General features: G+C 61.2%; 57 protein-coding genes (2 of these 57 only partly in view). 28 read left to right on the forward strand and 29 right to left on the reverse strand.

Annotated features, from left to right (window positions below):
* The 9 genes in view from lepA to B9Z31_RS12405 are tightly spaced (at most 35 nt apart) and all read left to right on the forward strand, a layout consistent with a single transcriptional unit that may run on beyond the window.
* Positions 1–995, forward strand: partial view of a translation elongation factor 4 gene (gene lepA, locus B9Z31_RS12365; protein WP_100119886.1) — the 3' portion only. The gene continues 814 nt to the left of window position 1, outside the view; the window shows 995 of its 1,809 coding nt (coding positions 815–1,809); its start codon lies off the left edge, out of view; it ends in the stop codon at positions 993–995.
* Positions 995–1,960, forward strand: a complete 966-nt coding sequence (lepB, locus tag B9Z31_RS12370) for a signal peptidase I (protein ID WP_100119887.1) — start codon at positions 995–997, stop codon at positions 1,958–1,960. Before lepA ends, lepB begins: the two co-directional genes overlap by 1 nt.
* Before the next feature lie 7 nt (positions 1,961–1,967).
* On the forward strand, positions 1,968–2,672 hold the full coding sequence (rnc, locus tag B9Z31_RS12375) for a ribonuclease III (protein WP_369804704.1): 705 nt from the start codon (positions 1,968–1,970) through the stop codon (positions 2,670–2,672).
* Positions 2,669–3,730 carry a GTPase Era gene (era, locus tag B9Z31_RS12380; RefSeq protein ID WP_199174495.1) on the forward strand — a complete coding sequence of 354 codons (1,062 nt, stop codon included), beginning with the start codon at positions 2,669–2,671 and terminating at the stop codon, positions 3,728–3,730. Before rnc ends, era begins: the two co-directional genes overlap by 4 nt.
* Before the next feature lie 11 nt (positions 3,731–3,741).
* Positions 3,742–4,491, forward strand: a complete 750-nt coding sequence (gene recO, locus B9Z31_RS12385; protein ID WP_100119889.1) for a DNA repair protein RecO — start codon at positions 3,742–3,744, stop codon at positions 4,489–4,491.
* The gene (locus tag B9Z31_RS12390) at positions 4,488–5,234 is read left to right on the forward strand and encodes a pyridoxine 5'-phosphate synthase (protein ID WP_100119890.1); all 747 of its coding nucleotides are present in this window, start codon (positions 4,488–4,490) and stop codon (positions 5,232–5,234) included. Before recO ends, B9Z31_RS12390 begins: the two co-directional genes overlap by 4 nt.
* Positions 5,231–5,632: a holo-ACP synthase gene (gene acpS / locus B9Z31_RS12395; protein WP_100119891.1), complete on the forward strand. Its 402-nt coding sequence runs from the start codon at positions 5,231–5,233 to the stop codon at positions 5,630–5,632. Before B9Z31_RS12390 ends, acpS begins: the two co-directional genes overlap by 4 nt.
* Before the next feature lie 35 nt (positions 5,633–5,667).
* Positions 5,668–6,831 carry a beta-N-acetylhexosaminidase gene (nagZ, locus tag B9Z31_RS12400; RefSeq protein WP_100119892.1) on the forward strand — a complete coding sequence of 388 codons (1,164 nt, stop codon included), beginning with the start codon at positions 5,668–5,670 and terminating at the stop codon, positions 6,829–6,831.
* 19 nt (positions 6,832–6,850) lie between these two features.
* Entirely contained in the window at positions 6,851–7,177 is a 327-nt protein-coding gene (locus B9Z31_RS12405) for a hypothetical protein (RefSeq protein WP_100119893.1), read from the forward strand.
* A gap of 62 nt (positions 7,178–7,239) precedes the next feature.
* Here the strand turns inward: B9Z31_RS12405 and lysS are convergent, their stop codons facing one another.
* Positions 7,240–8,793 carry a lysine--tRNA ligase gene (lysS, locus tag B9Z31_RS12410; protein ID WP_100119894.1) on the reverse strand — a complete coding sequence of 518 codons (1,554 nt, stop codon included), beginning with the start codon at positions 8,791–8,793 and terminating at the stop codon, positions 7,240–7,242.
* A 99-nt stretch (positions 8,794–8,892) separates the two neighbouring features.
* The gene (locus B9Z31_RS12415; RefSeq protein WP_100119895.1) at positions 8,893–9,579 is read right to left on the reverse strand and encodes an LON peptidase substrate-binding domain-containing protein; all 687 of its coding nucleotides are present in this window, start codon (positions 9,577–9,579) and stop codon (positions 8,893–8,895) included.
* Between the two features lie 32 nt (positions 9,580–9,611).
* Between B9Z31_RS12415 and B9Z31_RS12420 the strand changes: the two genes are divergently transcribed.
* Positions 9,612–10,160 carry a YggT family protein gene (locus B9Z31_RS12420; RefSeq protein WP_100119896.1) on the forward strand — a complete coding sequence of 183 codons (549 nt, stop codon included), beginning with the start codon at positions 9,612–9,614 and terminating at the stop codon, positions 10,158–10,160.
* Positions 10,161–10,236: 76 nt separating this feature from the next.
* On the opposite strand, the gene accD is transcribed toward B9Z31_RS12420, so the two are convergent.
* The 17 genes from accD to B9Z31_RS12505 form a co-directional block, all read right to left on the reverse strand.
* The gene (gene accD / locus B9Z31_RS12425; RefSeq protein WP_100119897.1) at positions 10,237–11,109 is read right to left on the reverse strand and encodes an acetyl-CoA carboxylase, carboxyltransferase subunit beta; all 873 of its coding nucleotides are present in this window, start codon (positions 11,107–11,109) and stop codon (positions 10,237–10,239) included.
* 51 nt (positions 11,110–11,160) lie between these two features.
* Complete coding sequence (gene trpA / locus B9Z31_RS12430) at positions 11,161–11,970, reverse strand: tryptophan synthase subunit alpha (RefSeq protein WP_100119898.1); 810 nt, start codon at positions 11,968–11,970, stop codon at positions 11,161–11,163.
* 99 nt (positions 11,971–12,069) lie between these two features.
* Positions 12,070–13,353, reverse strand: coding sequence for a tryptophan synthase subunit beta (gene trpB, locus B9Z31_RS12435; protein WP_100119899.1), 1,284 nt, complete (start codon positions 13,351–13,353; stop codon positions 12,070–12,072).
* Positions 13,354–13,440: 87 nt separating this feature from the next.
* Positions 13,441–14,136: a phosphoribosylanthranilate isomerase gene (locus tag B9Z31_RS12440; RefSeq protein ID WP_100119900.1), complete on the reverse strand. Its 696-nt coding sequence runs from the start codon at positions 14,134–14,136 to the stop codon at positions 13,441–13,443.
* On the reverse strand, positions 14,133–14,918 hold the full coding sequence (gene truA / locus B9Z31_RS12445; RefSeq protein WP_100119901.1) for a tRNA pseudouridine(38-40) synthase TruA: 786 nt from the start codon (positions 14,916–14,918) through the stop codon (positions 14,133–14,135). The genes B9Z31_RS12440 and truA overlap by 4 nt, the downstream gene beginning before the upstream one ends.
* The gene (locus B9Z31_RS12450; RefSeq protein ID WP_158235683.1) at positions 14,915–16,387 is read right to left on the reverse strand and encodes a FimV family protein; all 1,473 of its coding nucleotides are present in this window, start codon (positions 16,385–16,387) and stop codon (positions 14,915–14,917) included. The genes truA and B9Z31_RS12450 overlap by 4 nt, the downstream gene beginning before the upstream one ends.
* 14 nt (positions 16,388–16,401) lie before the next feature.
* Positions 16,402–17,559 carry an aspartate-semialdehyde dehydrogenase gene (gene asd, locus B9Z31_RS12455; protein ID WP_100119903.1) on the reverse strand — a complete coding sequence of 386 codons (1,158 nt, stop codon included), beginning with the start codon at positions 17,557–17,559 and terminating at the stop codon, positions 16,402–16,404.
* 248 nt (positions 17,560–17,807) lie between these two features.
* The gene (gene leuB / locus B9Z31_RS12460; RefSeq protein WP_100119904.1) at positions 17,808–18,893 is read right to left on the reverse strand and encodes a 3-isopropylmalate dehydrogenase; all 1,086 of its coding nucleotides are present in this window, start codon (positions 18,891–18,893) and stop codon (positions 17,808–17,810) included.
* A gap of 93 nt (positions 18,894–18,986) precedes the next feature.
* Entirely contained in the window at positions 18,987–19,634 is a 648-nt protein-coding gene (gene leuD, locus B9Z31_RS12465) for a 3-isopropylmalate dehydratase small subunit (RefSeq protein WP_100119905.1), read from the reverse strand.
* Positions 19,635–19,654: 20 nt separating this feature from the next.
* Positions 19,655–21,106, reverse strand: a complete 1,452-nt coding sequence (gene leuC / locus B9Z31_RS12470) for a 3-isopropylmalate dehydratase large subunit (protein WP_100119906.1) — start codon at positions 21,104–21,106, stop codon at positions 19,655–19,657.
* Between the two features lie 244 nt (positions 21,107–21,350).
* The gene (gene gltA, locus B9Z31_RS12475) at positions 21,351–22,649 is read right to left on the reverse strand and encodes a citrate synthase (RefSeq protein ID WP_100119907.1); all 1,299 of its coding nucleotides are present in this window, start codon (positions 22,647–22,649) and stop codon (positions 21,351–21,353) included.
* A gap of 42 nt (positions 22,650–22,691) precedes the next feature.
* Positions 22,692–23,000: a succinate dehydrogenase assembly factor 2 gene (locus tag B9Z31_RS12480; RefSeq protein ID WP_100119908.1), complete on the reverse strand. Its 309-nt coding sequence runs from the start codon at positions 22,998–23,000 to the stop codon at positions 22,692–22,694.
* Entirely contained in the window at positions 23,000–23,704 is a 705-nt protein-coding gene (locus tag B9Z31_RS12485; protein ID WP_019427020.1) for a succinate dehydrogenase iron-sulfur subunit, read from the reverse strand. The genes B9Z31_RS12480 and B9Z31_RS12485 overlap by 1 nt, the downstream gene beginning before the upstream one ends.
* A 64-nt stretch (positions 23,705–23,768) precedes the next feature.
* Positions 23,769–25,574: a succinate dehydrogenase flavoprotein subunit gene (gene sdhA / locus B9Z31_RS12490; RefSeq protein ID WP_100119909.1), complete on the reverse strand. Its 1,806-nt coding sequence runs from the start codon at positions 25,572–25,574 to the stop codon at positions 23,769–23,771.
* A gap of 53 nt (positions 25,575–25,627) precedes the next feature.
* Positions 25,628–25,993, reverse strand: a complete 366-nt coding sequence (gene sdhD, locus B9Z31_RS12495) for a succinate dehydrogenase, hydrophobic membrane anchor protein (protein WP_100119910.1) — start codon at positions 25,991–25,993, stop codon at positions 25,628–25,630.
* A gap of 33 nt (positions 25,994–26,026) precedes the next feature.
* Positions 26,027–26,458, reverse strand: coding sequence for a succinate dehydrogenase, cytochrome b556 subunit (gene sdhC / locus B9Z31_RS12500; RefSeq protein ID WP_100119911.1), 432 nt, complete (start codon positions 26,456–26,458; stop codon positions 26,027–26,029).
* A gap of 129 nt (positions 26,459–26,587) precedes the next feature.
* Entirely contained in the window at positions 26,588–27,373 is a 786-nt protein-coding gene (locus tag B9Z31_RS12505; protein WP_100119912.1) for a GntR family transcriptional regulator, read from the reverse strand.
* Positions 27,374–27,607: 234 nt separating this feature from the next.
* Here B9Z31_RS12505 and B9Z31_RS12510 point away from each other — a divergent pair, with 234 nt between their 5' ends.
* The 7 genes from B9Z31_RS12510 (at position 27,608) to B9Z31_RS12540 (ending at position 36,516) form a co-directional block, all read left to right on the forward strand.
* Entirely contained in the window at positions 27,608–28,594 is a 987-nt protein-coding gene (locus B9Z31_RS12510; protein WP_100119913.1) for a malate dehydrogenase, read from the forward strand.
* Between the two features lie 19 nt (positions 28,595–28,613).
* The gene (locus B9Z31_RS12515) at positions 28,614–29,621 is read left to right on the forward strand and encodes a CoA ester lyase (protein ID WP_100119914.1); all 1,008 of its coding nucleotides are present in this window, start codon (positions 28,614–28,616) and stop codon (positions 29,619–29,621) included.
* A complete protein-coding gene (locus B9Z31_RS12520) occupies positions 29,618–30,199 on the forward strand; it encodes a hypothetical protein (protein ID WP_233200942.1) in 582 nt (193 codons plus the stop codon). The genes B9Z31_RS12515 and B9Z31_RS12520 overlap by 4 nt, the downstream gene beginning before the upstream one ends.
* A gap of 33 nt (positions 30,200–30,232) precedes the next feature.
* Complete coding sequence (acnB, locus tag B9Z31_RS12525; protein WP_100119915.1) at positions 30,233–32,824, forward strand: bifunctional aconitate hydratase 2/2-methylisocitrate dehydratase; 2,592 nt, start codon at positions 30,233–30,235, stop codon at positions 32,822–32,824.
* A 166-nt stretch (positions 32,825–32,990) separates the two neighbouring features.
* Positions 32,991–33,953, forward strand: coding sequence for an MBL fold metallo-hydrolase (locus B9Z31_RS12530; protein WP_100119916.1), 963 nt, complete (start codon positions 32,991–32,993; stop codon positions 33,951–33,953).
* Positions 33,954–34,117: 164 nt separating this feature from the next.
* Entirely contained in the window at positions 34,118–35,113 is a 996-nt protein-coding gene (locus B9Z31_RS12535; protein WP_100119917.1) for an aldo/keto reductase, read from the forward strand.
* A 209-nt stretch (positions 35,114–35,322) separates the two neighbouring features.
* Positions 35,323–36,516, forward strand: a complete 1,194-nt coding sequence (locus tag B9Z31_RS12540) for an FAD-dependent monooxygenase (RefSeq protein WP_100119918.1) — start codon at positions 35,323–35,325, stop codon at positions 36,514–36,516.
* Between the two features lie 57 nt (positions 36,517–36,573).
* Here B9Z31_RS12540 and B9Z31_RS12545 read toward each other — a convergent pair whose 3' ends face one another.
* The 8 genes from B9Z31_RS12545 to B9Z31_RS12580 all read right to left on the reverse strand — a co-directional run bounded on the left by B9Z31_RS12545 (position 36,574) and on the right by B9Z31_RS12580 (position 44,735).
* Entirely contained in the window at positions 36,574–38,841 is a 2,268-nt protein-coding gene (locus tag B9Z31_RS12545) for a xanthine dehydrogenase family protein molybdopterin-binding subunit (RefSeq protein WP_100119919.1), read from the reverse strand.
* A complete protein-coding gene (locus B9Z31_RS12550) occupies positions 38,838–39,305 on the reverse strand; it encodes a (2Fe-2S)-binding protein (protein WP_100119920.1) in 468 nt (155 codons plus the stop codon). Before B9Z31_RS12550 ends, B9Z31_RS12545 begins: the two co-directional genes overlap by 4 nt.
* Before the next feature lie 87 nt (positions 39,306–39,392).
* Entirely contained in the window at positions 39,393–40,271 is an 879-nt protein-coding gene (gene kynA / locus B9Z31_RS12555; RefSeq protein ID WP_100119921.1) for a tryptophan 2,3-dioxygenase, read from the reverse strand.
* Between the two features lie 10 nt (positions 40,272–40,281).
* Positions 40,282–41,568 carry a kynureninase gene (kynU, locus tag B9Z31_RS12560; RefSeq protein WP_199174496.1) on the reverse strand — a complete coding sequence of 429 codons (1,287 nt, stop codon included), beginning with the start codon at positions 41,566–41,568 and terminating at the stop codon, positions 40,282–40,284.
* A 23-nt stretch (positions 41,569–41,591) separates the two neighbouring features.
* The gene (kynB, locus tag B9Z31_RS12565) at positions 41,592–42,218 is read right to left on the reverse strand and encodes an arylformamidase (protein ID WP_100119922.1); all 627 of its coding nucleotides are present in this window, start codon (positions 42,216–42,218) and stop codon (positions 41,592–41,594) included.
* Positions 42,219–42,286: 68 nt separating this feature from the next.
* The gene (locus B9Z31_RS12570; protein WP_199174497.1) at positions 42,287–42,595 is read right to left on the reverse strand and encodes a YkgJ family cysteine cluster protein; all 309 of its coding nucleotides are present in this window, start codon (positions 42,593–42,595) and stop codon (positions 42,287–42,289) included.
* A 2-nt stretch (positions 42,596–42,597) separates the two neighbouring features.
* Entirely contained in the window at positions 42,598–43,536 is a 939-nt protein-coding gene (argF, locus tag B9Z31_RS12575; RefSeq protein WP_100119924.1) for an ornithine carbamoyltransferase, read from the reverse strand.
* A complete protein-coding gene (locus B9Z31_RS12580) occupies positions 43,533–44,735 on the reverse strand; it encodes an aspartate aminotransferase family protein (protein ID WP_100119925.1) in 1,203 nt (400 codons plus the stop codon). The genes argF and B9Z31_RS12580 overlap by 4 nt, the downstream gene beginning before the upstream one ends.
* 186 nt (positions 44,736–44,921) lie before the next feature.
* Between B9Z31_RS12580 and B9Z31_RS12585 the strand changes: the two genes are divergently transcribed.
* Positions 44,922–45,242, forward strand: coding sequence for a DUF3579 domain-containing protein (locus B9Z31_RS12585; RefSeq protein WP_100119926.1), 321 nt, complete (start codon positions 44,922–44,924; stop codon positions 45,240–45,242).
* A 313-nt stretch (positions 45,243–45,555) separates the two neighbouring features.
* Here B9Z31_RS12585 and rpsT read toward each other — a convergent pair whose 3' ends face one another.
* A complete protein-coding gene (rpsT, locus tag B9Z31_RS12590; protein ID WP_100119927.1) occupies positions 45,556–45,858 on the reverse strand; it encodes a 30S ribosomal protein S20 in 303 nt (100 codons plus the stop codon).
* A gap of 168 nt (positions 45,859–46,026) precedes the next feature.
* On the opposite strand from rpsT, the gene murJ reads away from it, so the two are divergent.
* On the forward strand, positions 46,027–47,592 hold the full coding sequence (murJ, locus tag B9Z31_RS12595) for a murein biosynthesis integral membrane protein MurJ (RefSeq protein WP_100119928.1): 1,566 nt from the start codon (positions 46,027–46,029) through the stop codon (positions 47,590–47,592).
* Positions 47,593–47,610: 18 nt separating this feature from the next.
* On the forward strand, positions 47,611–48,471 hold the full coding sequence (locus B9Z31_RS12600; protein ID WP_100119929.1) for a SirB1 family protein: 861 nt from the start codon (positions 47,611–47,613) through the stop codon (positions 48,469–48,471).
* Between the two features lie 82 nt (positions 48,472–48,553).
* On the opposite strand, the gene purM is transcribed toward B9Z31_RS12600, so the two are convergent.
* Positions 48,554–49,606, reverse strand: a complete 1,053-nt coding sequence (gene purM / locus B9Z31_RS12605) for a phosphoribosylformylglycinamidine cyclo-ligase (RefSeq protein WP_100119930.1) — start codon at positions 49,604–49,606, stop codon at positions 48,554–48,556.
* Between the two features lie 158 nt (positions 49,607–49,764).
* On the opposite strand from purM, the gene B9Z31_RS12610 reads away from it, so the two are divergent.
* The 8 genes from B9Z31_RS12610 to B9Z31_RS12645 form a co-directional block, all read left to right on the forward strand.
* Positions 49,765–50,856, forward strand: a complete 1,092-nt coding sequence (locus tag B9Z31_RS12610; RefSeq protein ID WP_100120053.1) for an AI-2E family transporter — start codon at positions 49,765–49,767, stop codon at positions 50,854–50,856.
* Positions 50,853–51,539 (forward strand): DnaA regulatory inactivator Hda, encoded by a 687-nt coding sequence (gene hda / locus B9Z31_RS12615; RefSeq protein ID WP_100119931.1) that lies wholly within the window; start codon positions 50,853–50,855, stop codon positions 51,537–51,539. Before B9Z31_RS12610 ends, hda begins: the two co-directional genes overlap by 4 nt.
* Positions 51,536–52,204: an HAD family phosphatase gene (locus B9Z31_RS12620; RefSeq protein WP_100119932.1), complete on the forward strand. Its 669-nt coding sequence runs from the start codon at positions 51,536–51,538 to the stop codon at positions 52,202–52,204. Before hda ends, B9Z31_RS12620 begins: the two co-directional genes overlap by 4 nt.
* The gene (gene pcnB / locus B9Z31_RS12625) at positions 52,201–53,754 is read left to right on the forward strand and encodes a polynucleotide adenylyltransferase PcnB (RefSeq protein WP_100119933.1); all 1,554 of its coding nucleotides are present in this window, start codon (positions 52,201–52,203) and stop codon (positions 53,752–53,754) included. Before B9Z31_RS12620 ends, pcnB begins: the two co-directional genes overlap by 4 nt.
* A gap of 29 nt (positions 53,755–53,783) precedes the next feature.
* Positions 53,784–54,263, forward strand: coding sequence for a 2-amino-4-hydroxy-6-hydroxymethyldihydropteridine diphosphokinase (folK, locus tag B9Z31_RS12630; protein ID WP_100119934.1), 480 nt, complete (start codon positions 53,784–53,786; stop codon positions 54,261–54,263).
* Positions 54,260–54,622 (forward strand): DMT family protein, encoded by a 363-nt coding sequence (locus B9Z31_RS12635; RefSeq protein WP_100119935.1) that lies wholly within the window; start codon positions 54,260–54,262, stop codon positions 54,620–54,622. The genes folK and B9Z31_RS12635 overlap by 4 nt, the downstream gene beginning before the upstream one ends.
* A gap of 96 nt (positions 54,623–54,718) precedes the next feature.
* Positions 54,719–55,366, forward strand: coding sequence for a DUF47 domain-containing protein (locus tag B9Z31_RS12640; RefSeq protein WP_100119936.1), 648 nt, complete (start codon positions 54,719–54,721; stop codon positions 55,364–55,366).
* A gap of 21 nt (positions 55,367–55,387) precedes the next feature.
* Positions 55,388–55,594 carry the 5' end (the start) of an inorganic phosphate transporter gene (locus B9Z31_RS12645; protein WP_100119937.1) on the forward strand. It continues 807 nt past the right edge of the window, so the window shows 207 of its 1,014 coding nt (coding positions 1–207); the start codon lies at positions 55,388–55,390; its stop codon lies beyond the right edge, outside the window.

Here is a 55,594-nt window from a genome sequence, read left to right on the forward strand (position 1 = left end):
ATACCGTGACCTTGGAGAAGAAGCTCCCCAACAATGCCGGCCCGGCCACCGAAGCTTTGCCGGGCTTCAAGGAAATCCAGCCCCAGGTGTTTGCGGGTTTGTACCCGACCGAGGCCAACCAATACGATGGCCTGCGCGATGCGCTGGAAAAGCTCAAGCTCAATGACGCCTCACTGCATTACGAACCTGAAGTCTCGCAAGCCTTGGGCTTTGGTTTCCGCTGTGGCTTTTTGGGTTTGTTGCACATGGAAATCGTGCAAGAGCGCTTGGAGCGCGAGTTCGACCAAGACTTGATCACCACCGCGCCCAGCGTGGTCTACCAGGTGGTTCAGCCTGGCGGCGAAGTCGTCATGGTGGAAAACCCCTCCAAGATGCCGGACCAAGGCAAGCTGCAAGAGATCCGTGAGCCCATCGTCACGGTCCACCTGTACATGCCGCAAGACTATGTGGGCCCCGTCATGACGCTGGCCAACCAAAAGCGCGGTGTGCAGATGAACATGGCCTACCACGGCCGTCAGGTCATGCTGACCTACGAAATGCCGCTTGGCGAGATCGTGCTGGACTTTTTTGACAAGCTCAAATCGGTCAGCCGGGGCTATGCCTCGATGGACTACGAGTTCAAGGAATTTCGCGCATCCGATGTGGTGAAGGTCGACATTTTGCTCAACGGCGAAAAGGTCGACGCGCTGTCCATCATCGTGCACCGTTCACAGTCGCAGTACCGGGGGCGTGCGGTGGTGGCCAAGATGCGCGAGATCATCAGCCGACAGATGTTCGATGTGGCGATTCAGGCGGCAATTGGTGCCAACATCATTGCCCGTGAAAGCATCAAGGCCTTGCGCAAAAACGTGCTGGCCAAGTGTTACGGTGGCGATATTTCGCGCAAACGCAAGCTGCTGGAAAAGCAAAAAGCGGGTAAAAAGCGCATGAAACAAATTGGCTCGGTCGAGGTGCCTCAAGAGGCATTCTTGGCCATTTTGCAGGTGGAAGATTGATGCAGTTCCTCACGTCCTTGGTTTTGGCCGCTTTTGTCGGCTATGCCGGTTCTTGGTATTTGGGTTATCTGGAGGGCAACTTCGCTTTGCTCTTGCTTTTGGCGACCGTGGTCACGGGCATTTACTGGGTGGCCGAGCGCTTGTTCTTCTTGCCCCAGCGACACAAAGCGGTGGCACAGTTGGAAGCCGAAACCGCCCAAAGGCAAGCCGAGTTGTCCAAAATGGGCATTGCCAAGGTGGACAGCGACATCCGCGAAAGCCGCGAAAAGCTGCTCATGCAGCCGTGGTGGCTGGACTGGACGGCGGGGCTCTTCCCAGTCATTGTCGTGGTCTTCGTGCTGCGCTCGTTTTTGTTCGAGCCCTTCAAAATTCCCTCGGGCTCGATGATCCCGACGCTGCACATTGGCGACCTGATTTTGGTCAACAAGTTCCACTACGGTGTGCGTTTGCCTGTGGCCAACACCAAGCTCACCGAAGGCGCACCCGTGCAACGTGGCGATGTGATGGTGTTCCGTTACCCGCCCAAGCCCAGCGTGGACTACATCAAGCGTGTGGTCGGTTTGCCGGGTGACGAGGTGGCGTACTTGAACAAAAGTCTGACCATCAACGGCAAACCGGTGCCCACCGAGCTGATGCCCGACTTTTTCGACGAGTCCACCATGCGCTACCACAAGCAGCGCCGTGAAACGCTGGGCCCCAAGCCCCACCAAACGCTCATGGACGATGACCGCCCCGCCTTTGTGCCCGGCGCAGACCCGTTTCCTGGCCGCGAAAACTGCAACTACACCGTTGAAGGGGTGACGTGCAAAGTGCCTGCTGGCCACTACTTCATGATGGGCGATAACCGCGACAACTCCTTGGATTCGCGCTATTTCGGTTTTGTGCCGGACGCCAACATCGTGGGCAAAGCTTTCTTTGTCTGGATGAACTTCGGCAACCTCCAGCGCATCGGCGCTTTTGATTGAGGTGAGCGTGGCCAACACCAGCGCTGTCCCCCCCGGTTTGTCTGAGCTGCAAATTCGCCTGGGCTATGCCTTTCGCCAGCCCGCTTTGCTGCAACAAGCGCTGACGCACCGCAGTTTCAGTGCAGACCACTACGAGCGCTTGGAGTTTTTGGGCGACTCGGTGCTCAACCTGGCCGTCTCGCACCTGCTGTACGCCCAGTTGGCCGACATGCCTGAAGGGGACTTGTCCCGCGTACGGGCCAACCTGGTCAAGCAAGACACACTCCACCAATTGGCCAAAACGCTGGACGTTTCTGTCGTTATGCGTTTGGGCGAAGGTGAGATGCGCTCTGGCGGTCAAGGCCGGCCTTCCATCTTGGCGGACATGGTCGAAGCCATCATTGGCGCGGTCTACCTCGATGGTGGCTACCCGGCTGCCCAAGCCTTGGTCGAACGGCTTTATGCCAAAGTCGACATCAAACCCGACATGCAGGCCGTGGGCAAAGACCCCAAGACCGAGCTGCAGGAGTGGTTGCAAGGGCGCAAGCTTGCGCTGCCCAAATACACCGTCGTCGGCACGTCCGGCGCGGCGCATCGCCAGCAATTCGAGGTCTCGTGCGAGGTGACCGAATTGCGCCAAACCCAACAAGGCTCGGGCGCGTCGCGTCGTGCAGCTGAACAAGCAGCGGCAGCCGCCATGCTGCAGACCTTGAAATCCGAAAGCGCCGCATGAGCACCGACCAAAAAACCAATGACTCGGCGCGCACCGCGCAAGAGCAGACCCTGCGCCGCCCGGTTCAAATCGCGGGCGTCACCATTCAGCCGCGCGTCGCCTCAGAAGACGCCGCTTTGCCCCCCGTGGTCGCGACCCCCGTTCCCGTTCCCGCTCCCGTTGCGGGCCAGCGCTGCGGCTTGGTGGCCATTGTGGGCAAGCCCAACGTGGGCAAGTCGACGCTGCTCAATGCCTTGGTGGGCCAAAAAATCAGCATCACCTCGCGCAAAGCCCAAACCACGCGCCACCGCATCACCGGCATCCGCACGCAGGGCGCTGCCCAGTATGTGTTCGTCGATACGCCCGGTTTCCAGACCATCCATGGCACGGCGCTCAACAAGTCGCTCAACAAAACCGTGGTCGGCGCTGTGAGCGATGTGGACCTGGTGCTGTTTGTGGTCGAGGCGGGCAGCTTCACCACGGCGGACGCCAAGGTGCTGGCCCTGCTCAAGCCCGGCATCCCGGTCTTGTTGGTGGCCAACAAACTCGACAACGTGCACCGCCGTGGCGACATTGCCCCATGGCTGCAAAGCATGCACGAGCGTCACGCCTTCACCGAGTTTGTGCCCATGTCGGCCAAGCAGCCCAAAGACATTGAACGCCTGCTCGGCATTTGCGAGAAGTACCTGCCCGAGCAAGCCTGGTGGCATGCCGAAGACGAATTGACCGACCGCAGCGAGAAGTTTTTGGCCAGCGAAATGGTGCGCGAAAAACTTTTCCGCCTGACCGGTGACGAGTTGCCCTACACCTCCACGGTGGTGATCGACAAGTTCGAAGAAGAAGCGGGTCGCACCGCCAAACGCATGCTGCGCATTGCCGCCACCATCGTGGTCGAGCGCGAAGGCCACAAGGCCATGGTGATCGGTGACAAGGGCGAAAAGCTCAAGCGCATCGGCACCGAGACGCGTGTTGAGCTGGAAAAGCTGCTGGATGCCAAGGTGTTCATCGAGCTGTGGGTGAAGGTGCGTTCGGGCTGGGCCGACGACGAAGCGCGTGTGCGCAGCTTTGGCTACGAGTAAGCCCGGCGTCCATGGCCACCCAGCGGATTGCAGACGAGCCAGCCTATGTGCTGCACCGCTACGACTGGAGCGAAACCAGCCTGATCCTCGAAGTCTTCACCCGCCACCATGGCCGGGTGGCCTTGGTGGCCAAAGGGGCCAAGCGGCCCACATCGAGTTTCCGCCCGGTGCTCTTGCCGCTCCAGCCTTTGTCGCTGGCATTCGGGGGCGACGGCGACATCCGAACCCTCAAGTCCGCCGAATGGGTGGGCGGCCATGTCATGCCCACGGGCGAAGCGCTGCTGTCGGGCTACTACATCAACGAGTTGCTGATGCGCCTGACAGCGCGAGACGATCCCCATCCGCATTTGTTTGAGGTGTATGCCGCTGCCGTTCGCCTGCTCGCCAGTGGCGACCCCAATGCCCTGCAATGGGCCCTGCGCGGTTTTGAATTGCTGCTGCTGCGTGACATGGGGCTCTTGCCCGCCCTGAACTTGCAGACCTTGACCCTCAAGCCTTTGTTGCCCACGGACAGTTATGCCCTGGTGCCTGAAGCGGGCTTGCAGTGGGTGAGCGATGACCCCCGCCACGCCTTGCGCGGCGACCAATGGCTGGCACTGCACGCCGCGCTGGCTTCAGCCAGCCCCTTGGCGGCCTTGCTGCGGGACTGCGCCGACCTGCTGGTGCAACTCCAAAGGCCTTTGCGCCTGATGCTCAATTACCATTGTGGTGTCGGTGCCTTGCGCACCCGCCAAATGATGCTGGACCTGCAATCCCTATGAACACATCCCAAAGCGTGGCCTTGTCGGTCAATGTCAACAAAGTCGCGCTGTTGCGCAACTCGCGTCACCTGGCCATCCCCAGCGTCACGCGTGCCGCCGAGCAGTGCCTGCAAGCGGGTGCGCAAGGCATCACCATCCACCCTCGGCCTGACGAGCGACACATCCGCGCCAGCGACGTGCCCGAGCTCCACGCCCTCATGCAAGTTTGGCCCGACCGGGAGTTCAACATCGAAGGCAACCCTTTTCACAACCTGATGGACCACGTGCGCGCCGTGCGACCGCACCAGGTGACCTTTGTGCCCGACAGCGAAGGGCAGTTCACCAGCGACCACGGCTGGACGTTTCCGCAGGATGCCGAGCGCCTCAAACCGCTGATTGACGAGTGCAAGGCCCTGGGCGTGCGCGTGAGCCTGTTCATGGACCCCGAACCCGAACAAATGGCGGCTGCCCGCGCCGTGGGGGCCGACCGGGTGGAGCTGTACACAGAGCCCTATGCCGCCAGCTGGGGCACGCCAGACCACGCCACCCAGCTGCAGCGCTACGCCGATGCGGCCCATGCCGCCTTGCAAGTGGGTTTGGGCCTGAACGCAGGACACGACCTCAACCGCGACAATTTGCCCGCCTTTGTGGCCGCCGTCAAAGGCCTGCAGGAGGTCTCGATTGGCCACGCCTTCATGGCCGACGCGCTGGAGCTGGGTTACAGCGCCACGGTGCAGGCTTACCTCGCTTGCCTGAAAAAATGATCTACGGCATCGGCACCGACATCTGCGACATCCGCCGCATCCAAGCCAGCTTGGAGCGGCACGGCGAGCGCTTTGCCGCCAAGGTCTTGAGCGACGCCGAAATGAGCACTTGGAAAGCCCGCAGCGCCCGCTGGCCCGAGCGGGGTGTGCGCTATCTCGCCACACGCTTTTCGGCCAAAGAGGCCTTCAGCAAGGCCATCGGTCTGGGCATGCGCATGCCCATGACCTGGCGCTCGTGCGAAATTGGCAAACTCCCCAGCGGTCAGCCCGTCATCGTGCTGCACGGTGAACTCAAGGCTTGGTTTGAAGCCAAGGGCCTGAGTGCCCACATCACCGTGACCGACGAGTCCGAATACGCCGCCAGTTTTTGTGTGGTCGAGTCGCACGCTTCCTCTTGAATTACTTTTGTTCACCCTGAACTTCTGAGACACGCATGAGCTTCCACGCCCCCCTGATCATCGACATTGCCGGCACCACCTTGACCGATGTGGACCGCCGTCGCTTGGCGCATCCGCTCGTGGGCGGCATGATTTTGTTTGGTCGCAACTGGCACAGCCGCGCGCAGCTGACCGCGCTGTGTGCCGACATCAAAAGCCTCCGACCCGACCTCTTGATCGCGGTGGACCACGAAGGCGGCCGTGTGCAGCGCTTTCGCAACGACGGCTTCACCCACCTGCCACCCATGCGCGCCTTGGGCGAGCTTTGGGCGCAAGACGACAAGGGCCAAGCTGGCTCTGGCGTGCTCAAGGCCTGCGAGGCGGCCACCTCGGCGGGCTTTGTGCTGGCCAGCGAGTTGCGCGCTTGCGGCGTGGACTTCAGCTTCACACCTGTTTTGGATTTGGACCACGTGGATGACACCCCCACGGCAGGGCACGCCCAGGCGGTCCCCCGAGGAGGCTCGGGAAGCTTGGGGCGGCCCGGCGTTTCCCGCAGCGGCGTCATCGGCGACCGCGCTTTTGCGCGCGACCCGCGCGTCGTGAGCCTGCTGGCACGCAGCCTGATGCAAGGCCTGCTGCAAGCGGGCATGGGCAACTGTGGCAAGCATTTCCCAGGACACGGGGCCGTCAAGGCCGACTCGCATGTGGCGCTGCCCGTGGACAAGCGCAGCCTCAAAACCATCTTGGCCGATGACGCACAGCCTTACCGCTGGCTCACCAGCGTGCTGACCGCCGTCATGCCCGCCCATGTGATCTACAGCAAGGTCGACAGCCGCCCTGCGGGCTTCTCATCGCGCTGGCTGCAAGACATCCTGCGCGCCCAACTGGGCTTTCAGGGCGTGGTGTGCACCGACGATTTGTCGATGGCGGCGGCCCGTCAATTGGACGGCCGCACCCTCAGCTACACCGAGGCGGTGATCACCGCGCTGCAAGCCGGGTGCGATCTGGCGCTGCTGTGCAACCGCTCGGCGGTGAATGAGGGCGCCGAACTGGACGAGGTGCTGGACCAGCTGGCCGAGGCCCAACTCAAAGGCCACTGGACACCGAGCGACATCAGCGAAGAGCGGCGCTTGAACCTTTTGCCTCGGTCACCCGCCCGCCCTTGGGACGAGTTGGTGCGCTCGGCCGACTACATGCACGCGCTCGACCGCTTGCCTTGACCAACCACAGGACACCAGAATGAACTGGATTGCACGCATCATCATGGGTCTGCTTGGACTGGGTTTCTTGGCGGCCTTGCTCTTGGGTTTGCTGTGCTACATCGTTTATGCGACGGTGCGTTGGTTGTTGACAGGCCGCAAACCTCAGGTGGTGATGGTTTGGCAGCAGTTCAAGGCCATGCGCCAGGGCTTCCAACAGGGTGGTTTCCGTGCAGGCGCCGCACAAGGCTTTGAGCCCCCCAGAGCCCAAGGTGCCCCGTTTCCCCATGACGACCAGGTGGTCGATGTGGAGGTGCGTGAGGTGTTGGAGGATGCTCCGCGCTTGCCGCCCCGCCAGCGGGATTGAATTTTGATTTTCCCAAAGACAAACCCGGCCGAGGCCGGGTTTGTTGTTGGCGCTTGGGCCATTTATTCCTGCACGTGCCGCAAGGCAGGGAACAGGATCACATCGCGGATGCTGGCGCTGTCGGTCAGCAGCATCATCAAACGGTCAATGCCGATGCCGCAGCCGCCTGCAGGCGGCATGCCGTATTCGAGCGCCCGCACGAAGTCGTGGTCGTAGTACATGGCTTCGTCGTCGCCATCGTCTTTGGCGGCCACTTGGGCGTGGAAGCGTGCGGCTTGGTCTTCGGCGTCGTTGAGCTCGGAAAAGCCGTTGCCGAACTCGCGACCGGTGATGTAGAGCTCAAAGCGCTCGGTCACTTCGGGACGTGTGTCGTTGGCACGGGCCAGCGGGCTGATCTCGGTCGGGTGCTCCATGATGAAGGTGGGCTCCCAGAGCTTGTCTTCCACGGTTTCTTCGAAGTAGAACACCTGCAGGCTGGCGAGACTGCGTGTGGACAGCTTGTCCTTGGCTTCGCTCATGCCCAGCTTTTTCAGGGCGTTGATCAGCCACTCGGCGTTGTCCACGTTGCCTGCGGCTTCGGTGTGTTTCACGATGGCTTCGCGGATCGTCATGCGGGCGAAAGGCTTGTTCAAGTCGACAGGCTTGCCGTTGTAGGTCAGATTGAGCGTGCCGGCAGCGGTCATGGCCGCGTCGCGGATCAGGCTTTCGGTGAAGCCCATCAGGTCTTGGTAGTTCCAGTAAGCCGCGTAGAACTCCATCATCGTGAACTCGGGGTTGTGGCGCACCGAGATGCCTTCGTTGCGGAAGTTGCGGTTGATCTCGAACACCCGCTCAAAGCCGCCCACCAGCAAGCGCTTGAGGTACAGCTCGGGCGCGATGCGCAAGAACATTTCTTGCTCGAGCGCGTTGTGGTGCGTCACAAAGGGCTTGGCGTTGGCACCACCCGGAATGGGGTGCAGCATGGGCGTTTCGACTTCGAGGAAGCCGTGCTGGACCATGAACTCGCGGATGCCGCTGACGGCCTTGCTGCGGGCCATGAAGCGCTTGCGGGCGGCTTCATCGGTCATCAGGTCCACATAGCGCTGGCGGTATTTGACTTCCTGGTCGGCCACGCCATGGAACTTGTCGGGCATGGGGCGCAGGCTCTTGGTGAGCATGCGGATCGAGGTGGCATGGATGGACAACTCGCCGGTGCGGGTTTTGAACAGGTGGCCTTCCACGCCCACGATGTCGCCCAAATCCCAGTGCTTGAACAGGGCGTACAGCTCTTCGCCCACGTCGTCGCGGGTGACATAGACCTGGATGCGGCCTGTGGCGTCTTGCAGGGTGGCAAAGCTGGCTTTGCCCATGACGCGCTTGAGCATCATGCGGCCGGCCACCTTGGCGGTGGTTGGGGCCACGCCTTCGCCGTTCAGCGCTTCGGCGGCTTTCTCGCCATGGGCCTGGTGCAGGTTGGCCGCATGGTGCTCGGGCTTGAAGTCGTTGGGAAACGCCACGCCCTTGCCCTCGGCCTGCGCCTGGCGCATGGCCTTGAGTTTTTCGCGGCGCTCAGCGATCAGTTGGTTTTCATCTTGAGGGGCGGGCGCGGCTGCAGCGTTGGCGTTCGTGTCGGACATGTGGGGCGGTGGTTGGGCTCAGGGCGCGTGGCGGGTGTGAGCCTGGATTGCGGAAAAAAATAGAGAGCGTTGCTGCGCCAAGGCGCGTCACCCTCTATTTTAAGAGTTTGCAGGGGGCTTTTGGCCTTGGCTTGCTGGGCTTGTTGCCGAAGGCTTGGCGCCGCTCACCATGTCCCCGATCAGCTCCAAGCGCAGCAAGGGCTCCTGCAGGGCAAACAGGCGGTATTTCATCTGCAATGGCAAGGGCAGCAATTCGCCCCAGCGGTGGGACAACCAGCTGCAGTCCTGCAAACGCCAGGCCTCGGCCCAGTGGGGCACCACGCTGGCTTGCTCGCTCAGTTGGCTCAGCACTTCGTGCATGTGTGTGGACAGGTGTTGCAAGTCTTCAGGCACTTGCACGGCGGGCTCGGGCGGCAGGGCTTGCACTGGGCCCGTCCACAGACCGTCGCTGCGCTGCTGCGGGGTCTGGCACCTGAATTTCTCCATGCCGCGGCACCAAACCATGACCAAACCGGGCTGGGGCCGTTCGATGCGCTCGATGTTGACCCGTGTCCCGATGGTTTCAAACTGCTCTTGGGCCGCCCCGGGTCGGTGGACTTCACGCCCTTGGGTGAGCGTCACCACACCAAAACCGCTGCCTTGGCGTTCACATTCACCGATCATTTGCAGGTAGCGCAGTTCAAACAATTGCAGGGGCAAGAGAGCGCCGGGAAACAGCACGGTGCCCAGGGGGAACAGGGGCAATTCCTCCCATGGCGCGGGGGATGGGGTGGGCACTGAACTCATCTGGGTATCATCGCACGAGCAGGAGATGTGCAATGTGGTTTCAAATGGTCAGCATGGTTTTGGATGTGGTCGCTGGTTTGGTGGCGGGCACCTGTTTGCTGCGTTTCCTGATGCAGTGGCAGCGCATCTCGTTTCACCAACCTTTGGGTCGATTCGTGTTTGCCATGACCGATTGGTTGATCATGCCTCTGCGCAAAGTCATTCCTGCTTGGACGAACTGGGATTTGTCCAGCTGGGTGGGCGCTTGGTTGGTCAAGTTGGTGCAATTTTTGTTGCTGTGGCTCATTGCCGGCGGTTCTGGGTCTTTGGCTTGGTTGCCCTTGTTCAGCTTGGTCGGCTTGGCCCAGATGGTGGTGTCGGCCTTGAGTGCCTTGGTGCTGGTCTTGGCCATCATGTCTTGGGTCAACCCGGGCTCTCCCATGTACGCCCTGACCGTTCGTTTGTGTGACCCTTTCCTGCGCCCTTTTCAGCGCTGGGTGCCCTTGATCGGTGGCATCGACCTGTCACCCTTGGCCTTGCTTCTGCTCTTGCAAATGCTGGGCATGCTGCTGGCAGGCCTGCAGATGGGCTGGATGCGCTGAGCCCTTGGACGACCCGCCCCATGAAAAAGCCCTCTGATGAGGGCTTTTTCATGGGAGATGCTGGCCTTGTTGGGGTTCAGCTGACGGCATCGGCCGGCTGGCGCTGCAGCATGGCCAGGGTGCTGGCAATGGTTTTGCGCAGTTCGCGGCGGTCGCAGATGAAGTCCACCGCCCCCTTGGTTTGCAAAAACTCGGCGCGCTGGAAACCTTCGGGCAGGGTCACGCGCACGGTGCTTTCGATCACGCGGGGCCCTGCAAAGCCGATCAGGGCTTTGGGTTCGGCAATCACCACATCGCCCAAAAAGGCGAAACCCGCCGAGACACCACCCATGGTCGGGTCGGTCAGCACGCTGATGTAGGGCAGGCCTTTTTTGGCCAGACGGGTCAGGGCGGCGTTGGTCTTGGCCATTTGCATGAGCGAGAGCAGGCCTTCTTGCATGCGGGCGCCGCCTGTGGCGGTGAAGCAAACAAAAGGCACTTTTTGCGCGATCGCGGTCTCGACACCGCGCACAAAGCGCTCACCCACGACGGAGCCCATGGATCCGCCCATGAAGTCGAACTCGAAACAGGCTGCCACCAATTCAATGTTGTGCACGGCCCCACCCATGACCACCAGGGCGTCTGTTTCGCCCGTGTTGTTCATGGCTTCTTTCAGGCGTTCGGGGTATTTGCGGCTGTCCTTGAACTTCAAGGCATCAACGGGCACCACTTCTTGACCGATTTCGTAGCGGCCTTCGCCGTCCAGGAAGGCATTGAGGCGGGCGCGCGCACCGATGCGCAGGTGGTGTGAGCAACCGGGGCAGACGTTCTGGTTTTCTTCCAGGTCGTTCTTGTAAAGCACCGTCTCGCAGCTGGGGCACTTGACCCACAAGCCTTCAGGCACCGAGCGGCGGTCGGCCGGGTCGGTGTGCTGGATCTTGGGGGGGAGCAGTTTTTCGAGCCAACTCATGAGGGGTTCTCCTTGTGCGACGAATTATCGTTGAAACGTCGGCCGGCTTGTTCAGGCGTCCAGGGCTTGGCGGATGCCGCGCAAAAAGTCAGAGGCCACGGCGTTGATGTCGGTGTCCTGGGCCGCGTCGATCAGCTGGATCAGGCGCGAACCGATCACCACCGCGTCCGCCACGCGGCTGATCGCTTGGGCCGTTTGGGCATCGCGGATGCCAAAGCCCACGCCAACGGGCACGCTGACGTGCTGGCGAATGCGCGGCAGCATGGCTTCGACCGCGTCGGTGTCGAGGGTGCCCGAGCCGGTCACGCCCTTGAGCGACACGTAATACACATAGCCGCTGGCCACTTGGGCCACCTGCTGCATGCGCTCGTCGGTGCTGGTGGGGGCCAGCAAAAAGATCAGGTCCATGTGGTGGGCGCGCAGCTTGGCGGCAAATTCGACGCATTCTTCGGGTGGGTAGTCCACGATCAACACGCCGTCCACGCCCGCCGCCGAGGCGTCGCGAATGAAGCTGTCAGCGCCGTGTTTTTGGTCATAGCGCTCCACCGGGTTGGCGTAACCCATCAGCACCACCGGGGTGGTGGTGTTGGTTTGGCGGAATTCGCGCACCATGGCCAGCACCTGCACGGTGCCAATGCCCAGTGCCAGGGCTTTGTCGCCTGCTTTTTGGATGACCGGGCCGTCGGCAGACGGGTCCGAAAACGGCACCCCCAGTTCGATGATGTCGGCCCCGGCGCCGGCCATGGCATGCATCAGGGGCACGGTGGTGGTTTTTTGGGGGAAGCCTGCCGTGACATACGGGATCAGGGCTTTGCGGCCCTGGGATTTCAGGGTGGAGAGGGTGGCGTCGATGCGGCTCATGGCTGACCTTGTAGGAGTGTGGGAGCGAGCCCCTGCTTGCGAATGAACGACAGGCTTTGACGGGTCCATTCGGCCGCAGGGGCCGCCTCCCACGAGGGTTTATTTGACGAAGTTGACGGGCTGCTCGCCACCTTTGACCGATTGGCCTTGGCAGCTGGGGCGGCAATAAAAATCGGCGTTCGACAAATCGGCCACGGTGCCGATGTCTTTGTCGCCGCGCCCGGACAGGTTGACCAAAATGCTTTGCTCAGGGCGCATGGTTTTGGCCAATTTCATGGCGTAGGCCACGGCGTGGCTCGATTCGAGGGCCGGGATGATGCCCTCGGTGCGGCACAGGTAGTGGAAGGCCTGCAGGGCTTCTTGGTCGGTGATGCCCACGTACTCGGCGCGGCCAATGTCCTTCAAGAAGGCATGCTCGGGGCCGACGCCGGGGTAGTCCAAGCCAGCGCTCACACTGTGCGTCTCGGTGATTTGGCCGTTTTCGTCTTGCAAGATGTAGGTGCGGTTGCCGTGCAGCACGCCCGGTGTGCCCAGTTGCAGCGAGGCGGAGTGCTTGCCGGTGTCCAGACCTTCGCCCGCAGCTTCCACACCGATCAGGCGGGTTTTGTCGTGCGGGATGTAGGGGTAGAAAATGCCCATGGCATTGCTGCCGCCGCCCACGCAGGCGATCACGGCGTCGGGTTGCTGCTCTGCCATTTGGAGCGTTTTGAACAGCTCGGGCATTTGCGTGAGGCACTCCTCGCCGATCACGCTCTGGAAATCTCGCACCATCATGGGGTAGGGGTGGGGTCCTGCCACGGTGCCGATGATGTAGAAGGTGTTGTCCACGTTGGCCACCCAGTCGCGCATGGCTTCGTTCAGGGCATCTTTGAGGGTTTTGCTGCCGGACTCCACGGGCACCACGGTCGCGCCCAAGAGCTTCATGCGGTAGACGTTGGGGCTTTGGCGCTTCACATCTTCTGCGCCCATGTACACCACGCATTCCAGACCGTAACGGGCACAGATGGTGGCGGTGGCCACACCGTGCTGGCCTGCGCCCGTCTCGGCAATGATGCGCGGCTTGCCCATGCGCTTGGCGAGCATGGCCTGGCCGATGGTGTTGTTGATCTTGTGGGCGCCCGTGTGGTTCAGGTCTTCGCGCTTCAAGAAGATTTGTGCGCCGCTCATCTCACGGCTCATGCGGGCCGCGTGGTAAATGGGGGAGGGGCGACCGACAAAGTGCGCCAGCTCCGACTTGAATTCGGCGATGAAGGCCGGGTCGTGTTGGTATTGGGCGTAGGCGGCTTTGAGCTCGTTGATGGCGTGCGTCAGGGTTTCGCTGACGAAACTGCCGCCATAGATGCCGAAATGGCCTTTGAGGTCGGGTTGTTGGTAATCGAACATGGTGATGGCCTTGGTGGGGGGCGGGTGTGCTCGGTGCTCGCAGTGCTGAACGTTGCAAAGGGAGCCGAGGCCAGCGCGGGGAATGCTTTAAAGGGAGATTGCGTTGTCTGCGGTGCGCACCGCTTGGACAAACTGCCGCATTTTGTCGGCATCTTTGAGGCCCTTGCCTGCTTCGATGCCGGAGCTCACGTCAACGGCCAGAGACAGGCCGTGCGTGCGCAGTGCCCGAATGCCATCGCCCACGTTTGCAGGTGTGAGTCCACCAGACAAAACGAGGTGAGCATTGACGTTTGGTGGCAGGAGTGACCAATGGAATGTTTTTCCGCCGCCGCCGTATCCGTCGACGTGGGCGTCGAGCAAGAGGGCTTGGGCTGATTGATGAAAGTGTGCAAATTCTAGCAAGTCGAAGTCATGGACCTCGGACAGGGGAATTCGGGCGGCTTTGAGGTGGGGGCGGCCCGTGCGCTGCGACATGTCTTGGCAGAAGTCGGCCGTCTCGTCGCCATGAAACTGCAGCAAGGCGCCGGGCACGGCGGCGCAAGCGGCCTCAATGCGCTCGGGCGTTTCATTGACGAAGAGCAGCACGGGCGTCACAAAAGCCGGCAGCAGGCGAGCCAGCTCGGCGGCGCGCTCCGTGCTCACGCTGCGCGGACTCGGCGGGTAAAGCACAAAACCGATGGCGTCGGCACCGAGGGCGCAGGCGGCCAGCACATCGGCCTCGCGGGTGAAACCGCACATCTTGATGCGCGTGCGTTGCTGCGGGGCGGGGCTGATCAGCGTCATGGCAACCAATCAAAAGCAGGGGTGGTGTCGGGCAGGCCCCATTCGGGGCTGTAGATGGGGCCTGCAAAGTACAGCCCATCGGGGGAAAAGGTGGGCGCTGCCGCATCTCGGCATTGGGCCCGCAGCACCTCACGCATCCAGTCGGGGGACTGTTGCCCTTGGCCGATGGTCACCAAGCAGCCCATGATGTTGCGGATCATGTGGTGCAAAAAGGCGTTGCCTTCAAACTCGAAGCGCCAATAAGCGCCGTGCCGGGAGATGCGGATGTGCCGCAGCGTTTTGACAGGCGACAGGGCCTGGCAACTGCTGGCCCGAAAAGAGGAGAAATCGTGCTCACCCAGCAGGTGCTGACTGGCTTCTTGCATCGGCGCCTCGGCCAGTGGGCGGTACACCCAGCCCACGCGTCCGGCCTCTAGGCTGGGCCTGACGGCTGAATCGAGCAGCACGTAGATGTAACGCCTGCCCGTGGCGCTGGCGCGGCAATGGAAAGTGTCGGGCACGATTTGCGCCCATTGCACCGCAATGTCAGAGGGCAGGTAGCGGTTGGTGCCGCGCAGCCAAGACTGTGGCTCGCGCTTCAGGTCGGTGTCGAAATGCACGACCTGCATGAGCCCGTGCACACCCGCATCGGTGCGCCCCGCACACAAAGTGCTGACCCGGGGCACATCGGCAAATTTGGACAAAGCATTTTCGAGTTTGTCTTGCACCGTTTGGCCCGTGCTTTGGCTTTGCCAGCCTTGGTAGGCGCTGCCCAAATAGCCAACACCGAGGGCGACTCTCACGTTGTGGGGCCTGCCGCTGGGTCCGCCTCAGGCGCGGGGCGCGTTGCGGGCGTGGGCGTCAGGTTCAGGTCGAGGTTGGCAAACTGCGGCGGCAAACCGGAAGGCAAAGGCGGACGTTCAAGCTGAACTTCATGCTGCGGGCCTGTGGTGAAAGACGCGCCCGGTTGACGCGGTAAACCGCTGGCAGCATGCTCGGCAAACAAGGGATGGCTGCTGCTTGGGCGTCGTCTGGCCCACCACACCCAGCCCAACATGCCGCTGAAAAGCGCCAGAGCCCAAGCCCAGATGGCCGAGCTGGCGCTGATTTTTTCCAACAAAGATGAGGGCTGCGTTGTCGCGACAGCCAGGGGCACGTTGGGGGCGGAAGTCTGGCGCTCAGTCGGGGCACTCGCCTGAGCTGGATCGGCCACAGGCGGGCTGGAGGCCGACAAGGACTTGAGTGTGTCCAGGTTTTTTTTGAGCGCTGCCAGTTGTTCTGTTTTGTCCTGAATTTCTCTTTCAACGGCCAATCGGGCTTCGTCGGAATCCTTGCCGGCTTCACGTTTGCTGAGCGTCAAGGTGTCTTTGGCCGCAAGCGGCGCCGTCGGTGTGGGCTCAGCGGGGCTGAGTTTGCCAGCCATTTCACGGCTGGCCGTGTCGGGCGCTTTGAGCGCCGATTGCGCCAGCCGGCGGGCATAAGCCACAAAATCCACGGTTTGCGCCACCACGGTTTGCCGGGCTTCTTCGGCTGAAATTTGAGCGGCTTCTTGCGCACTGGGCCGTTGAACTTGAGCGCCTTCACGCAACAGGTTCACATTGCCCTCTATGAAGGCCTCTGGGTTGGCACGCACCATGGCCAAGAGCATTTGCTCCAGCGTGACGCCCGCAGGCAAAGGGCGCACAAGCAGGCCGGTGGCGGTATCCCCTGCCCGCACCTTGACGGTTTCTGGGGGACGCGGGTTGTCTGCCCGCGCGACAGGGTTGGCCACGGCGGCCAAAGCCAGTGGGGCGACCACAGGGGAGGTGACCTCTCCCTCCGATGGCGTTGGGGCGGGGCGTTGGGCGACGGCGCCAACGGGGGAGACCAGCAAGGTGTAATTCCTGGCCAAGCGGCCCGAAGGCCACTGCGCCTCCACAATCACATCGATGAAGTGCTCGTTGACGGGTGTCAACCCTGTCAAGGCGATGAAGGGTTTGCCGTCGCCGCGAAACTCGAGGCTGGTCTGCAAACCGTTCAAGGCAGGATGGAAGGCCATTTGGGCCTGCTCGTAGCTGGCCAAGGAGGCTGGCTGCAGCTTGAGCCTGCGTAAATCCTCGACCTTGTACTGCGTGATTTCAATCGCCGCCCGAAGCGGCTGTCCGATGCCCGACTCCACCGACACCTGACCCAATGTCAAAGCCAGCGCGCACGGGCTGGCCATGGCCATGGCCAAAGTCAATCCCAGGCGCAGGCCCAACACCTGCGGATCAGGGGGTGGTCGCAGACGCATCGGCCGAAAAAGCATCAAGCGTCCAACAAGATGCGCAGCATGCGACGCAGCGGCTCGGCCGCGCCCCACAGCAGCTGGTCACCGATGGTGAACGCGCCGACATACTCTGGGCCCATGGCCAGTTTGCGCACACGGCCCACGGGAATGGTCATGGTGCCGGTCACGGCCACAGGGGTCAGGTCCTGGAGGGTGGCTTCGCGGGTGTTGGGCACCACTTTGACCCACGCGTTGTCGGCGGCGATCATGGCTTCGATGTCGGCCACAGGCACGTCTTTTTTCAGTTTGAAGGTCAGGGCTTGGCTGTGGCAGCGCATGGCGCCCACGCGCACGCAGAAACCGTCCACGGGAATGGCCGCCGAGTTGAAACCCTCGCCCAGACCCAAGATCTTGTTGGTTTCGGCCATGCCTTTCCACTCTTCCTTGGACGTGCCCCAACCGGCTTCGTCCCGGTTTTTGCCGATACCCAGGTCCTTGTCGATCCAAGGGATCAGCGAGCCGCCCAGTGGCACGCCAAAGTTGGCGGTCTCGGCGCCTGTCAGGGCGCGTTGCTTGGCAATGACTTTGCGGTCGATTTCCAAAATAGCGCTCTTGGGGTCGTCCAGCAGGGCTTTGACTTCGGCGTTCAGCGTGCCGTATTGGGTCAGCAACTCGCGCATGTGCTGCGCACCACCGCCCGAAGCCGCTTGGTAAGTCTGGGTGCTCATCCATTCGACGAGGCCGGCTTTGTACAAAGCGCCCACGCCCATCAACATGCACGAGACGGTGCAGTTGCCGCCCACCCAGTTGTTGCCGCCGTGCGCCAAGGCGTTCTTGATCACGGGCATGTTGACCGGATCCAAGATGATCACGGCGTCTTTTTCCATGCGCAGGGTCGATGCGGCATCGATCCAGTGGCCATTCCAGCCGGCAGCGCGCAGCTTGGGGAACACTTCAGAGGTGTAGTCGCCGCCTTGGGCGGTGATGATGATCTCGCAGCGCTTGAGCTGCTCGATGTTGAAGGCGTCTTGCAGCGTGGTTTCGTTCTTGGCCATCGAGGGGGCTTTGCCGCCCGAGTTCGATGTGGAGAAGAACAAGGGCTCGATCAGGTCAAAGTCTTTTTCCTGAATCATGCGGTCCATCAGAACCGAGCCGACCATGCCGCGCCAGCCAACCAAACCTACCAACTTGCTCATTTCATTGCCCTTTCAAAGTTAAACAGTGTGAGACCTGACTGTTTGCCCCGGCTCGTCTGGCCGGGGAGGGCGCACGACGAACCAGAGCCCTTAGCCCTTAATGGTCGTCGTTTTGATGGTGATTGCACGCACACCGACAGCCACTGCAGCGGCAGTGTTGACGTTCAGGGAGAACAGGTGTGCGTGGAACATGGGCGAAATTGTAATGGATGCGGCCTGAGTGCTTCCTGACAGCATCCTTGGGTGGTTCAACCCAGTGCTTTGACCACGGCATCGCCCATTTGTGCGGTGCCCACCTTGGTGGTGCCTTCGCTCCAGATGTCGCCGGTGCGCAGCCCCTGGGCCAGCACTTTTTGCACCGCGGCTTCGATGCGCTGGGCAGCTTCGGGCTGGTTCAGGCTGAAGCGCAGCATCATCGCCGCCGACAAGATGGTGGCCAGTGGGTTGGCCACGCCTTTGCCCGCGATGTCGGGGGCGCTGCCGTGGCTGGGCTCGTACAGGCCCTGGTTTTTCGTGTTGAGGCTGGCCGAGGGCAGCATGCCGATCGAGCCGGTGAGCATGGAGGCTTCGTCGCTCAGGATGTCGCCAAACATATTGCCCGTGACCACCACGTCAAAACGCTTGGGTTCTTTGACCAGTTGCATGGCGGCGTTGTCCACATACATGTGGTCCAGCGCGATGTCGGGGTATTCTTTGCCGACTTCGGTGACCACGTCTTTCCAGAACTGGAAGGTTTCCAGCACGTTGGCTTTGTCCACGCTGGTCACACGGCCTTCTGTGCCGGCGGCTTTGCGCTTGCGCGCGGCCTGGAAGGCGACGTGCGCGATGCGTTCGATCTCGGGCTTGGAGTAGCGCATGGTGTCAAACGCTTCTTCGGCGCCGGGGAAGTGGCCATCGGTGGCGATGCGGCGGCCGCGCGGCTGGCCAAAGTAGATGTCGCCCGTCAGCTCGCGGATGATCAGGATGTCCAGACCCGAGATCAACTCGGGCTTCAGGCTCGATGCCCCCACCAACTGCTCGTAGCAAATGGCCGGGCGGAAGTTGGCGAACAGGCCCATGTTTTTGCGCAGGCCCAAAATGGCTTGCTCGGGGCGCAAAGGCCGGTCGAGCTTGTCGTATTTCCAGTCGCCCACCGCACCAAACAGCACGGCGTCACTGTCCATGGCCAGCTTGAGCGTGGCTTCGGGCAGGGGGTGGCCATAGGCGTCGTAGGCGGCACCACCGACCAGGGCGGTTTCCATCTCGAACTTCAGCCCGAGGGTGTTGAGGACTTTGACGGCTTCGGCGACGATTTCGGTGCCGATGCCATCACCGGGGAGGACTGCGATTTTCATGTTCACTGACTCTGCTGTGGGAGGCCGCCCCTGCGGCCGAGATATGGGCGTGCATTCGGCTGCAGGGGCAGCCTCCCACAAGGGGTGCTTGGGTCAATGGGCGGTGTGGGCCAGCCAAGGCTTGGTGACCAGGCGCTCGGCTTCATAGGCCTTGATCTTGTCGGCGTGGCGCAGGGTCAGGCCGATGTCGTCCAAGCCGTTGAGCAAGCAGTATTTGCGGAAAGCTTGCACTTCAAACGGGATTTCCTGGCCTTGAGGGCGCACCACGACCTGGCGTTCCAAGTCGACGGTGAGTTCGAAACCGGGAAAAGCCGCGACTTCGTCGAACAGTTGGGCCACCACGGCTTCGGGCAGCACAATGGGCAGCAGGCCGTTCTTGAAGCAGTTGTTGAAGAAGATGTCGGCAAAGCTGGGTGCGATCACGCAGCGAAACCCGTATTGGTCAATCGCCCAGGGCGCGTGTTCGCGCGAAGACCCGCAGCCGAAGTTTTTGCGGGCCAGCAAAATGCTGGCGCCTTGGTAGCGGGGCTGGTTCAGCACGAAGTCCGGGTTGGGCTTGCGGCTGGCCGGGTCTTGGCCGGGAAAGCCCACGTCCAGGTAGCGCCATTCGTCGAACAGGTTGGGACCAAAGCCGGTTTTGCGGATCGATTTGAGGAACTGCTTGGGGATGATGGCGTCGGTGTCCACGTTGGCGCGGTCCATCGGGGCCACCAGGCCTTTGAGGAGGGTGAATTTCTGCATGTTGTGGTTCCTCGAACGCTTCAGGCGAATTGGCGGATGTCAACAAAGTGGCCGTGCACGGCCGCGGCGGCGGCCATGGCGGGGCTGACCAAGTGGGTGCGGCCCCCCGCGCCCTGACGGCCTTCGAAGTTGCGGTTGGACGTCGATGCGCAGCGCTCACCGGGCTCCAAGCGGTCGGCGTTCATGGCCAGGCACATGGAGCAACCGGGCTCGCGCCACTCAAAGCCTGCGGCTTTGAAGATCTCGTGCAGGCCTTCACGCTCGGCTTGTTCTTTGACCAAGCCCGAACCCGGCACGACCATGGCCAGCTTGACGTTCTTCGCCACTTTTTGGCCGAGCTTTTTGACGACGGCCGCCGCTTCGCGCATGTCTTCGATGCGGCTGTTGGTGCATGAACCAATGAACACTTTGTCGATGGTGATGTCGGACAGCGCTTTGCCGGGCTGCAGGCCCATGTAAGTCAGTGCGCGCTCAATGGCGTCGCGCTTGACGTCGTCTTTTTCTTTGTCCGGGTCGGGTGTGAAACCGTCAATGCCCAGCACCATCTCGGGCGAGGTGCCCCAGGTGACTTGCGGCACGATGGCGCTGGCGTCGAGTTCGACAACGGCGTCAAAGTGCGCACCCGGGTCGGACTGCAAGGACTTCCAGTAGGCCACGGCGTGGTCCCACTCGGCGCCACCGACAAACTGGCCCGTTTTCGGGTCAGTGCCTGGTGAGAGCAAACGGCCTTTGACGTACTCGATGGTTTTGTCGTCCACCGCCACCAGGCCAGCGCGCGCGCCGCCTTCGATGGCCATGTTGCAGACCGTCATGCGGCCTTCCATGCTGAGTGCCCGGATGGCCGAGCCTGCGAATTCGATGGTGTAGCCGGTGCCGCCCGCGGTGCCAATCTTGCCGATGATGGCCAGCACGATGTCTTTGCCGGTCAGGCCTTTGGCCAGCGTGCCTTCCACCTTGACCAGCATGTTTTTGGCTTTTTTGGCCAAGAGCGTTTGCGTGGCCATGACGTGCTCGACCTCGGAAGTGCCGATGCCATGGGCCAGTGCGCCAAACGCGCCGTGCGTGGAGGTGTGCGAGTCGCCACAGACCACGGTCATGCCGGGCAGGGTGGCGCCGTTTTCAGGGCCGATGACGTGCACGATGCCTTGGCGCTTGGACAAGAAGGGGAAGAAGGCGGCCGAGCCCGATTCCTTCATATTGGCATCGAGCGTGGTGATTTGTTCTTTGCTGATCGGGTCGGTGATGCCGTCGTAGCCCAGTTCCCAGCCGGTGGTGGGGGTGTTGTGGTCGGCGGTGGCCACGATGGAGCTGACACGCCAGACTTTGCGGCCGGCTTGGCGCAGGCCTTCAAAAGCCTGGGGGCTGGTGACTTCGTGCACCAAGTGGCGGTCGATGTAGAGGACGGAGGTGCCGTCTTCTTCGGTGTGGACGACGTGTTCGTCCCAGATCTTGTCGTAGAGCGTGCGTGCCATGGAGGTTCCTTGCTGTGCAGCCTGCCATTTTATGCGGATAGGCGGCCTTCATTGGGCCTTCTGTCATGGCGTTTTGGTCGCTGCGGTGACTTGAGCGGCCGGGGTCCGGGGCTGCCAGGCCTCATCAGTCGCTTCGCGCCAGCAAATCGGCCTGACAGCCCCGGGCCCCAACCGCTCAAGTGCTGGTGGTCCTGATGAAAAAAGCCCGCACAGGGCGGGCTTTCGCGGTTCGGGTGTTGACCGATCAACGCTGCACGTCGCGGCGTGGAGAGCCCGTGAACAGCTGACGTGGGCGGCCGATTTTGTACTCGGGGTCGCTGATCATTTCGTTCAATTGGGCAATCCAGCCCACTGTGCGGGCCAGGGCGAACACACCGGTGAACAGGTTCACAGGGATGCCGATGGCGCGTTGCACGATGCCGGAGTAGAAGTCCACGTTGGGGTAGAGCTTGCGGCTGACGAAGTAGTCGTCTTCCAAAGCGATCTTTTCCAGGGCCTTGGCCAGCTTGAACAGGGGATCGTTTTCAAGGCCCAGCTCTTTGAGCACTTCGTCGCAAGTCTCTTGCATCAGCTTGGCGCGGGGGTCGTAGTTTTTGTAAACACGGTGACCGAAGCCCATGAGCTTGACGCCAGAGTTCTTGTCTTTGACCTTTTCCATGAATTCGCCGACCTTGGAGATGCCACCCATTCTTTGGATGTCTTCCAGCATGTTCAGGCAAGCCTCGTTGGCGCCACCGTGGGCAGGGCCCCACAGGCAAGCCACGCCCGCAGCAATGGCGGCGAAAGGGTTGGTGCCCGACGAGCCGCACAGACGGACCGTCGATGTCGACGCGTTTTGCTCGTGGTCAGCGTGCAGCGTGAAAATGCGGTCCATGGCGCGCTCGAGCACGGGGTTGACCACGTACTCTTCGCAAGGGGTGCCGAACATCATGCGCAGGAAATTGCCGGCATAGCTCAGGTTGTTCTGGGGGTACATGTACGGTTGGCCGACGCCGTACTTGTAGGCCATGGCCACCAAGGTGGGCATTTTGGCGATCAAACGGATCGCTGCAATGTGGCGGTGTTCTGGGTTGTTGATGTCTGTGCTGTCATGGTAGAAGGCTGACAAAGCGCCAATCAGGCCTGTCAACACCGCCATGGGGTGCGCATCACGGCGGAAGCCGCGCAGGAAAAACTGCATCTGCTCGTTGACCATGGTGTGCTGGTTCACCAGCTTGTGGAAGTCTTTGCTTTGCTGGCCCACAGGCAATTCGCCATTCAAAAGCAGGTAGCAGGTGTCCAGATAGTCGGCCTTGTTGGCCAATTGCTCAATGGGGTAGCCGCGGTACAGCAGTTCGCCCTTGTCACCATCGATGTAGGTGATGGCCGATTGGCACGATGCCGTGGAGAGGAAGCCGGGGTCGTAAGTGAACATGCCGCTTTGGCCGTAGAGCTTGCGGATGTCGATCACGTCAGGACCGATGTTGCCCGAGTAAACGGGCATCTCGATGCTGGGACTGCCATTGGAGAACGACAGGGTGGCTTTGTTATCGGCGAGTTTCATGGTGGGTTTCCTCAAAAATTCAGGGGGTTGAACCTGTTCGGTTCACGCTCTCAACATGTCCAGGACTTCACGCACCTCTTCGGTGCTGATCTCAGGCTGCAGCTCCTTGCGGCGCAACAGCAAGTCCATGAGATCGTTGTCAGACAGGTCCATCAGGACATACATCCCCCGGGCTTGGCCAACCGACAAACTGCTCGCGTGTTGGTTGAAAAAGCGCTCGATGAACAAATCATTCTCGAGCAGACCCCGGCGGCTGCGCCAGCGCAGCTTGCTGAGTGACCGCTCGCTCAAAGGCGCGAGGCGGTCAGCGCCAACCAATGACGCGTCTTCCAGGATAGGGGTGACGGTCATCAGACGGCGCGGCGGACCATCATCTCTTTGATCTTGCCGATGGCCTTGGTGGGGTTCAGACCCTTGGGGCAGACATCGACGCAGTTCATGATGGTGTGGCAGCGGAACAAACGGTAGGGATCTTCCAGGTTGTCCAAACGCTCAGCGGTGGCTTCGTCGCGGCTGTCAGCGATGAAGCGGTAGGCTTGCAGCAAACCGGCTGGACCCACGAACTTGTCGGGGTTCCACCAGAAGCTGGGGCAGCTGGTCGAGCAGCTGGCGCACAAAATGCATTCGTACAATCCGTTCAGCTCGTCACGCTCTTCCGGGCTTTGCAGGCGCTCGGTCTCAGGTGGGATGGTGCTGTTGATGAGGTAGGGCTTGATCGAGTGGTACTGCTTGAAGAACTGGGTCATGTCCACGATCACGTCGCGGATCACGGGCAGGCCGGGCAGGGGCTTCAACACAATCGTGCCGGGCAAGGTGTTCATGTTGGTGAGACATGCCAGACCGTTTTTGCCGTTGATGTTCATCGCATCCGAGCCGCAGACGCCTTCACGGCAAGAGCGGCGGAAGGAAATGGAGGGGTCCACGGCCTTGAGTTTCATCAAAGCGTCGAGCAGCATGCGCTCGTTGCCGTCCAGTTCAACCTGGATGGTTTGCATGTAAGGCTTGGCATCCTTGTCAGGATCGTAGCGGTAGATCTGGAATGTGCGTAGGGTCATGAAAGAACTCCTGATGTGTTCGGTGGGTCGACCGCCACCCTGAGGTGAGCGGTCTTGGCAAAACTTAGAAGGTGCGAACCTTTGGGGGGACGGAGTCCACAGTCAGAGGCTTGAGCTTGACGGGCTTGTAGGTCAAGCTGTTCGACTCGCTGTGCCAGAGGGTGTGCTTCATCCAATTGGCGTCGTCACGGCCCAATGGCGCGACGGCATCGTCCACGGGGCGCTCATAGTCGCTCACGGTGTGGGCGCCACGGCACTCACGGCGGGCGGCAGCAGACACCATGGTGGCTTGCGCCGCTTCGATCAGGTTTTCCACTTCCAGCGCTTCGATGCGGGCGGTGTTGAACACTTTGGACGTGTCCTTCAGGCCGATGGCATTGACGCGATCGCGAATCGCCGCGATCTTTTGGACACCTTCGTCCATGGCGGCTTGTGTGCGGAAAACGCCAGCGTGCAGCTGCATGGCGGCGCGCATGTCGTTGGCCACGTCTTGGGCGTACTCGCCGCCACGGCCTTCGAGTTTGTTCAGGCGCTCCAGCGTGCGGTCTGTGGCATCGGCTGGCAAGTCTTTGTGTGACTTGGTTTTGGATGCGAAGTCCACGATGTGGTTGCCGGCTGCCCGGCCAAACACCAACAAGTCGAGCAGCGAGTTGGTGCCCAGGCGGTTGGCGCCGTGCACCGACACGCAAGAGCACTCGCCCACAGCATACAAACCGTTGACCACAGCGTTGTTGTCCGTGGCGTTCTGGGTCACGACCTGGCCGTTGATGTTGGTGGGGATGCCGCCCATTTGGTAATGGATGGTGGGCACAACAGGGATCGGCTCTTTGGTGATGTCGACGTTGGCGAAGTTGACGCCGATTTCGTACACCGAGGGCAGGCGCTTGTGGATGGTCTCTGCACCCAAGTGGTCCAGCTTGAGCATCACGTAATCTTTGTTCGGACCGCAGCCGCGGCCTTCTTTGATTTCCTGGTCCATGCAGCGGGACACGAAGTCACGCGGTGCCAGATCTTTCAATGTGGGCGCATAGCGCTCCATGAAGCGTTCGCCATTGCTGTTGAGCAAGATGGCGCCTTCGCCGCGGCAGCCTTCCGTCAGCAACACGCCAGCACCCGCCACGCCGGTGGGGTGGAATTGCCAAAACTCCATGTCTTCCAGCGGGATGCCCGCGCGTGCGGCCATGCCCAAGCCGTCGCCCGTGTTGATGAAGGCGTTGGTGGAAGCCGCATAAATGCGGCCCGCACCACCTGTCGCCATCAGCACCGTTTTGGCGTGCAGAACATGCAGGTCACCGGTTTCCATCTCCAGCGCCGTCACGCCCACGACATCGCCTTCGGCATCGCGGATCAAGTCCAGCGCCATCCACTCCACAAAGAAGCTGGTTTTGGCGGCGACGTTTTGTTGGTACAGGGTGTGCAGCATGGCGTGACCTGTGCGGTCAGCAGCGGCGCAAGCGCGTTGCACGGGCTTTTCGCCGTAATTGGCGGTGTGGCCGCCAAAGGGGCGCTGGTAAATTGTGCCATCGGGGTTGCGGTCGAAAGGCATGCCCATGTGCTCCAGGTCGTACACGACCTTGGGCGCTTCGCGGCACATGAATTCGATCGCATCCTGGTCGCCGAGCCAGTCGGAGCCCTTGATGGTGTCGTAGAAGTGGTAGTGCCAGTTGTCGTCGGACATGTTGCCGAGCGAAGCACCGATGCCGCCTTGGGCCGCGACGGTGTGTGAACGGGTGGGGAACACTTTGGACAGGACGGCGACATTGAGGCCCGCGCGGGCCAATTGCAGCGAGGCACGCATGCCCGAACCACCGGCGCCGACGATCACGACGTCAAACTTGCGGGTGGTGATTTTGTCTTTGGTATAGCTCATGGTTTATCTTGGTTGGTAGGGAGTCAGCGCAATGAACAGCGGTGATGGGCGGCTCAAAGGCGCCACAGTGCCTGAACGGACCAGCCAGCACAGCCGATCAGCCAGACAAGGGTGAAAACGTGCAAAGCCAGGCGCACAGCCAAGGGTTTGACATAGTCCATCCAGATGTCACGCATGCCCACCCAGACGTGGTACAGCAGGGAAAGGATCACGCAGAAGGTCAAGACCTTCATCCATTGGGAGGCAAAAATGCCTGCCCACTCTTCGTAACCGATGGGTCCGGTGGTGAAGATCACCTGGGCCAACAAGACCACGGTGAAGAGGGCCATCAAAGTGCCGGTGACGCGTTGTGCGAGCCAGTCACGAAAGCCGTAGCCAGCGCCGGTCACGATGCGTTTGGAGCCGAAGTTCACGGACATAAATCTGTTTCCTTTTTGTTGTGATGGCAAAAATCAGTACAAACCAAACAGCTTGGCGCCCAGCACGGCGGTCAAGCCAATGCTCAGGACCAGGGTGACGATGGCCGAAGACTTGCCGAACTCCTTGGTCACAGCATGGAACATGTCCATGTACAAGTGGCGCAGGCCTGCAATGAAGTGGTGCAGGTAAGCCCAGATCAAGGCCAATGCGACCAGCTTCATGAACCAACCCGGCACAAAACCCAGGCCGATGTTGAAAGCTGCCGACAATTTGGCAAATGAAATTTCAGAAGTGATGGAGCTGTCAAACATCCAAATGATGAGTGGCATCAGCAAAAACATGAGGAAGCCGCTGATTCGGTGAAGAATCGACACGATGCCCGCCGCGGGGAGGCGGTAAGTGGGTAAATCTTTCAGGGCGTTGATGTTGCGGAATTCAGGCCGCTTGCGCGCGAGTTCGGTCATGTGGGTACTTTCTGGATGGATGCGTTTGAGTTATTGGGATCAAATCCGTCTGATTCTATTGCAACGCAGCAAACTGACATGAGCATTGCACACGGAGGTGACAGGGTGATTTTCGAGGGCCGAAGGGACTCAGCTCAGGGCGTTTCGGTAGTGATGGTTTTCTGTGCTGTAAAAGCCTCGGCGCAGCTCCATGGGCGTGTCTTTGTAGGTGTAAGCCACGCGCTCAACGCTGAGCAAAGGGGTGCTGGGGCTGACTTTCAGCAGCTGGCTTTGGGTCGCATCGGGCAAAACGGCACGGATTTTTTCATCCGCACGGACCATGCGTACCCCGAACTCGGTTTCAAACAGGGCATACATGGGGCCATGGTAATCGGCCAGTCGCTCGGCGGTCAGGCCTTTGAAGGGGGCTGCAGGCAACCACAAGTCTTCCAAAATCGTGGGCGTGTTGCCAAAAGACAGCACGCGCCGCACTTGGAGCACGGCGTCACCGGTGCGAAGCGCCAAGGCTCTGGCGATGTCGGCGTTGGCCCGGGAGCGTTTGCAGTCCACAATGTCCCGCTGCGCAGGCCCCTCTGAGTCCAAGTCACCGCGGTCGGGCATCAGTTTCAAAAAGCGGTACTGCACGTGGTCTTCCGCATGCGTGGCCACAAAGGTGCCTTTGCCTTGCCTGCGCACCAGCAAGTGGTCGCTGGCCAATTCATCAATCGCTTTCCTCACGGTCCCTTGGCTGACCCGATAACGGGCGGCCAGCTCCATCTCGCTGGGGATGGACTCAGCGGGCTTCCATTCGCCCGATTGCAGGCTTTGCAAAATCAGCCCTTTGATCTGCTGATACAGCGGACTGAACGCAGGCGTTGGCACGCCAGCAGAGACGGCTGCTGCGCTGGAGTCGGCCATGGGGGAGTTGTTGTTCATGGGTGGGAAATGACGCATGGGTCAGTGTGGCGTCAGGTGTCGCATCATATCTTATATAAGACATAAGACAAATTGACCCCTGAGGGTTTTCGCGGGTACACTCAGAAGCTGTTTGCGCATGTTTTCCGCTGAATTTTTGAGCGGCAAGCGTGGGTCCGCACCGCCGGACAGGCCTGGCAACGCTTTGTGTTGTGGACTGCAACCCCTCTTTTCAACCTTCTGGAGTTATCCACCATGAGCAAAAAGCCCGTCCGAGTTGCCGTTACCGGCGCAGCAGGTCAAATTGGTTACGCATTGTTGTTCCGCATCGCCTCTGGCGAAATGCTGGGCAAAGACCAGCCCGTCATCTTGCAATTGCTGGAAGTACCTGTCGAAGGCCCACAAAAAGCGCTCAAGGGCGTGATGATGGAATTGGAAGACTGCGCATTCCCATTGCTGGTGGGTATGGAAGCGCATGGCGACCCCATGACCGCCTTCAAAGATGTCGATTACGCCTTGTTGGTCGGTTCGCGTCCACGCGGCCCTGGCATGGAGCGCGCTGAATTGCTGGCCATCAACGGTGCCATCTTCACCGCCCAGGGCAAGGCCTTGAACGCGGTGGCTTCGCGCGACGTGAAAGTGCTGGTTGTCGGCAACCCCGCCAACACCAACGCCTACATCGCCATGAAGGCAGCGCCGGACCTCAAACCCGGCAACTTCACCGCCATGCTGCGCCTGGACCACAACCGCGCAGCTTCCCAGATCGCTGCCAAAACCGGCAAAGCTGTGGCCGACATCGAAAAACTGTGCGTGTGGGGCAACCACTCGCCCACCATGTACGCCGACTACCGTTTCGCCACCATCCAGGGCGAGTCTGTCAAGGCCATGATCAACGACCAGGAATGGAACGCCAACGTGTTCTTGCCCACCGTGGGCAAGCGCGGCGCGGCCATCATCGAAGCGCGTGGCCTGTCCTCGGCCGCTTCGGCTGCCAATGCCGCCATCGACCACATGCGCGACTGGGCCTTGGGCACCAACGGCAAGTGGGTCACCATGGGCATCCCATCGCAAGGCTGGTACGGCATCCCCAAAGATGTCATGTTTGGCTTCCCTGTTACCTGCGAAAACGGCGAGTACAAGGTCGTTGAAGGTCTGGAAATCGATGCCTTCAGCCAAGGCTGCATCGACAAGACCCTCAAAGAGTTGACCGACGAGCAAGCTGGCGTGGCCCACCTGATCTGATTCAGGCTGAGAAGTCCAAGTGAGCCATCCTCGCGACGTCCTGTTGGGAGCACAAGCCGGGCGCTTTCAGCTGCCGGTTTGTGACCATTACAGCGGTGTCGAGGCGAGGATGCGCAAAAGCTTGCAGCTGCAAGCTGAAATGACGCAGGAGTTTGGAGCCTGCGTCTTTGATGTGACCCTCGATTGCGAAGATGGCGCTCCCGTGGGTGGCGAGGCGGAGCACGCCGCCCGGGTCACCGAGCTGGCGCTGGGCGCGGCACCCGCTGCCCATGTGGCCGTGCGTGTGCACCCCGTGGATCACCCCAGTTTCCAGGCCGACATGGCCACCATTGCGGGCCAGGCCGCCCAACGCTTGACGCACATCATGGTGCCCAAGGTCGAGTCGGTGGCCGATGTGCAGTTGGCCGAGCAGGCCTTGGTTCAGGCGGGTGCGCCCAGTTTGCCTTTGCATGTGCTGATCGAGTCGCCCGCTGCCGTGCACCGCGCCTTTGACATCGCTGCCCACCCGCGTGTGCAGTCGATCAGCTTTGGCCTGATGGATTTTGTGTCGGCCCATGGCGGCGCGATCCCCGCCGACGGCATGGGCGTTGAGGGGCAGTTCACCCACCCGCTGGTGCTGCGCGCCAAGCTCGACATTGCCAGTGCCTGCCACGCCCATGGCAAGGTGCCCTCGCACTGCGTGGTCACCGAGTTCAAGAACACCGATGCCATCCGCATGGCGGCCCAAAAAGCCGCACGCGAGCTGGGTTACACCCGCATGTGGAGCATCCACCCCGATCAGATTCGACCCATTCTTGAGGCGATGGCCCCCAGTGAGGCTCAGATTGAGCAGGCCAGCGCGATCATTTTGGCTGCGCTCGCTGCGGAGTGGGCGCCCATCAGCCACGCTGGACAGTTGCATGACAGAGCCAGTTACCGTTTCTTTTGGCAATTGATCGAGCGCGCCCACCAAACCGGTTGTCGCTTGCCGCAAGAGCTGCAGTCATTTTTTGTGGCCGTCGCCCCACCCAACAGGCTTGCACCATGATGAAGCGTTTGCATTCAATGGCTCTGGGCACGCGCCAGCACCTGCGCTTTCAAGCGCTTTGTGCCGCGATTTTGTGGTGCATGGGGTCTGGTTCGACCTGGGCCCAAGCGAGCGCCGAAACCACGGCGAGCACGGCGTCCAAGAACAAGCCTGCACAAGTGAAGAACGCCAAGGCCCAGGCCAAAAAAAAACCTGCCCCGGCGGAGCCCGAGACCTTGATGGGCCCCGATGAGCTGGCCATTGCAGAACGCGTGCACAAAGGCCAGTTGCCTTGTGAGCTGGGCACCACGGTGCGCTTGGAGGCCGATGTGTCGCAACCTGGCTATTTCTATTTGCATGGCAAAGGCTTCCGATACCGCATGCACCCTGTCGCCACCACCACGGGGGCGATCCGCCTGGAAGACCGCAAAGCGGGTGCTGTTTGGTTGCAATTGGCCAACAAATCGATGTTGATGGACCAGAAAAAAGGCCGCCGTCTGGCCGATGAATGTGCCAATGCCGAACAAATGGCCTACGCCGCCGATATGAAATCCAACCCTCCGCCCAGCCTGATCGACACGACAGGCATGGGGCGATAAATCTTGAAACCTTGACTGACAGGAGAAAAAACCATGTTGAAAGCCTACCGTGAACATGCAGCAGAACGCGCTGCGCTGGGCATTCCGCCATTGCCGCTGGATGCCAAACAAGTGGCCGATCTGATCGAGTTGATCAAGAACCCACCCGCTGGCGAAGACGCCTTTTTGATGGACCTGCTCACGCACCGCGTGCCACCGGGTGTGGACGATGCCGCCAAAGTCAAAGCCTCTTTCTTGGCCGCGGTGGCCCACGGTGACTTGAGCGTCGCCTTGGTCTCCAAAGCCAAAGCCACCGAATTGCTCGGCACCATGGTGGGCGGTTACAACGTGCACCCCCTGATCGAGTTGCTCGACAGCGCGGAAGTCGCCGCCGTGGCCGCTGAGGCCCTGAAGAAAACACTGTTGATGTTTGACTTCTTCAACGACGTCGCCGAAAAAGCCAAGGCCGGCAACGCCAAAGCCAAAGAGGTCATGCAAAGCTGGGCCGAAGCCGAGTGGTTCACCACCCGCCCCGCAGTCGAGAAAAAAATCACCGTCACCGTGTTCAAGGTGCCCGGTGAGACCAACACCGATGACCTGTCGCCCGCGCCCGACGCCTGGAGCCGCCCCGACATCCCCTTGCACTACCTGGCCATGCTCAAGAACACCCGCACCGGCGCAGCGTTCACGCCCGAAGAAGACGGCAAGCGCGGCCCCATGCAGTTCATCGACGACCTGAAGAAAAAAGGCCATTTAGTGGCCTACGTGGGCGACGTGGTCGGCACCGGCTCCAGCCGCAAGTCGGCCACCAACAGCGTGATCTGGGCCACCGGCCAAGACATCCCGTTTGTGCCCAACAAGCGTTTTGGTGGCGTGACCTTGGGTGGCAAGATCGCCCCCATCTTCTTCAACACCCAAGAAGACTCGGGTGCCTTGCCGATCGAAGTGGACGTGTCCAAGCTGGAGATGGGCGACGTCATCGATATCCTGCCCTACGACGGCAAGATCATGAAGAACGGCGCCACCCTCACCGAGTTCAAACTCAAGAGCGACGTGCTGTTTGACGAAGTGCGCGCTGGTGGCCGTATCAACCTGATCATCGGTCGCAGCTTGACCGCCAAGGCCCGCGAGTTCTTGGGCCTGCCCGCGTCCAGCGTGTTCCGCTTGCCCGCACCCCCTGCCGCCACCAAAGCCGGCTTCACACTGGCCCAGAAAATGGTGGGTCGTGCGGTCGGTTTGCCAGAAGGCCAAGGCGTGCGCCCCGGCACGTATTGCGAACCCAAGATGACCACCGTGGGTTCACAAGACACCACCGGCCCCATGACCCGCGACGAGTTGAAGGACTTGGCTTGCTTGGGCTTCTCGGCTGACATGGTCATGCAGTCCTTCTGCCACACAGCGGCGTACCCCAAGTCGGTTGACGTGAAAACACACCGTGAGCTGCCTGCGTTCATCAGCAACCGCGGTGGCGTGGCCCTGCGCCCCGGTGACGGCGTGATCCACAGCTGGCTCAACCGTTTGTTGTTGCCCGACACCGTCGGTACCGGTGGCGACTCGCACACCCGTTTCCCCATCGGCATTTCCTTCCCCGCCGGCTCCGGTCTGGTGGCTTTTGGCGCCGCCACCGGCGTGATGCCCCTGGACATGCCCGAGTCCGTGTTGGTTCGCTTCAAAGGCGAAATGCAGCCCGGCGTGACCCTGCGCGACTTGGTGCACGCCATTCCGCTGTACGCCATCAAGAAGGGCCTGCTGACCGTGGCCAAGTCCGGCAAGATCAATGAATTCTCTGGACGCATTTTGGAAATCGAAGGCCTGCCCAACCTGAAGGTCGAGCAAGCATTTGAATTGTCCGATGCGTCCGCCGAGCGCTCGGCGGCGGGTTGCACGATCAAGCTCAACAAAGAGCCGGTCGAGGAATACCTGAAGTCCAACATCGTGCTCATGAAGAACATGATCGCCGACGGTTACGCCGACGCCCGCACGCTGGCTCGCCGCATCGAGAAAGTCGAAGCTTGGTTGGCCAAGCCCGAGCTGCTCGAAGCCGACAAGGACGCCGAATACGCGCACGTCATCGAAATCGACATGAACGAGATCAAAGAGCCGATCCTGTGCTGCCCCAACGACCCGGACGACGCCAAGTTCTTGTCCGACGTCGCCGGCACCAAGATCGACGAAGCGTTCATCGGTTCGTGCATGACCAACATCGGTCACTTCCGCGCCGCGGCCAAGCTGCTCGGCGGCAGCCGCGACATCCCCGTCAAGCTGTGGGTGGCCCCACCGACCAAGATGGACGAGAGCGAGCTGATCAAAGAAGGCCACTACGCCAACTTCGGCGCCGCCGGTGCCCGCACCGAAATGCCAGGCTGCTCGCTGTGCATGGGCAACCAAGCCCAGGTGCGCGAAGGCGCCACGGTGGTGTCCACCAGCACTCGCAACTTCCCCAACCGATTGGGCAAAAACACCAACGTGTTTTTGGCCAGTGCCGAATTGGCCGCGATTGCGTCCAAGCTGGGTCACATCCCCACCGTGGCCGAATACCACGAAGCCATGGGCATCGTGAACAAAGACGGCGCGGCGATCTACAAGTACCTGAACTTCAACCAGATCGACGAGTACGTTGAGAACGCCAAAGGCGTGACCGCCTGATTCTCCTCGCGTGGAGAGTGAGCCCTGTCAGCGAAAGCTGGCGGGGCTTTTTTGCGCCCCATCGTGTGCGGCAATACCCCTGTGTTGACCGTGGGCAATGTGGGCCCAGGGCAAGAAAAAAGGCGGCCCGCGTATTCTGAGAATTCATTTTTCAGGAGACACCGTGATGTTCAACCGCCGTCATTTTTTGGGTACAGGCATTGCCGGTGCCGCTGCGCTGACCTTTTCTTCCGTCTGGTCGCAAAATACCCCGCAGTTCGGCGCGCCTGAATTGCCCTCGGTGGGATTTAAGCGGATGAAGTTGGGCACCATGGAAATCATTGCCCTGAACGATGGGGCTTTGCGTCGCCCACTGGGGCAAGAATTTGTGCCCGCTGTGCCGCTCGACCAAGTCAAGGCGCTTTTGGCCACACAAAACCTGCCCACCGATTACATCGATATTCCCTTCACCCCGTTCCTGCTGATCAACGGCAACCAGCGCTATTTGTTTGACACCGGTTTTGCCGACAACGGCCCCCCCACCACGGGCAAGCTGCTGGGCAATTTGGCCGCTGCGGGTTTCAAGCCGGAGGACATCAACAACGTGGTGCTGAGCCATTTTCATGGCGACCACATCAACGGCTTGCGCTTCAAAAACGGCAACCTGGTCTACCCGAACGCCCGCGTGCATGTGCCCGCCCCCGAGCACGCCTTCTGGACAGATGAAGCCCGTATCGCGGCAGCACCAGCGCCCATGCAAGGTGCTTTTGGGGCTGTCAAACGTGCCTTGACTGGCTTGACCGCAGACCAATTGGTCAAGTTCGAACCGGGCGCCCAAGTGGCCCCAGGCATCCAGTCGGTCGCCGCTTTTGGCCACACCCCGGGCCACACTTTGTTCACGGTGCGCTCTGAGGGCCAGTCCTTTGCCTACGTGGCCGACATCACCAACGTGCCATCCCTGTTTGCCCGCAACCCCGACTGGGCGGTGCTCTTTGACATGAACCCGGAGATGGCCCGCCAAAGCCGCCGCAAAATCTTTGACATGCTGGTCAAGGAAAAAATGGTGGCCGGTGGTTTCCACTTTCCCTTCCCGGCTTTTGGCGCCATCACGCCCTCGGGCAATGGGTACCAGTTTGTGCCGATGGCCTGATCCGCCACACCCGAAGTAGTTCTTCAGCCCGCGCACAACAGCGCGGGCTTTTTTGTGTCCGTTTTGGACAGTGGCGTCCCGGCTGCTTGGCTACGATGTGCACTTTGTTCAGCGTCAAGTCCCCAAAAGGGCTTCGCATTCCCAGTTTTTCCGGAGTCACCAGCATGAAAACCACCACCTTGGGCAAAAGCCCCCTGAAAGTCTCGCGCCTGTGCCTGGGCACCATGATGTTTGGCGACCAGACGCCGCTGGAAGAGGCGCGCGCCATCGTGGCCGATGCACAAGACAAGGGTTGCAACTTCATCGACACCGCCGATGTGTACACGCTGGGGAAATCCGAAGAGATCGTGGGTCAGGTGCTCCAGGGGCAGCGCCACCGCTGGGTACTGGCCAGCAAGGTGGGCAACGCCATGTCGGATCTGCCCAACCACCAGGCTTATTCGCGCAGCTGGATGCTGCGGGCCTGCGAAGACAGTCTGCGCCGACTGGCCACCGACCACTTGGACATTTACTACCTGCACCGCGACTACAACGGCATGAACCTCGAAGAGCCCTTGCGGGCCATCGAAGCCTTGTTGCGCGACGGCAAGATCCGCTACTGGGGTGTGTCCAATTTCCGGGGCTGGCGCATTGCCGAGATGGTCAACATGGCCCGCCAGATGAACATGCCAGCTCCTGTGGTGTGCCAGCCTTATTACAACCTGCTCAACCGCTTGCCCGAGGTGGAAATTTTGGAGGCCTGCGGGCATCACGGCCTGGGCGTGGTGCCCTACAGCCCGATTGCACGTGGCGTGCTCACTGGCAAATACGCACCCGGCCAAGCCCCTTCGGAGGGCAGTCGTGCTGCGCGGGGTGACAAGCGCATTCTGGAGACCGAGTTCCGCGAAGAGTCGCTGCAGATTGCGCAAACCCTGCGCCAGCACTGCGAGGCCAAAGGCGTGTCGCTGGCGCACTTTGCCACCGCCTGGGTGCTGGCCAATCGCCATGTGAGCGCTGTGATTGCCGGGCCGCGCACGCTGGCGCAGTGGCAAGACTACGCAGGCGCATTGGAGGTGGACATCACCGCCGAAGACGAAGCCCTGGTCAACAGCCTGGTGGCACCCGGGCACCCGTCCACACCAGGCTACAACGACCCGTCTTATCCCTTGAACGGGCGCTGACATCGGCGTGTCAGTTGGTCTTTGGCGGTCGAAGCGGGCATGGCTGGGCCAAGGGATTCATGGACACAGGCCGTTAAATTGCTGTGCAGCCTGCAGGGCCATCAAGGCCTTGGCCATGTCAGAGACCCCGCCAGATGGTCTCGAACAAGCCCGCTCATTGAAGCGAGGTGGTGTTCTGGCCCATTTGGGGCTTCGCGCACAATGGATACATGACAAGCAATGAGCGCAAACAGGTGGTGATTGCAGGCGGCGGCATTGGCGGCCTGGCCGCTGCGCTGGCGTGTGCGCAGCGTGGCGTGCCCGTGCAGTTGATCGAACGCGCAGCGCAGCTCAGCGAGGTGGGTGCGGGCATTCAGATGGGGCCGAATGTGACGCGCATTGTGCAGGCCTGGGGGCTGGGCGAGGCGCTGGCGCAGGTGGCCGCTTTTCCGCAGCAGCTGCAAGCGCGTGACGCCCAGACGGGGCAGGTGCTGGGCACCTTGCGTTTGGGCGAGCGGGCGCAGCTGCGCTATGGAGCGCCTTACGCCACCATCCACAGGGCCGATTTGCAGGGCTTGCTGCACCGCGCAGTCCAAAGCGCGGGGGTGAACATCCGGCTTGGCCAAACCGTGCAGGGTTGGCGCGACACCGCTGAGGGTTTGGAAGTCAGCACGGCCGAAGGTGACAGCGTGCAAGTCGAGGCCTTGATCGGGGCCGATGGCGTGTGGAGCGCGGTGCGCCAGCAACTGCTGGGCGATGCCCCAGCCCGCTTTACCGGTCACTTGGCTTACAGGGCACTGGTGGCGCAGGCCGATTTGCCAGCGCACTTGCGCAGTGACCAAGTGACCGTGTGGATGGGGCCGCGACTGCATGTGGTGCATTACCCCGTGCGCAGCGGCCAATGGCTCAACCTTGTGGCCATCGTGCACGGTGACAAGCCCATCCAGGATCAAGACTGGGACCAGGCAGGTCACACCCAGGCGCTGATGCAGGCCATGGGCGCGGTGGGCCGCGATTTGAGCGAGCGTTTGGCCTCGGTGCCCGCATGGCGGCAGTGGGCGCTGCACGACCGGGTGCCTGTGCGTCAGGCCAGTGAAATGGCCCAAGGCCGCGTGGCCTTGTTGGGCGACGCCGCCCATCCCATGCGGCCCTATTTGGCGCAGGGCGCGGGCATGGCCATCGAAGATGCACAGGTCTTGGCACAGCGCTTGAGCGCTGGTGGCGCATCGGTCCCTGAGCAACTGCAAGGCTATGCTGCGCAGCGCTGGGCGCGCAATGCCCGCGTGCAAGCGCGGGCCATCCGCAACGGCCGGATCTTCCACGCCCAAGGCCCTGTCGCGCTGGGGCGCAACCTGTCGCTGCGGCTGATGGGCGAGCGGGTGATGGATGTGCCTTGGCTGTATGGCCAAGGCCCCGCTGCCTGAAGACCAAACCCCGCCACTGTTGGGCATCGGCAGCGCAGCAGGCCCGGTTTTGAGGCCTTAAATCCCCAGAGGCAAAGCCCGTTGTCGCTTGCCCGTGAGGGCAAACAGCGCGTTGCCCACAGCGGGGGCGATCGGCGGCACGGCCGGTTCGCCCACGCCTGCGGGGTGACGGGTGCTGGGCACGATGTGGGTTTCCACTTGCGGGGCCTGGCTGAGCGAGACCATGGGGTAGCTGGGGAAGTTGCCTTGCTGCACCACGCCGCCCACGATGTCGATCTTGCCGAAGAGTGCGGCGCTCAAGCCATAGATGACGCTGCTTTCCATTTGCTGGGCCACGGTGCCAGGGTTGACCACGGTGCCGCAGTCGATGGCGCAAACCACGCGGTGCACGCGGATCTGGCCTTGATCGAGCGAGACCTCGGCCACTTGCGCCACGATGGCGCCAAACGATGCGTGCAAGGCGATGCCCCGCGCACGGCCTGCGGGCAGGGGCTGGCCCCAAGCCGCTTGGTCGGCGGCCAGCTTCAGCACGGCGGCGTAGCGGGGTGCGTCTTTGAGCCATTTCAGGCGGAAGGCCAGCGGGTCTTGCTGGGTGGCGGCGGCCAGTTCGTCGATGAAGCTTTCCGAGAAGAAGGCGTTGTGCGAATGGCCCACCGAGCGCCAAAAACCCACGGGCACGCCCGATTGGGTGGCCACATGGCTCATGTGCTGGCTGGCAAAGCCATAGGGCAAATCGAAGAGCCCTTCGGAGGCGGTTTTGTCGGGCATGTCGATGGGCCCGGACAGGTGGGGCGCAGCACGCGCCATCCAGCGTGGGGTGATGGCGTCACCGGCCGACTTGATGCGCAGGCTGGTGATGTCGCCTTGCTCGTCCAGCGAAGCCTGGAACTTGGCCAGGTGCATGGGGCGGTAAAAGTCATGCGCCATGTCTTCTTCGCGTGACCAGCTCAGTTGCACGGGCAGGCCCTTGCAGGCCATGGCCACTTGCACCGCTTGGCCGACGAAGTCGACTTCCAGGCGACGACCAAAACCACCGCCCAATTGGGTGACATGGACGGTGACTTGGTCTTTGTCCACCTTGGCCACTTTGGCGGCCATGTCGCGTGCCATTTGCGGCACTTGTGTGGGCACCCAAATTGCCACCTTGCCGTCCTTGACTTGCGCGGTGCAGTTCATCGGCTCCATCGTGGCGTGGGCCAGATAGGGGGCTTGGTACAGCGCATCGATGCGGGAGGCCGCGGCTTTTTCGGCTTGGGTGGGCACGCCTTGTTCGTGGAAGGTGAAGCCGCTTTCGGTGTTCAGGGCCTGGAGCAGATCGGCTTGGATGCGGGCGGTGTCTGCCAGCGCTGTGCTCGGGTTTTGCCACTGAACTTGCACAGCTTGCGCACCTTGGCGGGCATGCCAGGAGCTTTTTCCAACGACGGCCACACCCGCGGTGCCGCCGCCCCAAGCGTCGATTGGCACAACGTGTTCTACGCCGGCGATGGCCAAGGCCGCTTGGCTGTCCATGGACGAGGCCTTGCCTCCCAAGACAGGGCTCATGCGCATGGCTGCATACAGCATGCCGGGCAGGCGCACGTCCAGTCCGAACTGGGCTTGTCCCGTGACCTTGCTGGGGATATCGGTGCGCGCGGTGGATTGACCGATCAGCTTCCAGTCTTGGCGGGCTTTGGTGCGGATGTCTTGGGGTTGGGCGCCCGCAGCCGCAGCGGCCATGTCTGCGAAAGGTGCGGATTGGCCGCTTGCGTGTCGCAACACGCCTTGGACCACGGTGATGTCCTGGGCCGGTACTTGCCAGGCCAAAGCCGCTGCCTGCACCAAGCTGGCCCGTGCTGTGGCCGCCGCCATGCGCAAGGGGTCCCACAGGTCGGCCATGCTGGACGAACCGCCCGTGGCATTGATGCCCAATTCACGGGCCAATTTGCCCACCACCCATTCGGCCATTTTGATTTTGGTGGGTTTTTGTCCGCCTTCGCTGTCCATCGGGTGAAAAGGCAGGCTGGCGACCAGCATCGCCACATTGCCGTAAATGCTGTCGCCACCGGCTTGCTCCAAGCGCACGCGGCTCAAGGGCACGTCGAGTTCTTCGGCCACCAGCATGGCCAATGCGGTGTGCACGCCTTGGCCCATTTCGCTGCGGGGCATGGCCAAGACCACGGCGCCATCCTGGGCGATTTTGATCCAGCCATTCAGAGCGACATCGCCGGCTGTTTGGCGCATGAGCTCGGGCGAGCCCAGGCGCGAGCGTGCGGGCAGCACGCCCCAGCCAACGACCAATGCGCCAGTGGCACCCAAAGCGCTGAGTAACCAGGTGCGGCGCTTCATGTGGCACCGCCTGACTTCATTGGGGCCGCAGCGCGGTGGATGGCGGCGCGCACGCGCTGGTAAGTGCCGCAGCGGCACAGGTTGGTCATGGCCGCGTCAATTTGGGCATCGCTGGGGTGGGGTATTTTTTCCAACAGGGCGGCTGCGGCCATCAGCATGCCGCTTTGGCAGTAACCGCATTGCGGCACTTGTTCGGCGATCCAGGCCGCTTGCAGCGGATGGGGCTTTTCTGCTGTGCCCAAGGACTCGATGGTCTTGATCGCTTGATGGGCCACCGCAGAAACGGGCATCACGCAAGAGCGCACGGCTTGACCGCCCACGTGCACGGTGCAGGCCCCGCAAGCGGCAATGCCGCAGCCAAATTTGGTTCCCGTGAGGTTCAGCTCATCGCGCAGCACCCACAGCAAAGGCATGCTGGGGTCGGCGCTCGAGGTTCGGCTTTGGCCGTTGATGTTCAGTTGCAAGACTTATCCCCTGTGATGGAAGAAGGCATATTAGTGCAAATGAATGCACTTGTTTGGCCCTGCCGCAGACCCCCTGGGTGAGTCACTTCACAGTTGCGTGCGCAGCGTCCAAATTTCGGGGAACAACACCACATCGAGCATCTTGCGCAGGTAGCTCACGCCGCCTGTTCCCCCGGTGCCGCGTTTGAAGCCGATCACGCGCTCCACCGTGGTCACATGCCGAAAGCGCCACAAGCGGAAGGCGTCTTCCAGGTCGGTCAGTTCTTCGCCCAGTTGGTACAGGTCCCAGTGCTGCTGCGGCTTGCGGTAGACCACCAGCCAGGCGTTTTCGACCGCCTCGCTGGCCGGGTAGGGCTGACGCCAGTCGCGTTGGGTGTGGGTGCCCGGCACATCCAGACCACGGCGCTGCAACAGGCGCAGGCATTGGTCGTACAGCGAGGGCGCTTCGTAGGCGGCCTGCACAACGGCCGACAGGTCGCTGCGGTGGGCGTGGGGCTGCAGCATGGCGGCATTCTTGTTGCCCATCGAAAACTCGATGCAGCGGTATTGCCAACTCTGAAAGCCGCTCGATTGCGCCAAGTAAGGGCGAATGGCGCTGTACTCGGGTGGCGTCATGGTCGCCAGCACGTCCCAGGCGTGGACCAGTTGCTCCATGATCTTGCTGACGCGGGCGAGCTTTTTGAAGGCGTCGGGCAGTTCGTCGCTGGCGATGTTCTGGATGGCCGCCTGCAGCTCGTGCAGCATGAGCTTCATCCACAGCTCACTGGTTTGGTGCTGCACGATGAACAGCATTTCGTTGTGCTCGGGCGAGAGCGGTTTTTGGGCGTTCAAGATCGCGTCGAGCTGCAGGTAGTCGCCGTAGCTCATGCGTCCGTCAAAGTCGAGCTGGGCTTTTTCATCGTGCACGATGCGCTCGCCTTGGGCGCCGCTGCTTTGAGGGGCGAAGGAGAAAGGGCAGGAACTCATGACGGGCCTTTCAAGTCACGGCGTTCTTTTGCGCAAAGCGGGCGTCTTGCCACTCGCCGCTGTCCATCACCTGGCACAGGTGCTCAACGGCCTGCCACACATCGGCGTAACCGATGTACAGCGGCGTGAAACCAAAGCGCAGGATGTCGGCGTGCACGCCGCCATCGCCCGCCCTGAAGTCGCCGATCACACCGCGTGCAATCAAGGCCTGCACGATGGCGTAAGCGCCTTCGGCGCGGGTCAGGCTCACTTGCGAGCCGCGCAGGGCTTCTTCGGCCGGGGTGGCGATGCCAAAGCCGTGGCCATGCAGGCGCGTGCGCACCAGCTGCATGAACAGGCCCGTGAGCGCCAGCGACTTTTGGCGCAGCGCGGCCATGCCGCCCAGTGTCTCTGCACTCAAAAAGGCGTCGAGCCCACAGTCGAGTGCTGTGAGGCTCAAGATGGGTTGCGTGCCGCATTGGTAGCGGGTGATGCCCGCGGCAGGTTGGTAGTCGGGGGTGAAGGCAAAGGGCGCGGCGTGGCCCCACCAACCGGCCAGCGGTTGCCAAAAGCGGTCGGTGTGCTCTGGGCGCACCCACACAAAAGCCGGTGCACCGGGACCGCCGTTCAAGTATTTGTAGCCGCAGCCCACCGCAAAGTCGGCCCCTGAGCCGTTCAGGTCGACGGGCACCGCACCCGCGCTGTGCGCCAAGTCCCACACAGTGAGGATGCCTTGGGCGTGGGCTTGCGCGGTGACGGCCTGCATGTCGTGCATGGCCCCGGTGCGGTAGTTCACATGCGTGAGCATCAGCACCGCCACATCGGCTTGCATCGCAGCCGAGATCTCATCGGCCTCGACCAGTTGCAGGGTGTAACCGCGCTCCTTGCACAGGGCTTCGGCGATGTACAGGTCCGTGGGAAAGTTGCTGCGTTCGCTGACGATTTTGGTTTTGTGGGGGTGGTCGGCTTGGGCGATGTGCAGCGCGGCCGCCAGCACTTTGAACAGGTTGATGGAGGTGCTGTCTGCGGCCACCACCTCGCCCGCTTGCGCCCCGATGACGCGGGCAATCTTGTCGCCCACGCGCTGGGGCAGGGTGAACCAGCCGGCAGTGTTCCAGCTTTTGATCAGGTCTTGCCCCCATTCCTGCGTGACGGCATGGGCCACGCGGGCGGGGGCGGTTTTGGGCAGCACGCCCAGCGAGTTGCCATCCAAATAAATCACACCGGGCGGCAAATCGAATTGCGCGCGCAAGGGGCGCAGTGGGTCTTGCAAATCCAGCAGTTCGCAGTCTGGCAAGCTGGGGGTGAGGTTCATCATGGGGGTGTCTTTCAATTGTGGGCTCAAAGTTCGCGCAAGACCGCACGCACAGGGCTGGCGTCGGCGCTCATGAGTTTGAGGGGCAGGGCGATCAGCTCGTAATCGCCCTCGGGCACGTCGTCGAGCAACAGGTTTTCCAGCACGCGCAGGCCGCGCTGGCGGATGGCTTGGTGGCTGGGCAAGGCTTGGCTGTCAGCCGGGTCAATGCTGGCGCTGTCGGTGCCGATCAGCAGCACGCCCAGGTCGGCCAGGTGTTGCACGGTGGCAGGGGCAAAGGCGGTGAGTTGGGCATCGAATTGTGCGTGCGGGAACTGGCGGTAGGTGCGCACCAGCAGGCGCTCGGGCACGTCGTTCAGGGCGTGTGCCAGGTGGGCGATGGTGATCAAGGGGGCGGCATCGAGGGCGTGGATGACGCGGCAGCGGCCCAGAAAGGGCCGCAGGTCCAAAGCGCCCACGGCCGCGCCTTGCGGGTCGTAGTGCAAGGGGGCATCGGCATGCGCCCCCACATGCGGTGACAGTGTGATGGCGCTCACGTTGACCGGGCAGCTGTCCGACAGCGTGGCTGCCCATTGCTGGGTGTAGGGTGTGTCGCCCGGAAAGACCGGGCTTTGCGCATCGACAGGGGGTGAGATGTCCCAAATTTTTTTCATGGTGTGCGAAGGTAGCACCCCACAAAAAACCGTGGTGTCGGTTATTTCCAACACCGATCAAAAAGACTTCAGACGTTCAGCGCAGGCAGACCCTGGCGGCGGCGCGCTTGCGCGCAAGCGGGGCTGCCTTCTTCAAACTCTCGGCAGGGCGAGGGTCGCCATTCGTAAATGCCGCAAATGGCTTTTTCACCGGTCTTGCCATACAGCGCTGCGCAGCGCGGCGGGCTGTGGTCGGTGCCGCGCATGCGGCAGGTGTGCTCGGTGATGGGCGAGGCCAACCCAGCAGGCACCGCACCGCCCCCTTCTTCGTATTCGTACACGGAAAAGTCCACCCTGAAGCTCACGCAGCAAGCGCCGCAGGTGGTGCAGCCAGACATGCTCAGGCGTTCACACGGCCCAACAGCAAAAACTCCATGAGTGCTTTTTGCACATGCATGCGGTTTTCGGCTTCATCCCAGACCACCGATTGGGGGCCGTCAATGACTTCGGCGCTGACCTCTTCGCCCCGGTGTGCGGGCAAGCAGTGCATGAACAGGGCGTCGGGCTTGGCCACTTGCATCATGGCTTCGTCCACGCACCAGTCGGCAAAGGCCTTTTTGCGCACTTCGTTCTCGGCCTCGTAGCCCATGCTGGTCCAAACGTCGGTCGTGACCAAATCGGCACCTCGGCAGGCGTCTTGCGGATTCTGGAAAATTTTGTAGCCATCGGCGCTGCGCAAACCGGCCACGCTTTGGTCCACCTCGTAGCCGCTGGGCGTGCTCAGGTGCACGGTGAAGCCCAGCAGTTCGGCCGCTTGCAGCCAGGTGTTGGCCATGTTGTTGCCATCTCCCACCCAGGCCACCACTTTGCCTGCAATCGCACCTCGGTGCTCGATGTAGGTGAAGATGTCGGCCATGATCTGGCAGGGGTGGTATTCGTTGGTCAGGCCGTTGATGACGGGCACACGCGAGTGCGAGGCAAAGCGCACGATTTTGTCTTGGCCATAGGTGCGGATCATGACCAAATCGGTCATGCGGCTGATCACGCGGGCGCTGTCCTCGATGGGCTCGGAGCGGCCCAGCTGGCTGTCGCCTGTGGTCAGATGGACCACCGAGCCACCCAGCTGGTACATGCCTGCCTCAAAGCTCACGCGGGTGCGGGTGCTGGCTTTTTCGAAAATCATGGCCAGCGTGCGGTCGGCCAGCGGGTGGTATTTTTCGTAAGCTTTGAATTTGCGTTTGATCTCGGCGGCGCGGGCGAACACATGCGCGTACTCGTCGGCGGTCAGATCGGTGAACTGCAGGTAGTGCCGCACGGGCACGGGTGGGGACTGGCTCATGCGGTTTCTGCCAAAAAGGTGGTGATCAGGGGCACCAAAATCGCGACCACCTCGTCCGCTTCGGCTTCGGTCATGACCAGTGGCGGCACCAGGCGGATCACGCTGTCGGCGGTCACGCTCAGCAGCAGTCCAGCTTCTGCAGCGCGGCTCCAGATTGGGCCACATGGCCGGTCCAGTTCAATGCCCAGCATCAGGCCCTGGCCGCGCACTTCCTTGACGCCTGCCACGCCCTTCAGTGCCTGATCCAGTGCCCCGTGCAAATGTGCGCCCACTTTTGCGGCATTGGCCATCAGGCCGTCTTTTTCCATGATGCGGATGGTTTCAACACCCGCGCGCATGGCCAGCGGGTTGCCGCCAAACGTGGTGCCGTGGTTGCCGGGCTGGAAGATGTTGGCCGCCTTGGGGCCAGCCACCACCGCGCCAATCGGCACGCCTGAGCCCAAGCCCTTGGCCAGTGGCATCACGTCGGGCACGATGCCAGCCCACTGGTGGGCAAACCATTTGCCCGTGCGGCCCATGCCGCACTGCACCTCGTCAATCATCATCAGCCAGTCTTTTTGGTCGCACAGGGCGCGCACTTGCTGCAGGTATTCGATGCGCATCGGGTTGATGCCGCCTTCGCCCTGGATGGTTTCCATGAACACCGCCACCACATTCGGATTGCCTTCGGTGGCTTTTTTCAGGGCTTCGATGTCGTTGACCGGCACGCGCACAAAGCCTTCGAGCATGGGGCCAAAGCCTTTTTTCAGCTTTTCGTTGGCGGTGGCGCTCAGGGTGGCGATGCTGCGGCCATGGAAAGCTTTTTCATAAACCACGATTTCGGGTTTGTCGATGCCCTTGTCGTGGCCGTATTTGCGTGCGAGCTTGATCGCTGCCTCGTTGGCTTCAAGGCCCGTACAGCAAAAAAACACATTGGTCATGCCCGACAGTTCGACCAGTTTGGCCGCCAATACTTCCGCGTTGGGCACATGGAAGTAGTTGCAGCTGTGGATCATCTTGCCGAGCTGGTCTTGCAGGGCGGGCACCAGGTCGGGGTGGTTGTGACCCAATGTGTTCACCGCGATGCCGGCGAGGGCATCCAGGTACTGCTTGCCATTGACGTCCCAAACTCGGCAACCCTGACCATGGCTGAGTGCGATGGGCAGTCGGCCATAGGTGTTCATGGTGTGCGGTGAGGCGGCTTCAATGTGAGCGGACATGCGTGAACTCCTGCAATAAAAATCGGCCCATGTTGTAGGGCCGGTAAGAGAATATTTTAGAGGCTTTGCGTGACGCTGGGATGTCCGCTGTCACAAGTCTGAAGTCTTATATAAGATACAATACTTTCACAAGAAAAGCAGCGGTGATCCCGGTGCTTTTCGCCAACACTCCTATACCTCTATCCGATGGTCTCCAACTCTGCCAAAGAAGTCTTCATTCAGGGCATCACCCAGGACGGAAAGACATTCAGGCCCAGCGACTGGGCTGAACGTTTGGCAGGTGTGATGAGCCAGTTTCGTCCCGGCGGTGCCGTTCCCGGCAGCCACCTGAGTTATTCGCCTTGGTGCATTCCCACCACGATGGGCAACGTCAAATGTGTGGTGGTGCACCATGATTTACGCGATCACGACGTCATGGCCTGGGATTTTGTGATGAATTTTGCCCGCGACAATGGCTTGCAAGTGGCCGAAGCCTGTTTGTTGCCCGATCTTCCCCCTCGAAAATAAGACTGCACAAGCAACCGCTTTTGTGCGGTTTTTTTATGGGTCCCGAGTTCTTGGGAGTTGGAACTGATGAACCTCGCTGAGCTGGGGCCATCGCCGGGCGATGATTTTTACGAGCGAAGCGAGTCATGAGGAGCCCGGCGATGGCACCAACTCAGCCTTCGCCAAATGCCCAATACCAACATCAAGTTGCCGATGAGGCATGAAAAAACCGCCAAGGTTTGCACCAAGGCGGTTCAGTGTTCGCGGACAGCGCACCCGTTTCAAACGGCAGCGAGGACTGGGCCTCGCCGGGCTGTTGATCTGTTGGAGCGGATCAGGCTGCGGCGAGGGCCAAAGTCTTGACTTTGGCGCTCAGACGGCTCTTGTCACGAGCAGCCTTGTTTTTGTGGAAGATGCCTTTGTCGGCAATGATGTCCACCACGGTTTGCATTTTGGCAAACAACTCTGTGGCTTTGGCTTTGTCGCCCGCTGCAACGGCTTTTTCAACGTTTTTCACAGCAGTGCGGTATTTGGAGCGCAGCGAAGAGTTCGCAGCGTTGATTTTGATGTCTTGACGGACGCGTTTACGGCCGGAAGCAAGACGGGGGTTTTTCTTTTTGGGTTTAGCGGATGCCATATAAAAATTCTTTCAGTGTCTGAGGATGATGTCCAGCGAACCCAACATTCTAGCAGAGCCGACGCCGCTTTTTGACCCGCCCATTGCACCCTACTCCTGTGGCTTGGGCATGACCGTGCCCGGGCAGGCGCTTTGGAGCGAGCAAAGTGGCCGCTACACTCGCCCACTGTGAGCCTTTTACGTTCTGCCTCTGTTGTGTCGATTTTCACCCTGGCCTCCCGGGTGACGGGTTTGGTGCGCGAGTTGCTGATGGCCTCTTTGTTCGGTGCCAGTGCACTGACCGATGCCTTCAATGTGGCGTTCCGAATCCCCAACCTGTTTCGTCGGCTGTTCGCTGAAGGGGCCTTCAGCCAGGCCTTTGTGCCGGTTTTGGCCGCCAACCGTGCCCAATATGGCGATGAAGCCACCAAGGAGGTGATCGACAGCGTGGCCACAGCGCTGGCTTGGTCCGTGCTGGCGCTGTCTGTGTTGGGGGTGCTGGTTTCGCCTTGGCTGGTGTGGGCTTTGGCCAGCGGCTTGCAGCAAGACGCGCGCGGTTACAGCGCGGCCGTGAACATGACGCGCTGGATGTTCCCCTACATCGCCTTCATGTCCATGGTGGCGTTGTCGGCCGGCATTTTGAACACCTGGAAGCGTTTTGCAGTGCCTGCGGCCACGCCCGTGCTGCTGAATGTCAGCGTGATCGCCGCGGCCTGGTTCTTGTCGCCCTGGTTGGCCCAGCAGGGGGTGGAGGCCATCTATGCCTTGCCCGTGGGCGTGATGGTGGGTGGCGTTTTGCAGTTGGCGGTGCAAATTCCGGCCTTGGCCCGGCTGGGTTTGTTGCCACGGTTGGGCGTTCGGCCCCGCGCCGTCAAAAAGGCTTGGACCAACCCCGCCACCTTGAACATCCTGCGCCTGATGGGCCCGGCCTTGTTGGGCGTGGGCGTGGCCCAAATTTCCTTGCTCATCAACACCCAGATCGCCTCGCACCTGGCGCCCGGCAGCGTCAGCTGGTTGACCTATGCCGACCGTTTGATGGAGTTCCCGACCGCCATTTTGGGCGTGGCGCTGGGCGTGGTGCTGATGCCGCAACTGGCCGCAGCCAAAGCCACGGGCGACAGCGAGCGTTACGCCGCCATGCTCGACTGGGGCTTGCGTTTGGTGCTGCTGCTGGCTTTGCCGTGCGCGGCGGCTTTGTTGGTGTTTTCGCAGCCGCTGGTGTCGGTGCTCTACCACTATGGGGCCTTCACCGACCGCGATGTGCAGCAAACCACCTTGGCCCTGACCGGCTACGGCGTCGGTTTGCTGGGCTTGGTGGCCATCAAGGTGTTGGCGCCGGGTTATTACGCCAGTCAGGACATTCGCACCCCGGTGCGCATTGCGGTGGCGGTGCTGGTACTGACCCAAATTCTCAACGTGTTGCTGGTGCCCTATCTGGCCCATGCCGGGCTGGCCTTGTCCATTGGTTTGGGGGCGTTGGTCAACGCCTTGTGGTTGTTGGTGGGCCTGCTGCGCCGGGGGAGCTACAAGCCACAGCCCGGCTGGTGGCGTTTTGGTTTGCAGGTGCTGCTGGCTACCGCCTTGTTGACCGGCTTGCTGTGGTTCGCAGCGAACCATTTGCCCTGGGTGGCCATGCGCCAAGAGGCTTGGCTGCGCATCGGCTGGATGTTGGGCGTTTTGCTGTGTTCGGCCTTGCTTTACTTTGGGGTCTTGTGGGCCACAGGTTTGCGGCTCAAAGCCTTTCTCAAACGCTGACAAGCATTCGGAATCGCCATGTTGTTGAATTTGTCATCGCCCACCCCGCTCGATTACTTTGCCAGTCTGGTGCAAAGCGACGCCCATTTCCCACTGCTGGAAGCGGCGGCCAGCTTGGCGCAAGACGAAGAGCCGAGTTTGGATGTGCAACACGTGCTGGACGATGTGGCGCGTTTGCTGCGGCGGGTCCAGGCACGCCTGCCTGAAGATGCCGATGACTTGACCCAAATGGCCATTTTGACCCAGGTCTTTTACCAAGAACTGGGCTTTGGAGCCAACGCCAATGATTACTACGCGCCTGAAAACAGCTATTTGAATGAGGTTCTTCGAACACGCCGGGGCATACCGATTTCTTTGGCTGTGTTGTGGCTGGAATTGGCCCAGTCCCTGGGGCTGCAAGCGCAGGGCATTTCCTTCCCAGGCCACTTCCTGGTCAAAGTGACCCTGAATGATGGCTTGGTCGTCCTCGATCCGCTGACGGGTGAATCTTTGGGTCTGGACAACTTGTCAGAGCGGTTGAGTCCGTACCGTGATCCCGCGGACCGGGTGGCTTCGGCCGATTTGGACGAAGGTGAAACGCCTTTGGGCTTGTATTTGCAAGCTTGCCCGGCCCGTGATGTGCTGGCCCGCATGCTGCGCAATTTGAAAGAAATCTTCCGATCACAGGAAGATTGGCCACGCATGCTGCAGGTGCTCGACCGTCTGGTGGTTTTGTTGCCAGAGGTCTGGACAGAGCGGCGAGACCGGGGTTTGGTGCATGCCGAGTTGGGGCATGTGCATGAAGCCTTACAGGATTTGCGTGTTTATCTGGAAGCCGAGCCTGCCGCGCCAGACACCGTGGCGCTGAAAAACAGGGTGTCTGAACTCGCCGCGCTTTGAGCACGGGCCAAGCACTGGGCCCGCCCTTACCCAGCGGTGTTGCGATGCGTCAGCCATGGCGCACCGACGCCGAAGGGCCAGCTCAAGCCACCACCACCTGAGCCCCGTCACCTTGGGCTGCAATGCGGCCAATCGTGTAGACCTGCTCACCCGCGGCGCGCAAGGTGGCAGCGCAGTTGTCGGCATGGGCCGCGCCCACCACCACCACCATGCCGATGCCGTTGTTGAAAGTGCGGTTCATTTCTGTGTCGTCGATGCCTGCCGTGGTTTGCAGCCAAGCAAAGAGTTCCGTCTGCGGCCAGCTGCCTTTTTGCAGGTGAGCGGCCAGGCCATCGGGCAGTACGCGGGGAATGTTTTCGAGCAAGCCACCGCCTGTGATGTGGGCCAGGGCCTTGATGCCCGAGGCTTCGTCCGTGTTCGGGTGTTTGGCCAAAGCGTCCAACACATTCAGCACATACAAGCGGGTGGGCGCCATCAGGGCTTGTTTGAAAGGCTTGCCGTCGAGGGTCGTTGGCGCGTTGCTGCCCGCGCGTTCGATGCATTTGCGCACCAAGCTGAAACCGTTGGAGTGCACACCGCTCGAAGCCAGTCCCAGCACCACGTCGCCAGCTTTCACATTCTGGCCCGTGAGGATTTTCGACTTTTCGACCGCACCGACCGCAAAACCCGCCAAATCGTATTCGCCTGCAGGGTACATGCCAGGCATCTCGGCCGTTTCGCCGCCGATCAGGGCGCAACCTGACAACTCGCAGCCCTTGGCAATGCCACCCACCACGGCCGCTGCCGTGTCCACGTCCAGCTTGCCGCAGGCGAAGTAATCCAAAAAGAAAAGGGGCTCAGCCCCTTGCACCAGCACGTCGTTCACGCTCATGGCCACCAAGTCGATGCCCACGGTGTCGTGCATGTTCCACTCAAAAGCGAGCTTGAGTTTGGTGCCCACGCCGTCCGTGCCACTGACCAGCACAGGCTCTTTGAAGCGCTTGGGCACTTCAAACAAAGCACCAAAACCGCCGATGCCGGCCAACACGCCTTCACGCATGGTTTTCTTGGCCAAAGGTTTGATGCGCTCGACCAGGGCATCACCTGCAACGATGTCGACGCCTGCGTCTTTGTAGGAAAGGGGAGTTTGGCTCATGGTTTTTGCCCGACTTGGGGCATGTAAATAGAGAAGGAAAGGCCAATAAACGGGCTGGCAGACTAAAATCAGGGTCTATTTTAAGGGTTGACCCTGACCGCTTGAAATCCCACCACGCCAAAGACGAGCCCCACTTGCAAGCACCTTTGCCATTTTTGATGACCCGCTTGGCCGCATGGCTGGGCGTGGCCATGGTCGCTGCGCTGATTTTTTGGTTGCTGGCTCCCGTGCTGGCGCCTTTTGTCATTGCCGCTGTATTGGCCTATGTCCTTCACCCCTTGGTGCTCCGGCTGGAAGGCTGGACCCAAGGCCGACTGCCTCGGGCCATGGCGGTGGTGCTCATTGAAGCGTTGGCGCTGCTCGCCTTGCTCGGCATTTTGTTGCTTTTGATTCCGATTTTGGTGCGCGAATGGCCTTTGCTCCAGCAGCAGTTGCCCCTGTTGCTGGACCGATTGGACAACGCCATCAACCCTTTGCTGGCCCAGATGGGGCTGAATGTGTCTTTGGATTTGCGTGACCTCAAATCCCATTTGGTGAATTATTTGAGCGCCAACCGCGAAGACTGGTGGGCGCCGCTCATGTCGTCCCTTAAGTTGGGGGGCAGTGTGGCTTTGGCTGTTGCTGGGTATGCGGTCTTGGTGCCGGTCGCACTTTTTTACATGCTGCATGACTGGACGCGCATGGTCAACAGCGTGCTCGAATTGGTCCCGCCCTCTTGGCGCGGGCGCTTCGATGGCTTCATGCACGACTGTGACCAGGTGTTGGGCGAATATTTGCGGGGACAGTTGTTGGTGATGCTGGCATTGGCGATTTTTTATTCGACCGGACTCAAGCTGTTCGGCCTCGATTTGGCCCTGCCCATCGGCGTGTTCACCGGTCTGGCCGTGTTTGTGCCCTACTTGGGTTTTGGCTTGGGTTTGTTGCTGGCGCTGCTGGCTGGCTTGTTGCAATTTGCTTCGGCGCAGGCCCTGGTCATGGTGGCCGTGGTGTTCGGCTTGGGTCAGTTGATCGAAAGTTTTGTGCTGACGCCGCGATTGGTCGGCGAGCGTATTGGCCTGCATCCGCTGGCCGTCATTTTGGCCTTGATGGCATTTGGGCAAGTTTTGGGTTTTGTGGGCGTCTTGATGGCCCTTCCTGCCAGTGCGGTGTTGCTGGTGGCCTTGCGTCGACTGCGCCACCAATACCTGCACAGCCAGTTGTATCAAAAAAGCGGTTCAGGCATGGCTGAGCAAGGGCCTGATCAGGCATGAAGCAGCTGGCTTTGGACATTGGCTTGGCATCGACGCCCACCCTTGGCAATTTCTTTGCAGGCCCCAATGAGGCGGCACTGAGCCACCTGCGGTTGTGGACATCTTCCAGCAGTCGCTCTCCGGTGCCCAGCTATTTATGGGGTGAGAGCGGTTCGGGCAAAACCCATTTGTTGCACGCGGTTCACCATGCGCTCAAAGAGCAAGGCGCTCAAGTCGGCTGGCTGGATGCCCACACCATGGACCCGCCCGAGTTCAAGGACGACTGGGCCGCCGTGCTGATGGACGATGTGCACCTGTACAACGCCGAGCAGCAGCACACCGCCTTCAACTGGTTTGTCAACGCGCTCACGCCCCGCAGCGGTTCGCCGCGCTGGGTTTTGGCCGCCGGTGCTGTGCCGCCGGCCGATCTGAAGCTGCGCGACGACTTGCGCAGCCGTTTGGGCTGGGGCCACATCGATGCCCTGCAGGTACTGGGCGAGTCCGAGCGCCGCGCCGTGCTGCGCCAAGAGGCCGATGCCCGCGGCCTGTTTTTGAGCGACGAAGTCATGTCGTACATGCTCAAGCGCTTTTCGCGTGATTTGGGCAGTCTGATGCAGTTGCTGGACCACTTGGATCAATATGCTTTGCAAACGCAACGTGCCCTGACCATTCCGCTGGTGCGCGCGATGCTGGAGAACGAATGAAACTCGCGCTGTTTGACTTGGACCATACCTTGTTGCCATTGGACTCTGACCACACTTGGGGCGTGTTCACCACCGAGATGGGGTGGACCGACCCGGTGCTCTTCGGCCAACGCAACGACGAGTTCTACGCCCACTACCAAGCGGGTACGCTGGACATTCATGACTATGTGCGCTTTGCCACGCGCGCTGCCCGCGAACGCGGCGCGAGCGAGGCGGCCCAGGCGCATGCCCGGTACATGGACGAAGTGATCCGGCCGCGCATCACGCCCGAGGCGCTTGCACTGGTACGATCGCACCAGCAGGCCGGCGATACGGTCATGATCGTGACGGCCACCAATGAGTTTGTGACCCGCCCGATTGCCCAGGCCTTCGGTGTGAGCGAGTTGATCGCTGTGGACCTCGAGCGTGATTCCAGCGGTTGGATCACAGGCGAAATCCGGGGGACACCCTCTTTTCGCGAGGGTAAAGTCACTCGGGTGGCGCATTGGCTGAGCCAAAAAGGCCTGGCCTGGGGCGACGTGGAGATGACGTTCTACTCGGACTCCATGAACGACCTGCCACTGCTGGAAAAAGCCCACCATCCGGTGGCAACGAACCCTGACGCTCGGTTGCGTCAATTGGCCACTGAACGTGGCTGGCGTATCCTCGACCTCTTTCAAGAATGATCAAACAATTCATCGACAAGCTGATGGGCAAAACACCCAAGAGCAGCAAACCCCACTTTGGCCGCCGCACCGAGGTGCCCGCGTCTGTGCACGGCATCGACCCCAACTTGGTGGACGAACGGGCCATCAACGTCACACGTACTTTGCAGCAGGCCGGATTCGAGGCGTATGTGGTGGGTGGCGCGGTGCGTGACTTGCTGCTGGGTTTGCGCCCCAAAGATTTTGATGTGGCCACCAACGCCACGCCCGAGCAGGTCAAGGGCCTGTTTCGCCGTGCTTTCATCATTGGGCGGCGCTTTCGCATCGTGCACGTGGTCTACGGCCGCGGGCGCGACAACGAGGTGATCGAGGTCTCCACCTTCCGGGCGCATTTGGACAACGTGGCTGCTGAACAGGTCAAAGGCAACGAGCGCACGAGCAAGCGCCAGCTCGAAGGCATGCAGCATGCGGTGGACTCCTCCGGGCGAGTGCTGCGTGACAACGTCTGGGGTCCGCAAGACGAAGACGCCACGCGCCGCGACTTCACAGTGAACGCCATGTACTACGACCCTGAGTCGCAAATCGTGGTGGATTACCACGGCGGCATTCAGGACGCTAAAAAACGCGTTTTGCGCATGATCGGTGACCCGGTGGCGCGTTACCGCGAAGACCCGGTGCGCATCATCCGCGCCGTGCGATTTGCCGCCAAGCTCAGCCCACTGGGCTTCAAGCTCGAAGCCAAAACCGCCAAGCCCCTGACGACCTCGGCCGCTTTGCTGGCCGATGTGCCGCAAAGCCGATTGTTTGACGAGATGCTCAAGCTCTTGCAAACCGGGCACGCCTTGGCCTCGATCGCCCAGTTGAAGAACCTGGAACTGGCCACCGGCATTTACCCCCTGCTGGATGTGGTGGTGGAGCGGGCCGACAGCGCTTTTGTGCAAGTCGCTCTGGCCGACACCGACCGCCGCGTGGGCGAGGGCAAGCCCGTGGCGCCGAGCTTTTTGCTCGCTTGCGTTCTGTGGGCCGATGTGCGCGAAGGCTGGGCCAAACGCCTGGCCCGCAAAGAGCACCCACACCCGGCTTTGCAGGATGCGATCGACGAGGTGTTTGACGCCCGCATCGGCGATGTGTCTGGCCGGGGCAAGCTGGCGGCTGACATGCGCGAGATCTGGATGATGCAGCCGCGCTTTGAAAAGCGCGTGGGCAGCACACCTTTTGGCTTGGTGGAGCAGCCACGCTTTCGTGCGGGCTTCGACTTTTTGCGCCTGCGCGCGGACATTGATGAGGTGGATATTCGCCTGGCCGACTGGTGGCAAGAGTTCAGCATGGCCAGCGATGCAGAGCGCGAAGATCTGGTGCAGGCGGCCAAGGCCGAGCAGCAGGCCTCGCAAGCGGCCAAGCCCCGCGTGCGCCGAGCACCCCGGCCCGAAGGCGCGCCTGCGCCAGCCGAGAGCCGTCCTGCCGCAGACGCTGAAGGCAGCGAGGACGGTGCAGTCAAAAAACGCCGCCGCCGTCGCCGCAAGCCCGGCGCCGCGGGGGATCAGGCTGGCGACGGCGGCAGCGCCGCTTGAGCCTGTGATCTGATTCACGAGGGGCGATCTTGCGAGACCCAGTCACCGCCTGTGTGGCCTTAGGGGCCAATCTGGGCGATGCCCGTGCGGCGGTGCTGCAGGCCTTCGAGGCACTGGCCAGTTGGCCCGGCATGGAGCTCACAGGCCGCTCCGTGCTTTACCGCACAGCGCCCCATGAAGCACAGGGGCCCGACTTCATCAATGCGGTGGCCCGCATCGACACGCGCTTGACCGCCCCCGATGTGCTGAATGCTTTGCAAGCCATCGAACACCAGGCGGGCCGTTTGCGCCCCTACGTGAATGCACCGCGCAGCCTGGACTTGGACCTGTTGTTTTACGGCGATGCGTGCATGCACAGCCCCCGCCTGACGCTGCCCCACCCACGCTGGCGTGAGCGGGCTTTTGTGCTTTACCCCTTGGCCGATGTGTGGCCGCAGCGTGTGTTGCCTGAAGACATGGCCCGTGTGGTGGGGCAAGTTATCGAACGCGATGGAGCGGCGCACACATGACTTTTTTCACCAGTTTGCCCGTGTCCCTGCAGACCATTTTGCTGTTGCTGGCCAGCAACGTGTTCATGACTTTTGCCTGGTATGGCCATCTGCGCAACATGTCCACAGCCCCTTGGTATGCCGCGGCCTTGGTGAGTTGGGGCATCGCCTTGTTCGAATACATGTTCCAGGTGCCGGCCAATCGCATCGGTTATACGCAATTGAGCGTGGCACAGCTGAAGATCATGCAAGAGGTCATCACTTTGAGTGTGTTTGTACCTTTTGCGATTTTTTACCTCAAAGAGCCTTTCAAGTTGGATTACCTTTGGGCCGCTTTGTGCATGGTGGGGGCGGTTTATTTCATTTTCAGAAGCCCCTGATTCGTGGGTTCTCAATTCCTGGTTTTTGTACGGTTAAACTCGTTGCTGTCACACCTTTGTCACATTTGACTTTGTACCGTTACCAGGAGCTTTTCCATGCTGTTTGGCAAATTGCTGCCCAAAGAAGGCAACTTCTTCGAACTCTTTAACCAACACGCGGACCGGATTGTCGAAGCGGCACGGGCCTTCTCCAACTTGGTGGCCAATTACAACGATGTGCATCTGCGTGAAAAATACAACCGCGATGTGGACAACGCCGAGCACGCCGCTGACCGCGTGACCCAGGAAGTGAACCGCCTGATCCACACCACCTTCATCACCCCGATTGACCGTGAGCAAATTCACGCCCTGATCAACCTGATGGACGATGTGGCCGATCTGATCCAGGACTCAGCGGAAACCATGGCGCTGTATGACGTGCGGCACATGACGGAAGAAATTACCCGTCTGACCGATTTGTCCGTCAAGTGCTGCGAGCGCGTGCAGGACGCGGTCAAACTACTGGCCAAAATTGGCGAGCCCTCGGTGGCCGAAGCCGCTTTGAAGACTTGTGAAGAGATTGACCGCCTGGAGTCCGATGCGGACCGCGTGATGCGCAGCGCCATGAGCAAGCTGTTCCGCGACGAGCCCGATGTCCGCGAGATCATCAAGCTCAAAGCTATCTACGAACTGCTGGAAACCATCACCGACAAGTGTGAAGACGTGGCCAACCAGATCGAGGGCATCGTCCTCGAGAACTCCTGATCTAACGCGGGAACCTGACGTATGGAAACCGTACAAGCGGCCTTGTGGGTGGTGATTTTGTTGGTCGCCTTGGCGCTCATTTTTGACTTCATGAATGGGTTTCATGATGCAGCCAACTCGATTGCGACCGTGGTCTCCACGGGGGTGCTCAAGCCCGCCCAAGCAGTGGTCTTCGCCGCTTTTTTCAACTTCATCGCCATCTTTATTTTCCATTTGAGTGTGGCTGCC

The sequence above is a fragment of the Limnohabitans sp. G3-2 genome (assembly GCF_002778275.1).
In the GTDB taxonomy this organism is placed as follows: Bacteria; Pseudomonadota; Gammaproteobacteria; order Burkholderiales; family Burkholderiaceae_C; genus Limnohabitans_A.

Coding starts and splice junctions, on each gene's coding strand:
- B9Z31_RS12480 (WP_100119908.1), bottom strand. CDS start 23,000: ATGACCGTCACCCCTATCCTGGAAGACGCGTCATTGGTTGGCGCTGAC.
- rpsT (WP_100119927.1), bottom strand. CDS start 45,858: ATGGCATCCGCTAAACCCAAAAAGAAAAACCCCCGTCTTGCTTCCGGC.
- B9Z31_RS12450 (WP_158235683.1), bottom strand. CDS start 16,387: ATGCGTCTGCGACCACCCCCTGATCCGCAGGTGTTGGGCCTGCGCCTG.
- B9Z31_RS12530 (WP_100119916.1), top strand. CDS start 32,991: ATGTTCAACCGCCGTCATTTTTTGGGTACAGGCATTGCCGGTGCCGCT.
- B9Z31_RS12485 (WP_019427020.1), bottom strand. CDS start 23,704: ATGACCCTACGCACATTCCAGATCTACCGCTACGATCCTGACAAGGAT.
- leuD (WP_100119905.1), bottom strand. CDS start 19,634: ATGCAGAAATTCACCCTCCTCAAAGGCCTGGTGGCCCCGATGGACCGC.
- B9Z31_RS12585 (WP_100119926.1), top strand. CDS start 44,922: ATGGTCTCCAACTCTGCCAAAGAAGTCTTCATTCAGGGCATCACCCAG.
- B9Z31_RS12620 (WP_100119932.1), top strand. CDS start 51,536: ATGAAACTCGCGCTGTTTGACTTGGACCATACCTTGTTGCCATTGGAC.
- leuC (WP_100119906.1), bottom strand. CDS start 21,106: ATGGCACGCACGCTCTACGACAAGATCTGGGACGAACACGTCGTCCAC.
- B9Z31_RS12545 (WP_100119919.1), bottom strand. CDS start 38,841: ATGAAGCGCCGCACCTGGTTACTCAGCGCTTTGGGTGCCACTGGCGCA.
- leuB (WP_100119904.1), bottom strand. CDS start 18,893: ATGAAAATCGCAGTCCTCCCCGGTGATGGCATCGGCACCGAAATCGTC.
- B9Z31_RS12535 (WP_100119917.1), top strand. CDS start 34,118: ATGAAAACCACCACCTTGGGCAAAAGCCCCCTGAAAGTCTCGCGCCTG.
- trpB (WP_100119899.1), bottom strand. CDS start 13,353: ATGTTCGATTACCAACAACCCGACCTCAAAGGCCATTTCGGCATCTAT.
- B9Z31_RS12505 (WP_100119912.1), bottom strand. CDS start 27,373: ATGAACAACAACTCCCCCATGGCCGACTCCAGCGCAGCAGCCGTCTCT.
- B9Z31_RS12570 (WP_199174497.1), bottom strand. CDS start 42,595: ATGTCTGGCTGCACCACCTGCGGCGCTTGCTGCGTGAGCTTCAGGGTG.
- sdhD (WP_100119910.1), bottom strand. CDS start 25,993: ATGTCCGTGAACTTCGGCTCCAAACGCATCGTGACCGGCGCTGGCTAC.
- asd (WP_100119903.1), bottom strand. CDS start 17,559: ATGAGCAAGTTGGTAGGTTTGGTTGGCTGGCGCGGCATGGTCGGCTCG.
- hda (WP_100119931.1), top strand. CDS start 50,853: ATGAAGCAGCTGGCTTTGGACATTGGCTTGGCATCGACGCCCACCCTT.
- kynB (WP_100119922.1), bottom strand. CDS start 42,218: ATGAAAAAAATTTGGGACATCTCACCCCCTGTCGATGCGCAAAGCCCG.
- B9Z31_RS12580 (WP_100119925.1), bottom strand. CDS start 44,735: ATGTCCGCTCACATTGAAGCCGCCTCACCGCACACCATGAACACCTAT.
- gltA (WP_100119907.1), bottom strand. CDS start 22,649: ATGAAACTCGCCGATAACAAAGCCACCCTGTCGTTCTCCAATGGCAGT.
- B9Z31_RS12610 (WP_100120053.1), top strand. CDS start 49,765: ATGACCCGCTTGGCCGCATGGCTGGGCGTGGCCATGGTCGCTGCGCTG.
- B9Z31_RS12520 (WP_233200942.1), top strand. CDS start 29,618: ATGATGAAGCGTTTGCATTCAATGGCTCTGGGCACGCGCCAGCACCTG.
- nagZ (WP_100119892.1), top strand. CDS start 5,668: ATGAGCTTCCACGCCCCCCTGATCATCGACATTGCCGGCACCACCTTG.
- purM (WP_100119930.1), bottom strand. CDS start 49,606: ATGAGCCAAACTCCCCTTTCCTACAAAGACGCAGGCGTCGACATCGTT.
- sdhA (WP_100119909.1), bottom strand. CDS start 25,574: ATGAGCTATACCAAAGACAAAATCACCACCCGCAAGTTTGACGTCGTG.
- B9Z31_RS12510 (WP_100119913.1), top strand. CDS start 27,608: ATGAGCAAAAAGCCCGTCCGAGTTGCCGTTACCGGCGCAGCAGGTCAA.
- lepB (WP_100119887.1), top strand. CDS start 995: ATGCAGTTCCTCACGTCCTTGGTTTTGGCCGCTTTTGTCGGCTATGCC.
- B9Z31_RS12600 (WP_100119929.1), top strand. CDS start 47,611: ATGTTGTTGAATTTGTCATCGCCCACCCCGCTCGATTACTTTGCCAGT.
- B9Z31_RS12405 (WP_100119893.1), top strand. CDS start 6,851: ATGAACTGGATTGCACGCATCATCATGGGTCTGCTTGGACTGGGTTTC.
- sdhC (WP_100119911.1), bottom strand. CDS start 26,458: ATGACCGAACTCGCGCGCAAGCGGCCTGAATTCCGCAACATCAACGCC.
- argF (WP_100119924.1), bottom strand. CDS start 43,536: ATGAGCCAGTCCCCACCCGTGCCCGTGCGGCACTACCTGCAGTTCACC.
- B9Z31_RS12415 (WP_100119895.1), bottom strand. CDS start 9,579: ATGAGTTCAGTGCCCACCCCATCCCCCGCGCCATGGGAGGAATTGCCC.
- recO (WP_100119889.1), top strand. CDS start 3,742: ATGGCCACCCAGCGGATTGCAGACGAGCCAGCCTATGTGCTGCACCGC.
- B9Z31_RS12390 (WP_100119890.1), top strand. CDS start 4,488: ATGAACACATCCCAAAGCGTGGCCTTGTCGGTCAATGTCAACAAAGTC.
- B9Z31_RS12640 (WP_100119936.1), top strand. CDS start 54,719: ATGCTGTTTGGCAAATTGCTGCCCAAAGAAGGCAACTTCTTCGAACTC.
- B9Z31_RS12635 (WP_100119935.1), top strand. CDS start 54,260: ATGACTTTTTTCACCAGTTTGCCCGTGTCCCTGCAGACCATTTTGCTG.
- acnB (WP_100119915.1), top strand. CDS start 30,233: ATGTTGAAAGCCTACCGTGAACATGCAGCAGAACGCGCTGCGCTGGGC.
- lysS (WP_100119894.1), bottom strand. CDS start 8,793: ATGTCCGACACGAACGCCAACGCTGCAGCCGCGCCCGCCCCTCAAGAT.
- trpA (WP_100119898.1), bottom strand. CDS start 11,970: ATGAGCCGCATCGACGCCACCCTCTCCACCCTGAAATCCCAGGGCCGC.
- era (WP_199174495.1), top strand. CDS start 2,669: ATGAGCACCGACCAAAAAACCAATGACTCGGCGCGCACCGCGCAAGAG.
- acpS (WP_100119891.1), top strand. CDS start 5,231: ATGATCTACGGCATCGGCACCGACATCTGCGACATCCGCCGCATCCAA.
- B9Z31_RS12420 (WP_100119896.1), top strand. CDS start 9,612: ATGTGGTTTCAAATGGTCAGCATGGTTTTGGATGTGGTCGCTGGTTTG.
- kynA (WP_100119921.1), bottom strand. CDS start 40,271: ATGAGTTCCTGCCCTTTCTCCTTCGCCCCTCAAAGCAGCGGCGCCCAA.
- pcnB (WP_100119933.1), top strand. CDS start 52,201: ATGATCAAACAATTCATCGACAAGCTGATGGGCAAAACACCCAAGAGC.
- accD (WP_100119897.1), bottom strand. CDS start 11,109: ATGAGTTGGCTCGAAAAACTGCTCCCCCCCAAGATCCAGCACACCGAC.
- B9Z31_RS12540 (WP_100119918.1), top strand. CDS start 35,323: ATGACAAGCAATGAGCGCAAACAGGTGGTGATTGCAGGCGGCGGCATT.
- kynU (WP_199174496.1), bottom strand. CDS start 41,568: ATGATGAACCTCACCCCCAGCTTGCCAGACTGCGAACTGCTGGATTTG.
- B9Z31_RS12440 (WP_100119900.1), bottom strand. CDS start 14,136: ATGACGCTGATCAGCCCCGCCCCGCAGCAACGCACGCGCATCAAGATG.